This window comes from Halalkalibacter okhensis (assembly GCF_000787375.1).
Classification (GTDB): domain Bacteria; phylum Bacillota; class Bacilli; order Bacillales; family Bacillaceae_D; genus Halalkalibacter; species Halalkalibacter okhensis.
The window spans coordinates 1-57,671 of sequence record NZ_JRJU01000022.1; the positions used below are offsets into that span (position 1 = coordinate 1).

The window sequence follows — 57,671 nt, forward strand, 5'->3', positions numbered from 1 at the left end:
TTCGGTAGGCAATACATCTCGTTGTCTACCCTTATTGCGGCTCTTGCTCTTTTTCGGTAGGCAATACATCTTGTTGTCTACTCTAATTGCGACTCTTGCTCTTTTTCGGTAGGCAATACATCTCGTTGCCTACCCTTTTTACGGCTCCCTCTTTTTCAGGCGTCAGTCCAACGCAAACAAGCGCATTGGACGTCCAATGCGCTTGTTTTTTTAATATATAAACCACATAAGCAAATAAAAATTATTGTTGCTCAGGGCTTCCGTAGATTTCCTCTAATGGTTCTGTGATAATTTTGTTTACATCTCCAATAATTACACTTAAACGTTGCTCTGCTTCCATTAACTTTGAAATTAATTCATGTTGTTGAACAAGTTCAAACTGTTGTTGTGCTTGTTGAGCCTCTTCTTCTGTAATTTGAACTCCTTGCATTTGCTTTTGTTGAAGTTCAAGTTGAAGCTTACGGAAGTTATCTAACATTCTTTTTGCAATATCATCAGCTGCAATTTGCTCGTGTAATGATTTTAGCGATGTAAACTCTTCGCTTTCTGCAAGCGTACTCTTTAATTCGTGGGCCTTATCATAAACATTTGACATTATGTATGTCCTCCTAAAAATATAGTCCTACCGACTATAACATGTCCGCTATAGCATTTCATCCCATCGAGCTAATTTTGTACAAAAAATGTCGATCAATGTAGGTATTTACTTAATCTCTCACTTTACTACCCTAAAAGCATAATAATAAAACCTTGTATGAAGCCGATCAAACCTCCTAGAACGGCTCCAAGATACGTAATCATCTTAAATTCACGCTTGGAAATCGATAATACAAGCTCTTCCAAACGCTCAACCGAAAAAGTTTGTACCTGCTCTCGTACAATATCATCAAGATGGAAGCGTTCCAGTAATGTTTCTAGATGTGTACTGAGCAAATCCAAAATCACTTCTACCCCTTTTGGTATCACGGTCGTTTCGACGAACTCCTCATATGGACCTGTCCACTCATTCATTGGTTTTTCAATTGTAGAGAAAAGCGGTACTTGTGTTTCTATCGTACGAGTAATGAACGCGACGATTTCTTTTTCATTTAAGAAGCTTTCCACATCTGCTAGCTTTTTCTGCTTCACTTTCACCCACTCCTGCATTAATAACTGCTGCAAGAGGTCCTGTGTACCATCATCTTTTAGAAATTTCAATAACTCTGGTTGAACCTTATCCACTAACCGATCATTGCCAAGGAACATCGAAATCATATTTCCAAGAGTTCCTTTTTGAACTAAAAAGCGGTCAATCATTACACTTAACCTTTCTTTGCCCTCTGGACTTTGCAGGAATGATTGTCCCCTTTCAAGAATATAGTTAGTTACAGTTGGAATTTGTTCATCCAATTTATGTTGTACTGAAACTGGAATTAATTCATCCAGCGTATCATGGCGATTTTGCTCTATGAACTGAGAATACCCCCGCTTGACAATATCTTCTGTTTTGTTTACTAGAAGATCTTTTAAATCTGTCACACCAAAGCGTTGTTCGACGACCGTCGTAATGCTTTCATTACTACTCATTACTTTTTGTGCTTCTTGTTGTAACCAACTTATCATTCCGGTCGAAAAAGCCTTACTTTTTAACTTTTTCCCAAGACCTTCTGCCGTTAGTAAATAATCAACGACCATTTTTCCAAGCTGCCTAGCTAATTCATCGTGTCTTTTTGGAATCAATCCAGGAGTAAACGGGACACGCCAAGATCCGATTCTCACTTCTTTATATGGGCGAAATAACATTTTTATAGCAAGTGAATTAGTTAAGCCTCCAATAATGGCACCAATGATAACCATAAAAGCAATTAAAAATATTGTTTGCAAATTGATAACACTCCTTTTTCCATTCACCATTTAGGCACCTATCACATAGTATACGATACGACAATACTCCCCCGCTAGTTATTCACTGTGAACCCCTAAATATAATCAAGCTCTCTTTTACTTAACAGAGGGCATAAAAAGGGACAAATCCACCTTTTTAGTGCCCGAATGCAACTGCTACTAAATCAAGGCAGACAAAAAGGTTCGCTTTCCCTTTTCTTATGTAGCAACACTATTCAAAGGAGGTCCTTCAAATGAAGATTATTTCACTAAAGAGTCGCCAATGGGAGCAATATCGCAGACCGATCTTGAACTTTGTTAAACGTCATGATAAAGACGCAGCAAAGTCTTGTTATTCTTGGCTTTTCAAGCTAAAGAAACACCATTTACACCAGCCTGGCACTAGTATTAAGTTAGCTCTTTGGGACGGAAAAATAATTGCCGTTGCTGCCGTTTCAGATTATGGGACAACACATTCTGCCTTCATCATTGCTCCAAATTACTCGCAAACTGAAATTCAAATTAACCTTTTCACTGCTTTAATTAGCGATCTTGGAGTCTGTTATACAAAAATTCGTTATGATAACAAGCAGAAAATTAAATATGCTCTTCAAGCTGGACTTGTTTGTTTCGCTTATTTACGAGGAGAAAATGATCAAATTTACCTTTGGTTCGGAGGAGGACATTGGCACACAGATGACATCACCGAAAAAGAAGCATAATAGAGTGCCCTGAAAAAGGTGCTTTTCCTTTTTCAGGACACTCTATGCAATGTGTGAAGCCACTGCTTTTTTCCAAATCCAGCTCTGAGTGGGTTTCTCTGAGCTGGATTGCAGTGAGCGCAGCCATTGCCTTTTAATTAAGCCCTGAAAAGGTGCTTTTCCTTTTTCAGGACACTCTATGCAATGTGCGAAGCCACTGCTTTTTCCCAAATAGAGCTCTGAGTGGGTTTCTCTGAGCTGGATTGCAGTGGGCGCAGCCATTACCTTTTATAAAGCCCTGAAAAAGACACTTTTCCTTTTTCAGGGCATTCGAACGTCCCACCATTTAACCTTCTAATGGTATAATAAAAGTAAGCGTTTACTTAATTAGAGGGAGGTTCACTATGTTAGCTCATTTTCAGTGGAAGGAATTACGCAATAACTTGTTACGTCGCGAATGGGCATTTTCATTTTTTCATGAAGGACAATATATGACAGGCGTGTATCATAAGGATGGGTCAATTAAATGGGGGGATTCTAGTCTTTCTTCTGAGCAAAAAGCAAAACTTGAACCTTTTGTCCATGACTTAATGCTTTATCATGTATATGAGCAACATTAATGAATAAAAATATGGCCACTTATACATGCTACTAAGAAAGGAGTGGTCAATATGGAAAAAAACAAAGGATCCAATTATGAAGGCCGTGATAGAAAGTTTGTCGATGTTGACCGAATGATAAATGAAGGTCTTGGCGGAGGGACGACACACGGTCGCCAATCTGGAATCATTGAAGAGTCTCGTGGGGACTTAGAACAAGAAGATCCTCCAGCAAAATCCTAACCTAATATAGCGGAAGTGTCTTTATACTTACTAGACACTTCCGCCTTTTTGATTTCACCTTGCGCATTTCGTTAATTCGAAAGTTATAATTCATTAACAAGTTGGACAGTTGTCCTTCCACATTGAGTGCATTCTAAATAATGCGGGCATTGTTCGTCTTTTAAATCATTAGAAATGCCATTATTTCTTTTGGTTAAATCAATTGGCAAATAGGCGTCGTATTTTTCGTAATAATCCATAATACGACCGTAATCAACTTGCAACTCGTTGCATTGCGTACATTGAACCTCTAACGTTGTCATTCCATTACAAACTGGACACATACCCATTGATAATCTCCCTGTACTTAAAGAAGAGGTGAGCGAACTCACCCCTTCTAATCCATATCTTATTATTGTTGTGTTCCGCCCATTTGTTGTTCAGCCATTTGAACTAGGCGTTTTGTAATCTCTCCACCTACAGACCCGTTTGCACGAGATGTAGAGTCTGCTCCAAGGTTAACACCGAATTCAGAAGCAATTTCATACTTCATTTGGTCAAGTGCTTGTTGTACACCAGGTACAAGCAATTGGTTTGAATTGCTGTTGTTGTTACTTGCCATTGTGTCTCACCTCCTTGTGTACTTATAGTGTGGTTATTTTTGAGTTTGATATGTAAAAAAAACATTGATAATTTATGGAAATTCAACATGACATCACAATAAAAAGACTAAAATATCAAGGGCTCTTAACAAAGGTATAACCCTTGTAGTCCCTTGATATTTCAATCCCCTTCCCTTCTCTAAATGCATGTATTTCTCAAACTGGATAGACAGGATGTTTGCGCTCACTGAATTGGACCTGTTTTGAGGAGTACGCATTAAACCGTTTCACTAATTCCTCACGCAGGTCATTCCCTTGTACAATTCCATCAATAATTAGCTCTGAAGCTAACCTATAAACGTCAATATCTGCTTTATATTCTTCTCGTTTCTCTTTAATAAATAATTCTCGCTCTTTCTCTGACAGCTCTTTTATTTTATTTGCATACACAGCATTCACCGCTGCCTCTGGTCCCATAACAGCAATTTGCGCTTGTGGAAGGGCTAAGCAACAGTCAGGCTCAAAAGCCGGCCCCGCCATGGCATACAATCCAGCTCCATACGCCTTTCGAACAATGATTGAGATTTTAGGAACTGTCACTTCTGACATTGCTGCAATCATTTTAGCTCCATGACGAATAATACCAGCTCTTTCTACTTTCGTCCCAATCATAAATCCAGGGATATCAGCTAAAAATAATAACGGAATATGATAGGCATCACATAAGGAAATAAATTTTGCCGCTTTATCCGCTGAGTCATGGAATAATACACCGCCCTTAACCTTTGGCTGGTTGGCGATGATTCCAATCGCTCGACCATCTAATCTTGCAAATCCTGTAATGAGCTCAGGAGCAAATAATTTTTTTATTTCAAAAAACGTATCCTCATCAATGATGCGGTCAATTAAGTCATACATATTAAAAGGAGCATTTTGATTCGTTGGAATGAGATCATCAATGCTTTTCTCAAACGTTTTCGCCTCTTTTGATTCTTTGAGATGAGAAGCTTCTTTATAGCTTGGTGGAAAATAACTCAAATAGTTTCTTGCTTGCGCAATGGCTTCTTGCTCTGAATCAGCTAGGATATCTCCGCATCCTGAAACAGAACAGTGCATTTTCGCTCCGCCCATTTCCTCAAGTGAAACTCGTTCCCCAATGACCATTTCAGCCATACGTGGCGAGCCCAAATACATAGAAGCATTGCCATCGACCATGATCACCGTATCACAAAACGCTGGAATATATGCTCCTCCAGCTGCCGAGGGGCCAAATAACAAACATAACTGTGGTACTCTTCCAGACAATTTCACCTGGTTGTAAAAAATCCGACCTGCTCCCCTTCTACCAGGAAACATTTCGACTTGATCCGTAATTCGAGCTCCTGCTGAATCAACTAAGTACAACATCGGTACATGAAGCTTTTGGGCTGTTTCTTGAATTCGAATAATCTTTTCTACTGTCCTTTTCCCCCACGAACCAGCTTTAACCGTTGAATCGTTCGCCATCACACAAACCGTCTGACCATGAATTTGCCCCATTCCTGTAATGACTCCATCTGCCGGTAAGCCCTCTGTCTCGCAATTAGCAAACAAACCATCCTCAAGCTCTGTTCCTTCATCAAGAAGGAGTTTCAATCTGTCTCTGGCAAATAACTTGCCCTTTGCCTCATTCAGCTTGTGATATTTTGGTGAACCACCTTCTTTAATTTTATCAACCTCATCTTGCCACTTTTTCCGAGAAGACAATTCAACCCCTCCTTACTCCCCCTGATAATTTGGTTTTCTTTTCTCTTGGAATGCAAGCAAGCCTTCACGACGATCCTTTGTCGATATTAATTTTTCATAAGCATTTCTCTCGATTGTTAATGCCGTCTGCAAATCAACCTCTGCGCCTAAATCAATAGCTTGCTTTGCTTGCCTAATGGCAACTGGTCCATTACTTGCAATTTTTTGGGCAATTTCACATGCTTTTGGTAACACATCTTCTTGTTTTTCAACGTGTTCGACTAAACCTATTTCCTTCGCTTCTATCCCAGAAACTCTTGTAGCTGTAAAAATCAATTCTTTCGCCTTCCCTATTCCTACTAATCGAGAGAGCCTTTGTGTTCCACCCGCACCAGGGATAATAGCCAGGGAGGTCTCTGTTAAGCCATACGAAGACGCTTCGCAACCAATGCGTAGATCACATGCTAATGCAAGCTCTAATCCCCCACCGAAGGCACTCCCGTTCATAGCAGCAATGGTCGGTTGCTTTAACGACGCAATTCGATTTATCGTCATTCCTATCTTTTGCACAGCAAACCTAACTTCTTTTTCATCCATTTCACTACGTTCTTTCAGATCAGCTCCTGCACAAAATACGTTTGTCTTCTCACTTGTAAAGATAATTACTCTTGCCTTCTTTGACGTTTCTATACTTGTTAAAAAGTCATTTAGCTCACGTAACAATTGAATAGAAAGCGAATTTGCTTTCATTGGTCGATTCAGAGTTGCCAAAATAACGCCTTGATCACGTTCTTCAATTAAAAGCGACTTCATTTGACAACCTCCTCACTTCTTTTCGGCGAGTGCTACTTGAAGACGGTGACTAGGGAGCGGTCGTTTTAATTTTTTTTGAATCCAAACAGCACACTCTGTCATCTTCTCTAAGTCAACTTGTGTGTCGATATTCATCCCGTTAAACATATAAATCATATCCTCTGTCGCCACATTTCCTGATGCTCCTTTTGCATATGGACATCCACCCAGGCCTCCAACAGAGCCGTCAAACGCACGTACTCCAAGCTTGTAAGCTGCATAAACATTGGCTAACGCCGTTCCACTCGTATCATGTGGATGGAGGGCAATGCGAGATAGCGGAATGTAAGTGGCAACCTTTCTAATTGTATTTTCAATTTGGTTTGGTGTGGCGATCCCAATCGTGTCTCCTAACGAAATTTCATCCACTCCCATTTCCATCAGCGCAGTAGAAATAGATAGCACTTTATCGACATTTACTGTTCCTTCATATGGACATCCAAACACGGTTGAGACATAACCCCGTACTGTTTTTTTAGCTGCCTTTGCTTGCGTAACGACATTTTTTATAACAGGGAGTGTTTTATCAATTGTTTTATTAATATTCTTTTGGTTATGTGTCTCGCTTGTTGACAGAAATACCGCTACCTCATCAATTCCTGCCTCTAGTGCTCGTTCTAGCCCATATTCATTAGGAACAAGCGCTCCGAAAGTAACATGGGGACTTCGTTTGACCCCTTTTACAACCTCACTTGCATCTGCTAGTGCTGGGATCCACTTTGCGTGGACAAAAGAGGTTAATTCAATGTAGGGCAGCCCTGTATTGACTAATTGATTAATCCACTCAATTTTTGCTTCCGTGCTGACAATTTCCTTTTCATTTTGTAATCCATCTCTTGGCCCTACTTCGCGAATCTTCACTTCCATTTGGTTCACCGACTCACTTCCTCCAAAATGATTCGTCCTTAGTCATCAAGCTCGATTAATACATCCCCTTCATCAACAAACATTCCTTCCTCTTTTAACACTGCGCTAACTGTTCCTTTGTCTGTGGATTCAATCGGAATTTCCATTTTCATGGACTCTAATATCGCAATTTCTTGCCCAACATTTACGGTATCTCCAACTGTCACAAGCATTTTCCAAACATTCCCCGCCATAGCGGTTGTTACTTTTTTCAATGTGATCACTCACCCTTTTTTGTAATAATCAGAAACAAATCCTGTTGTTGCATCTCCTGCTTGAAAAACAGAATGAGACAACACTTGCCTCAGCATAGGGATATTTGTTTTTATTCCTTCAATGCTGCATTGTTCTAGCACATTGGACATCTTAGCAATCGTCTCTTTTCGGTTATCCCCTTTTGCTATAAGTTTGGCAATTAATGGATCATAGTAAGGAGTTACAACTGTCCCTTTTTCTACAGCACACTCATAACGAATTCCCTCTAATGTTGGCAAAGACCATTTTGAAATGGTACCTGGAGAGGGGTAAAACGTTTTAGGATCCTCTGCATAAATTCTTACCTCAATGGCATGCCCATTTCTTTGAATGTCCTTTTGTGCAAAAGGCAAACGTTCACCAGCAGCAATTCGAAGTTGCCACTCTACTAAATCAATCCCCGTTATTTCCTCGGTTACTGGATGTTCCACTTGTAACCTCGTGTTCATTTCTAGAAAATAGACTTGTTTGTTTTCATCCACTAAACACTCAATTGTCCCTGCATTTGTGTAGCCTAACTTTTTAACAGCATCTGTTGCCAATTTTCCCATCTTACTGCGAAGCCCATCATCTAGAAACGGGGAAGGAGATTCTTCAACGACTTTTTGATTCCTTCGCTGTATGGAACAGTCTCTTTCCCATAAGTGAATCGCATTTCCAAATTGATCTGCTAAAATTTGAATCTCTATATGCCGTGCTTGTTCAATTGCTTTTTCAGCAAACATTTCACCGTTACCAAAAAACATCTTCGCTCTTTTTTGATTTGAAGCAAAAGCCCTTCTTACTTGTTCTTCATTTTCGACTTTTTGCATCCCAATTCCGCCACCTCCAGCAGAGGCTTTCATCATAAGCGGATAACCGAGATGACTGATCGCTTGCACGAACTCGTCTTCCTCTTCTGTTGCCAGTTCCGTTCCTGGAATCACTGGAAACCCAACCTGTTTCATGGCATTTCGTGCTTTTACTTTTTCTCCCATCAATTCAATCATTTCAGGTTTCGGTCCGATAAACGCCAAGTTCTCATTTTGACACCTTCTTGCAAAGTCAGCATTTTCAGATAACAATCCATAGCCAGGATGAATAGCATCTGCCTGACTTTCCTTGGCTACCTCGATAATCTTATTCATGTTTAAATAGCTTTCTTGTACTTTAGAAGGACCTACTAGATACGCTTGATCTGCCCTCTGTACAAATAGCGCATTTTCGTCTGCTTCTGAATAGATAGCAACCGTCTCTATCCCCAGTCTTTTGCATGTTCGGATAATACGGAGAGCTATTTCTCCTCTATTAGCAATTAGTACTCGAGTAAACATCGAACTCCTCCAATCTCAAAAACACCCTAATTGCCTTGCGATGACAAGACGTTGGATCTCAGAGGTGCCTTCACCAATTTCCATAAGTTTGGCATCTCGCAGCATCCGCTCAATGCCATATTCACGCATATAGCCATAGCCTCCATGAATTTGTAACGCTTCATTACACACTCTTGTCGCGGTTTCAGATGCGAACAACTTAGCAAATGCGGCCTCTTTTGAAAACGGCTTATTTTTATCTTTAAGCCAGGCTGCTTTTTGAACCATATTTCTAGCTAGCTCAATCTCCATGGCCATATCAGCAAGCTTAAATTGAATCGCTTGAAAATGAGACAGTGTCCTCCCAAACTGCTTCCGTTCTTTTGCATAAGTCAGAGCCTTATCAAAAGCTGCTTGAGCAATTCCAACCGCTAAGGCAGCAATCGAAATTCTTCCCCCATCCAAAGTATAGAGAAATTGTTTAAATCCTTTAGAGGGATCACCTAATAAGTGGTCTTTTGGTACTCTCACATTTTCTAAAACTAGTTCACACGTATTTGAAGCTCGAACGCCCATTTTGTCGTAGTCGCATCGAATATGAAAGCCTTCCATTCCTGTTGGAACAATGAAGGCAGAGATGATTTTTTTCCCATTCGAATCTACTCCGGTCACCGCTGTAACGATCACGCATTTCGCATAACCTGCGTTGGTAATCCAACATTTTTCTCCATTAATAACGAATTCATCCCCATCCAGCACAGCCGTTGTTCTTGTACCGCCTGCATCGGAACCCGCATTCGGTTCTGTTAACCCAAATGAACCAAGGGCTTCCCCTTTTGCTAGTGGGATAAGATATGTTTGTTTCTGCTCCTCTGTCCCAAAATAATAAATTGGACTCGCTCCAAGAGAGACTGCAGCAGCATAACTTAAGCCCGTTCCGCCACAAGCACGGCCAATTTCTTCAACAGCAAGTGCATACGTAATGGTATCGGCTCCTGCTCCGCCGTACTCTTCCGGAAAAGGCAAACCTAATAGGCCTAGTTCGCCCATCTTTTTAAATACTTCTTTCGGAAATGTCGCATTCTTATCCCAATTTTCAGCATTGGGGACTATTTCAGATCGAGCAAAATGACGTACCATATCTTGAACGATGCGTTGTTCTTTTGTTAACTCGAAATCCATTCGTCATCCTCCTTAAATAAGTTGAGCGCCCGCTCATTTCAAAGTACCTAATTTAACTATACGTCGGTTATACTCATCGCATGACAAATATGTAAGCGTTAACATAATAACTACTCATTTACAAGAAAAGATAGGGTTATCGAATGAATAACCCTACCTTCACAAAATACTCTATCTAGTTATTCTATGTATGGCATCTATGCTATTCAAATGTTCCTTTCACTTGAACAACACCATCTCTAACCATAACTTGTCCTTGAGCAATTACAGTTTGAATATGAAAATCTTTCGTTAATAAAACAAGATCTGCATCATTTCCTACTACAAGTTCGCCCTTGCCTTTTAACTTCAATGCCTGAGCAGGGTTTTTCGTAATTACTTGCAATGCTTTCTCTAATGGTACATCTTCATCCAATACTGCATCTCTCACCTCTGCAAAAAGGGATTTGATTTCACCAATTTGTAAGCCTACCAACTTGCCTTGACCATCAAAAGCAGGTAAACTTCCTTGTGCATCAGAAGTAAAAGTAATTTGCTCTAGCGGAACTTCCTCATCCAAAAGTAATTTCAATGCCCGGCTACATTTCACTTCACCTTCCTCCAAGAATGTCGGCACTGTACTTGTCGTAAAGTCAACATACCCGCCTTTTTTGGCATATTCTACTCCTGCTTTAAATAAGTTCGCATTTCGATTTATATGAGTGGGGAGAAATTGTGTAATAGGAAGGTCAGATTGAGCAATGACTTCCTCCAATATGGAAAGAGTTTGCTCGCTATCGCCAACATGCACATTTACCTTCCCGCCTTTTCCAGCTAACATTCCTCCCACTCTGGCTTCTGCCGCAATTCTTTTGAGCTCATCCACCGTTGGCTGTGAAGAACGATGATCAGATATTGCAACCTCTCCTACTCCAATAATTTGGTCAATAAGCATTAAATCACTTTGAATCGATCCTGTTAAAGGCTTAATAGGAACTTGATATGAGCCAGTATGAACGTAACAAGAAATGCCTTCTTCTACTAGACCTTTTGCTTTGGCAATTAAGTCAGGCATGGTTCGACTCGTTCCATCTGTTCCAATCACGCCAACAATCGTTGTAACTCCTGCTGTCGTCGCTTGGCTTAGCATCAATTCCGGTGTGCGCGTTTTAAATCCTCCTTCGCCTCCTCCACCAATAATGTGAACATGACTGTCAATGAACCCCGGAGCAATATAATGACCTTCTCCATTTATTACTTGAACGTCTATAGGTAAGCTTGTTCCATCAATCGAATCTTCCATTGCGATGATTTTTCCTCCGGCCACTAACAAATCTTTTTTTCCTTTATAGACAGGTGAATACACCTCACCTTGTTTGATCAACATTAACATCTATGTCACTCCATCCTCGTTTGGAAAATCTGTATGATTTTTAGTATAACAAAGTTTCGTTTGCTTGAAATTCGGAGATAAAAAACAATATTTGATAACCACTTCGCAAATACTAATAAGAAATGAAACCAACATTTAATATTCTACGTATATCATATATATGTGTTTGAAAGGAGATAAAAAAAATGGGATTTCTTATTGCCGTTGGCTTAATAATTGTTTTAGTTTTATTTTGGATTTCTAGTTACAACCGTTTAGTGAAATACCGGAATTGGGTGGAGGAGTCTTGGGCTCAAATTGATGTTCAGTTAAAAAGAAGGTTTGACTTAATTCCTAACCTTGTTGAAACAGTAAAAGGCTATGCAAAACACGAACAGGAAACGTTAGCAAAAGTAGTGGAGCTTCGAAACCAAATAACTGCCCCTGGAAGTAGTCGTCAAGAACAGATTGAAGCAAACAATGAATTATCTGGTGCACTAAGGCAGCTTTTTGCGTTACGAGAGGCCTATCCAGATTTAAAGGCAAGCAACAATTTTAATATGCTTCAGGAGGAGCTATCAGGAACAGAAAACAAAATTGCTTATGCAAGACAGCTCTACAACAAAACAGTCATGGAGTACAACACCAAGATTCAATCAATCCCAACAAACTTAGTTGCTTCAATGCATAATTTTTCAAGACGAGATATGCTCGAAATTCCGGCTGAAGAACGTGAAAATGTAAAAGTACAGTTTTAGATTGGAGAAAAAGCAATGATTCTCTATAAACAAATTGAACGAAATAAGCGGAATACAGTGTTCATCGTAGCAGGGTTTATTGTTTTTGTTTTAGCGATTGGAGCCTCGTTCACCTATATTACCTCTGGTAATTATTATTCTGGAATGTTGCTTGCCACTTTGATTGGTGGAGGTTATACGATTGTGATGCTAGTATCTAGCACAAATGTCGTTATGAGAATGAATCATGCAAAACAAGTCACCTCTAAAGATGACGATCCATTTTTATGGCATACTGTGGAGAACTTAGCTATGGCAGCAAGAATTCCAATGCCTAAAATTTATATCATCCAAGATCAAAGTCCAAATGCTTTTGCAACAGGCACTTCACCTAAAAAGGGTGCTGTTGCTGTAACGACTGGACTGATGAATCGGTTGAACCGTGAAGAAATCGAAGGGGTTTTAGCACATGAAGTCGCTCACATTCGTAATTTTGATATTCGCTTAGCTACAATAGCCGTTGCTCTTGTGTCAGCTGTCGCTATCTTAAGCGACCTTGGTTCACGAATGATGTTTTTTTCCAGAAGAAATCGAAACCAAAAGCAGCACCCGGCCATCTTAATTGTCGCCCTTTTATTATTAATTCTTGCGCCATTTATCGCAACGTTAATCCGCTTGGCTATTTCACGCAATCGTGAATATCTAGCTGATGCAAGTGCAGCAGAACTGACCAGAAATCCATACGCGCTCGCATCAGCCTTGGAAAAAATAACAGGAGTTGATACGCCTGTACAAGAGGCATCGAGTACGTCTGCTCCTTTATATTTTGCTGATCCTCTAAAGAAAAGAGCAGCCCAAATGTTCTCCACGCACCCAGACCCAAGAGAACGAATTCGCCGGCTCTCAAACATGTAATCCTCATTAGACGGACTATTTTAAAGGGTTCTTAACATCCCTTTTTAGAATAGTCCCTTTTTCATATAGACACTCCTCATTCATCTAGTCATTTTCTCCTTATTAACATTGTCAGAAAATTTACTATTCATTTTTTCTTTAGTGTGATATAGTATATTCACAAAACATTTTAACAATTTAAAGGAGGAATACGTCGTGTCAAGAAAGCAAGAACCAGGACGTGAGCAATGGGCCACAAGGCTAGGATTTATTTTAGCTGCGATGGGCTCAGCTGTTGGATTAGGTAATATTTGGAGATTTTCTTATGTAGCAGGAGAAAATGGTGGTGCAGCATTTATCTTGGTATATCTAGTTATGATTGTTTTAATTGGTGTTCCCATTGTGATGTCTGAATTTACAATCGGACGTAAAGCACAAAGTGACGCCGTGGGTGCATTTGAAAAATTGTCACCAGGAGGAGAGCGATTAGCTCCAGGTGAACCATGGAAAGCAGCAGGTATCATGGGTGTTGCCGCTGCATTTATGATTCTTTCATTTTATGGTGTTATCGCTGGATGGATTGTTTATTATTTCGTTAATTACTTAACAGGTAACCTTTGGAGTGCTCCTGCAGGTGGATATGGTGATTTCTTCGGAGGCTTTATTACTAGCCCTACGCAACCACTTATGTGGCAGTTTTTATTTATGGCTTTAACAATTGGAATTGTCTTTGTTGGTGTAAAAAAAGGGATCGAACGTTCAAACAAAATCTTAATGCCATTACTTGGAATTTTACTTATTGTTCTTTCTATTTATGGATTAACTCTTGGTGGAGCACAAGAAGGTCTAGCCTTTTTATTCTCTCCTGATTGGTCTGCCTTAACCAATCCTAGCATTTATTTAGCTGCATTAGGGCAAGCATTCTTCTCTCTTAGTTTAGGGATGGGCGCCTTAATAACGTACGGAAGTTATTTATCAAACAAGGAGAAGCTTCCTGGTGCTGCTGCAAGTGTTGCTGGTTTAGATACAGCATTTGCTATTATTGCTGGTATTATGATCTTCCCTGCTGTGTTTGCTTTTGGAATTGAGCCTGGCTCAGGTCCTGGACTTGTGTTTGTTGTTATGCCTGATGTCTTTGATAGCTTTGCTCTTGGTGGCATTTTTGGACTTTTATTTTTCTTCTTACTTGCTGCAGCTGCTCTTACATCAGCTGTCTCATTATTAGAAGTAGCCGTAGCCTACTTTATGAGAAAATTTGCTTGGTCTCGTAAGCAAGCTGCGATTATTGTTGGTTCTTTAATCTTTTTACTAGGTATCCCGTCCTCTCTAGGTCAAGGAGTATTATCACATATTAGTATTATTGGAGGACGTGACATTTTAGATTCAATTGATTTTATCGCTTCAAATATCTTCCTTCCACTTGGTGGATTAATCATTGCCCTCTTTATGGGCTGGGGCTGGAAGAAAGCTGATGCCTTGCGTGATTCTGATTTTGGCAATACAACTCTAGGGCATATTTGGTTATTTTTATTACGCTATATCGTACCAGTAGCCATTATTGCTGTCTTTATTAGCTCAATTAGAGAATTTTAAATGATAAAAATGAGACTTAGTCGGTTATTGAACCAACTAAGTCTCGTTTTTTTATTTGACATTCACTAACCTTTTTTCCATTTCTTCTTGAATCATAGGAACAAATAATTTCATCCCTTGTTGAATTTTCTCTGGAGTCGCATGGGTAAAGTTTAATCGCAATGTATTTGTCTTTGGTGTTCCTGCGTAGAACGGTTCACCAGGTACGTAGGCGACACCGCGATCAACCGCATCATTTAAAAGCGAGGTCATATTCAACGACTTTTCTACTTCTAGCCAAAGAAACATTCCACCTTTTGGCTTAACAAAATGAACCTCTGGCAAGTTTGCTTCCTCCAAACACTGTACCATGACTTCCATCCGACTTTTATATACTTTAATTAAATGGTTAATATGTGCATCTAGATCATAATGCGTACATAATTGATATAGGGCTTGCTGGGACAAAGAGTTCGAATGTAAGTCATTTGCTTGCTTTGCCTGAGCCATCATTCGAATGACTTGATACGGTCCAACAATCCAGCCCGTACGCAGTGCAGGTACAGCTGTCTTAGAAAACGTACTCGTATACATGACATGTGTGCCATCATCTAAAGAGGCTAATGGTTGATAGACTTCATCCTCTGTAAACTGGAGCTCCCCATACGGATCATCCTCAAACACGACCACTTTGTACTTATGTACAAGATTAATTAGTTGCTTTCGTCTCTCAAGTGACCAAACCCGACCAGCAGGATTTGAAAATGTCGGAACTACATAGATACATTTTGGATTATGTTGTTTTAATTTCCTCTCTAAGTCGTCTGGAAGCATTCCATCATCATCAGAGTCGACTGCAACAACTGATGCTTCATACGATTTAAACACTTGAAGTGCAGCTAAATACGTTGGGTCTTCTGTTAAGACGACATCACCAGGACTTAGCATGATGCGCGAGAACAAATCAATCGCTTGTTGTGAACCTGTTGTGACCAAGACTTCATCTGATGTAAATCCAGTGATCCCTTTTTTGCTCATCCGTTCTAAGATAACTTCTCTTAATGGGCGATACCCTTCTGTCTCCATATACTGCAACGATTTTTTTCCTGTTTGAAAAACCCTTGAGAATGCATCTTCAAGTCCATCAAGAGGAAACAAATCATCATCTGGAAGTCCACCCGCGAATGAGATTACATTTCCTTTCCCTACAATTTTCAAAATATCTCTAACCGCAGAAGATTGCAAATAACGAACTCGATCTGCAAAGGCATACTTCATTTCTAGCACCTCTATTTTTATAAAATTTTGAATATTACATCTATATTACTCTGAATTCGCGAAATGTCAATCAATCTAACTCACTTTACAAAAAGAACCTAATGATTACTTTCTCCACCACCTGAGGAAATATTCTGACCTTCCTTTATTTGCCCTTATTAGGATACTATCTAGAGACTTTAGAAACAAGAAAAATGTGTCGATTTATTAGAAATAATGTAGAAGATAAATGGTCTAACGGAGATTATGTCAAAAAAAAGGACTCATAATGAGGCTTAGCAAGAACACATGAGCGAAATAGTGCACACAATGTGTTTCAATGGCAGCTCTTATAAGTCCACGTCACTTTATTAATTTTTATCCATCATGGCAGCATACTGCGATTTTACAAGATTATAGTAAGCCCTTCTACTTTCCATGAGCTCATCATGGGTTCCTTCTTCTAATACTTTCCCCTGCTCTAATACAATAATTTTATTGGCATCTCGTATCGTAGACAAACGGTGTGCAATCATCACTGCTGTACGATTAGCTAATAAGCGTTTTAATCCTTCTTGAATCTTCAGCTCCGTCTCTGTATCAATGCTTGCTGTTGCTTCATCCAAAATAAGAATGCGCGGGTTCGCAAGCAATGCACGTGCAAAGGATAGCAATTGACGTTCACCTACCGACAGAACATTTCCTTTCTCTTCGACTTCGGTATCATACCCATCCTCTAATTTCACAATAAATTCATGGGCTCCAATTGCTTTGGCCGCATCTTTTACTTCTTGATCTGTTGCATCCGGTCTCCCAAAACGAATATTATCCATTATCGTTCCAGCAAAGATAAACGTATCTTGCAGCACATAGCTTACATTAGAACGAAGCTCATCTAAACGCAAATCACGTAAATCCGTTCCATCAAGAAGAACTTGCCCTTTTGTCGGATCATAAAAACGACTCATTAAGTTCACAATCGTTGATTTTCCTGAGCCCGTATGACCAACAAGCGCAATGGTTTGCCCCGCTTGAAAGGTTAAGTTAATGTCTTGAAGAGCTTTCCTTGATTCATCATAAGCAAATTCAACATCCCGAAAAACAATCTCACCTTTCACCTCTGAAAGAGAAATAGCGTCCTTCTTTTCAGGTACAGATGGTTTTTCATCGAGAAATTCGAAGATTCGCTCAGATGAGGCCATTCCAACGAGCAATTGATTATACACTTGCCCTAATCTAGAAATCGGTTCCCAAAACATACCTAAATAAAAAGCAAACGATACAAATACCCCAATGGAAATCGTATTTGATTCAATTAAAGAAGCACCGTACCAAATTAATACAACTGCTCCAATAGCACTTGACATTTCAACAAACGGTCGAAATATAGCATTCATTCTCGTTGCGTGTTTCCAACTTTCATAATTATCGGTGTTTACTCCATCGAAAAAATCCATGTTTTCTTTTTCCTGTGCATATGCTTGGGTCACACGAATCCCTTGAATACTTTCATTTAGATGTGAATTCATTTTAGATTGTCTCACACGCACCGTCTGCCAAGATCGGCGAATTTTTCTTCTAAGCTTTGTAGATATAAAAAACATAATAGGCAGAACGATTAATATTAACATCGCAAGCTCAGGACTTAACGTAAATAAGATAATGATAATCCCAACTAGCATAACAATATCCATTAATAAATTGACTACACCATTCGTAAAAAGGTCCTGCATGGAATTAACGTCATTAATTACCCGAACAAGAATTGATCCCCCCGAGCGTTGATCAAAGAAACGGTGTGATAGGCGCTGTATATGATTAAACAACGCCGTTCGAATATCAAAAATCATATGCTGACCGATTTCATTCATCCATCTAATCCGAAATACATTAGCAATCCATGAAAATAAATAAAGCCCTAGTACGCTTACCGCAAATAAATAAAGGAGGTTGACATCTCCTGGAATAATGGCATAATCAATCGCTAATACGCCGATAAATATCGGAACCGCTATCCTAACGGCTGTAACAATTAACATGGCAATGATTGTTTTGGGCAAAAGTGTCCAAGCATAAGGCTTCATATAACTTAATAGGCGGACCATTTGTGACCAATTAAATGGCTTTTCAATGATCTGTTCTGTCGTATAATGAAATCTCGATCGCTTTGTTGTTTGTTCCATGGTCTCCCCCTTACGCCTGTTGAAGAACGTATTCTTGGTCTTGGTTTTGAATGTCATAAATTCTGCGATAAACCCCTTGTGAATGAAGCAACTCATCATGGGTTCCACGCTCACAAATTTCCCCGTCGTTAAGAACCATGATTTCATCGGCATGTTTTACAGATGAAATACGATGAGCAATAATAAATGTCGTACGTCCTTTCATCACTTCACGAAAGGCCTTCTGAATCTTCACTTCTGTTTGCATATCGACTGCACTAGTTGCATCATCTAAGATCAAAATCTTTGGATCCATAATGATCGCTCTTGCGATGGCAATCCGCTGTTTTTGACCACCTGATAATCCAAGCCCTCGCTCTCCAAGTACAGTCTCATATCCATCCGGTAATGCATTGATAAATTCATGAGCATCCGCCCGTTTTGCTGCTTCAATAATTTGATCCATAGATATATCAGGCCTTCCATATGACAGATTATCACGGATCGTCGAAGAGAATAAAAATGTTTCTTGCAACACAACACCTATTTGTTCTCTCAAATCACTTAAAGAGAACTCATCTATCGATTTTCCATCAATGAGTATATCTCCAGAAGAACGTTCGTAAAACCTTGTTATCAATTGGATAATACTTGATTTACCAGAACCCGTTGCTCCAATTAAACCAATTGTTTTTCCTCTTGTCGCTTCAAAAGAAATTCCTTTTAAGGCAGGAGTATACTTATCTCCATAAGTAAGTGAGACTTCATTAAATACGACCTCCCCCACAAAATCCTTCCTTGTTTGCACATTAGGCAATGCCTCGTCTTTTCTTTCTACTTCATCTAAAATCTCTAATAAACGTTCTCCTGATGCTTTAGATTGCGAGAACATGTTAATAATGAACCCTAAATTCATAATCGGACCGATGATATACCAAACCAAACTAAAAAAGGCAACAAGTTCACCAGGCTGTATGCTTCCTTGAATCGTTAAATATCCACCAAATGCCAAAAGAAAAACAGCTGACAAATTCCCTAAAAACTCCATAAACGGGAAATAGTTGCCCCATATTTTTGAAATATCTAGATGCTTCTGCCGATAATCTTCATTCGACTTTTCAAAACGATTGATCTCTTGATCTTCTTGAGATAATGCCTTTACTGTATGCATCCCACTTACATTCTCTTGTACTTTCGTATTTAACCTTGCTAAAGACTTTCGAATCCCGCGAAATCCTGGGTGGACTCGCTTGTCAAATTTCTTTACCGTGATGGCCAAAAACGGAAGTACAGCTAACGTGACAAGAGTAAGAGGGATTGAATAGTAGAACATGACCACCATACTAAAGCCAACAAGTAAGACAAAGTTCACTACTTGAGCACAGCCAAATGATAGAAAAAATCGAAACGTTTCCACATCACCTGTTAGTCGAGACATTAAGTCCCCTGTTTTCGCATTGTCATAATAGCGAAAAGGAAGAAATTGAAGTTTTCTATACAACGTATTCCGTAATTTGTAGACCGTTGTAATTCCAAATAAATCACCATAATATTGATGAATGTATACGGCTCCTCCTTTTAGCGCCATCACCACAACAATGGCTAAGGCTAAATAAGGGATTAATCCATAGTTCTCTGCTCTAACAGCATGGTCAATCGTAAACTGTAAGATCATCGGATAAAGAACCGTCATACCAGTAACAATAAATAATGCCAATAGCGACCAAATAAAATACCCTTTGTAAGGCCAATAAAATTGCTTCAACCGTTTAAATGTCTCCATAGTCACTCTCCCGCCTTAAAATCTTTCCGAAATCTAATATTTAGCTACTCGAATAATAAATTGACTATCATTAATAGTACTCCGGTAGCCAAGAATCCGTCAACATTCAATTAGCAATTTTCTGTAATTTCAATAACTTTAATTATTTGCATGAAAACAGGTAAGCTCGGAGATAGAGCTTACCATAATATCGATTTAATGAAAAAAGGAAAGGGCGCCTTTACTTTAACAGAGCGAACCCGCTTGCGATGGCTTCTCTCGCCGTGCGCCTAAAGGAGAAACCCGCTCCTTTAGGCTTAAGACATTACGGCGGCTCCGCTCATCGCTTCGATTTAATGAAAAAAGGAAAGGGCGCCTTTTTTCATTAAATCTACAGGTATTTTCGGTGGACTTTTTTTCCGTCGTAGACGAAGGCGATTTCTTTTTCGTTAATGAGTGTTTCGATATGAACGGGGCGGCCCCACAGTTGATGTAAATAGGGGAGTACTTTTTCTAAATAGCCAACATCTAATTCAGTTCCTTCGTAATTGTGCTTAATATAGAGCTCACCATTTTTTAAATAATCTCCGTCTGTAATGACTAAATATGGAAACCCTCCATTGACTCGAGATTGAGCTAGTTGATCTCTGACTTGTTCCCATTGTTTATCAATGATTTTGTAATCTGCGCCTTGTTTTTGGAACAAATACATATCTTCCCTTGTAACGAGATCTTTCGTTAAATAATTCCGAATAAAAGAAATATCTGATTCAATCTCTCGTACTTCAAACATTTTCTCTCGTCCGCTCCCTGGAGTTACCCCTTGGCGTTCTTGCATGTCTTTTGTCGGGTTGTTGTATCGTTCTTCAATATCTTCAAATATTTTAAGTCCTAAATAGTATGGATTAATCGATGTCTTTGATGGCTGTACGACACCTGCATTAAGTTTGGCAAATTCAATCGTTTCTTCACTAGTCAAATCCATTTCTCTAAGGATCCGTTGATGCCAATAGGACGCCCAGCCTTCATTCATGATTTTCGTTTCTAGTTGCGGCCAGAAATATAACATTTCTTCACGCATCATTGTTAAAACATCACGCTGCCATGGTTCGAGTTCTCTACTATACTCCTCAATGAATAGCAAGATATCTTTTTCAGGATTGGGAGGGAAATGTTTCTTTCTCGGCTTAGGTTTTTCCGTTTTCTTTTTTTCGTCAAGAGACCATAAGTCATCATATTCTGTTTGTTTTTTCCTTGGTTCTAGCTCATCATCCTCCATACTCCAATTAAGCTTTGGACGAAGAATACTTGGATCAATATGTTCCTGTATAGCTAACACAGCATCTAGAAAGTTCTCGACCTCTTCTTTTCCATGTACATGCTCATAATGAGCAATTCGTTCAGCAGTGGCACTCATACTTTCCACCATGTCTCGGCGAGTATTGGAGAACCTGACGTTATTTTTAAAGAAATCGCAATGGGCAAGGACATGAGCAACAATCAATTTATTTTGGATAAGAGAGTTGCTATCTAATAAAAAGGCATAACAAGGATCAGAGTTAATGACAAGCTCATAGATCTTACTCAGTCCTAAATCATATTGCAGTTTCATTTTATGAAATTGCTTTCCAAAGGACCAATGACTATACCTAGTTGGCATCCCGTAAGCACCGAATGTATAAATAATTTCAGCAGGACAAATCTCATATCTCATCTCGTAAAAATCGAGCCCAAATCCATCGGCAATCTCCGTAATCTCAGCAATAGAATGTTCAAGCTGCTTCCAATTTTCCGACGTCATTCGAATCCCTCCTTGAACGTGCTTTCTTTCAAGTTATGATGAGTTCAATCAATTCATGAGTACAACTGCTTTGATTTCTTTTAAAAATAGCAAAAAGCTACCGAAACTGGTAGCTTTTTCACTGGTTAGATTAACTTTTGAACTAAGCCCATAACTGCTTGTTTAAGCTGTTCGAGCGATGTTTGACTCTCTGCTAATGTTTCTTTATTGACTCCAAAGTAAAATTTAATCTTCGGTTCAGTTCCAGATGGGCGAATGCAGAACCAAGAGCCGTCCTCTAAAATATATTTTAATACATTGGATGATGGCAACTCGATTTTGCTTTCTTCCCCTGTTAACGCATTCTTTGACTCACCGAACTTGTAGTCTTCGATGGTTACAATCTTACTTCCATTTAATTCTTTTGGGGGAGCTTCTCTAAACGATGCAAGGATTTGATTAATTTGCTCAATGCCGGCTTTCCCTTTTAAAGTCAAAGACTCTAATCCTTCTTGATAGTAACCGTATTTATCAAAAACTTCCATTAGCCCATCAAACAAATTCATGTTACGTGATTTATAATAGGCTGCTAATTCAGCAGCGAGCAAGCAAGCTTGTACAGCGTCCTTGTCTCGAACAAAGTCACCAATTAAGTAGCCATAACTTTCTTCATATCCAAACAAGAAAGAATGTTCACCTGTTTGTTCATACTGTTTAATTTTCTCACCAATAAACTTAAATCCTGTTAATGTGTCAACGGTTGTTAACTGATATTCATCCGCGACAGCTCTCCCAATTTCAGATGTCACAATCGTTTTTAAGACAACGCCATTTGCAGGCAACGTTTGTTGAGCTTGTTTTTGTGACAAGATGTAGTCTAACATTAAAGCACCTGTTTGGTTTCCTGTTAGAACGACATAATCTCCTTCTTGGTTTTTAACCGCTACACCAACACGGTCACCGTCTGGATCCGTTGCGATTAACACATCAGCATCAAGCTTCTTCCCGTGCTCAATAGCTAATTCAAAAGCAGCATGCTCCTCTGGGTTGGGGGATTTCACCGTTGAGAAATTCGGATCAGGCAGTTCTTGCTCAGGAACAACGGTTACTTGAGAAAAGCCACTGCTTTCAAGAACGCGACGAACAGGTAGGTTAGCCGCTCCATGTAGAGGTGTGAACACAATTTTCACCTCATCACCAAATTGTTCAATGATTTCTTTTTGAACAATAATCGACTGGAGCTTCTCGTTATAAGCGCTATCAATATCATCTGAAATAATTTGAAGAAGACGGCTTCCTTTTAGTTCTAACTCATCAGCCACTTCAATTTGAAGCTCGTCCTCAATTTCATTTACATAGCGAACAAGTTCATCTGCCGGCCCAGGTGGCAATTGCCCTCCATCCTCTCCATATACTTTAAAACCATTATATTCTGGAGGATTATGGCTTGCCGTAATCACAATTCCTGCGTATGCATTTAAATGACGAACAGCAAAAGAAAGCTCAGGTGTCGGACGCAGCTCATGAAATAAATACGACTGAATTCCGTGCTTCCCTAATGTCAAAGCAGATTCTAAAGCAAACTGTCTAGATTTATGTCTAGAGTCAAATGCAATAGCTACTCCACGTTCTTTTGCTTTTGTACCTGCCTTTTCAATGAAGCGTGCTAGACCTTCAGCCGCTCTACGAATCGTATATGTATTCATTCGATTTGGACCTGGGCCAATTTCGCCTCTCATGCCCCCAGTTCCAAACTCTAAATCTTTATAAAAGCAATCTTCAAGCTCGACTTCATTTTCTTTCTTCTCATCTAATGCTTCTTTCCATTCTGATTCTAAAGCTGAAAAATTCATCCATTTTTGATACTGATCTTTCCAAGTCATTTTCTTCCTCCTAATTCATGCAGTATGTCGTCTATTATAGCATTTCAATTCGATCCTAGGACCAAATTATCCTTTAAAATTCCAAAAATAAAAGTAAAAGGCCACTGAAAAAGGGACGATTTTCACCTTTTTCAGTGGCCTTTAAGCAATGAGGGGAACGGTTGCTTTGTTTTGAACCAACTATGAGTGGGTTTCATAGGTACAAACTTGCTTTGCACCGGCAGCCGACTTTAGGAGGCTCATGTTTCTCCTAGCAGACGCGCAACCTGTGGAGCCATTGCGGTTTCCTCGAATCTTCAATCTTTGTTGAAACATATTTACTCTTCTCTTTTACTTATTAAAAGCTGGAATATTGCTCAAACTTCTCTCGATTTCTGATGGAAGGGGCTGTTCTAGGTGAAAGTGATCGTTCGGGTCTCTGTTTCCTTCTGAGACGACGGAGCCATCCACAGTAAATAAGATTTGATTCTTGTAAACTTGGTCGCCTTGTTTCGCTTCAACCATCGCTATCCAAGTTCCGGGTACGGAGAATACGATTTCTGTTTCATAAAGTCCACCTTCCACCCGACTAAACACTTTTTCAATTTGATGAACGGTATCTGGTCGATCAAATACAGCTGTCACGGTAGCATTTTCAATAGAACTTCCAAATTTATCCTCCAGAAAAATTTGAAAGTCAATGGCTTGTCCTGTTTGATAAAACTCATCTGCACCTGCAAATGATAAGGTCCAATTCGTTGCCATATTCTCCTTGTTAAGGAATGTAATAATTAAATAAGAAGAAAGAACTAAAATACATAGTAGACTCAGCAGTAGTATTGGGCTTTTTTCTAATGGTTCCCTCTCTAGTCTCATCAGGCTGACCTCCCTTATAAGTCACACATCAGCCTTTCCAAACTAGAGAGGAGGTAAACATAGAAATTAAGTTTGTTTATAATTGATCGAATAAATATCATGCCTACGATCACGCAATTGATTCACACTACCAGCGCGCCGGTTCCGTCTAAGGATTTCCAAATCCACATCACCCACCACGACGGTTTCTATATTTGCTTGACACTCCCCGACAACGCCATCTCGTGCAAAGGTAAAATCGGAAGGACTAAAGATACCTGATTGTGCATATTGAATATCCATGTTTTCAACATCAGTTAAATTACCTACCGTTCCAGAAAGGACCGTGTATACCTGATTTTCAATTGCACGTGCTTGAGAGCAATATCTTACACGTAAGTAGCCTTGACGATCATCCGTACAAAACGGTGTGAAAATAATATTTGCGCCTTTATCAACTGCGATACGTGCTAACTCTGGAAACTCAATATCGTAACAAATTTGAATCGCAATCTTTCCGCAATCGGTATCAAAAACATTGACTTGATTTCCACCAGAGATCCCCCAGAACTTTCGCTCATTAGGAGTGATATGAAGTTTGTACTGCTTCTCAATTGTCCCGTCTCTTCTAAACAAATAAGCAATATTAAAAATCTTTCCTTCTTCTTCAACAAAGTGTGAGCCACCGATAATATTTACATTGTATTTCACAGCAAGGTTCGTAAATAATTCAATATAATCCTCTGTAAATTCCGTTAACCTTCTTATCGCAAGACTTGGGCTTTTTTCAGGTAAGAACGATAACAGTTGAAGTGTAAAAATTTCCGGAAACACAGCAAAATCAGAATGATAACTTGCTGCTACATCTGTATAGTACTCACACTGAATAGCAAAATCTTCAAACGAGGAAATTTTCTTCATCGCATACTGAATCGTTGTAATTCGTACAGGAAACGATGTTTTAAATTGTCGTTTTGGTACGGTAGGCCGATAATCAATATTATTCCATTCCATTAATGTGGCATATCGAAGGGACGCCCGGTCATCTTCCAAATAATTCGGGTTAATACGCTTCATTGTAAATCCATTCATTACTTGGAACGTAAGGACAGGGTCATAAATGTTATGCATGGTCACTTCTTCAACATATTGCCTAGGCGTCATTTCTTTTGCATGTTTAAAGTAATTAGGGATACGACCACCAATAATAATACTTTTTAAGTTTAATTCCCTCGCTAGGTCCTTCCTTGCCTCATATAACCTATGACCAATTTTCATCCTTCTGTATTCAGGGTGAACCATAACCTCAATTCCATATAAATTATATCCTTCATAATCATGGTTCGTTATATATCCATTATCCGTTATTTCATCCCAAGTGTGTTGGTCATCGTATTCATCAAAGTTAATAATGAGACTAGAACAAGACCCGATTATTTCTCCGTCATACTCTACACAAAATTGACCTTCCGGGAAAATATCAACATGACTTTGCAAATGTTTGCGCTCCCAAGGCTCCATATTTGGGAAACATACCTTAGACATTTCAATAATGTCATCAAAGTCATCTGGTACAATATTTCGGATGATCATCTTTTTTTCAAATTTAGAAACATCTATTTTTTTAGACATAACACCCACTCCTTCCATTCATTCATGAAGTTTACCCTTTTTTCTTTAGAATGAACACTCTTTTGAATTTCACTCTAACATAGTTTTTAATTAAAGGCAGTTTTCGCATATTTTGTTGTATTTATGGGTTACGTGTCATTCACATGTTCGTTCCATTGCGCTTCAGTCACTCGCACCCGCAAGGAGGTGCCGAGCCTCCTCGGCTGCGCCTGTGGGGTCTCGCCCTTACCTCTGCATCCCGCAGGAGTCGAGTGACTTCCGCTCCATTTCACTACGAGAATACAAATTTCTTCACAGCAACAATCTTTACGAAAATTGCCTAATTAAAGAGCTATACATAAAAAAAGACATAGATGAGGGCACTAAAAAGGCGACGTTCCCCTTTCCTAGTATCCACTTCAATGTCTTTACTAGAGTGAGCTGTATAGCGATTCCTTCAGCTCAAACATTCACAGCTTCTTTTTTTAGCTCTTCTTCCTTAACAGAAATATGTACATAAATTCGTCCAATTCGGCTATCCATTGGCACGGTTATAAAAGGGTAACTTGAGTGTAACTTCGATTCTCCTTCATTAATAATGGGGGTCGTTACATCAATGATACACGATTCTTTCGATAGTTCTGTTGCCGTTCTTCCAGCGATCCAATTCCCAAACTCTTGAACGGCGCTCCAGCACATTTCATCTAAATGATCAATTTGTATCCCGCCCATCATGGCTCCAACTATTTCTTTTGCCGTATTAGCAGAGAACGAACAAACAATTTGTCCTAACAACTCCCCTTTAACACCTAAAATAACAGCTATTTCATTTGAAGGAATCGAACCAATCCCAGAACTTGGAGCTTGATGAGAAACTTCTAACCCAAGATGATTCGTTAATATTTCTTGCGTAGCTCTGCAAATAGCATTTACATGGTTAACATTCACTGTGATTCCCCCCAATGCTACTTGGTTAATGTAGCTTTTTGTCGACTTTTACATTTTCTTTAGTTTATCACACCTACGACCATTTTACTATTCAACATTAGCTCACTTGGTCACTGTTTCGAATGATATACCATTGTTCCCTAGCCATCTCGACCGTTTTCGGTTCCAATTGTCTATATTTATGTTGTATGACCCTGGAAAAGGACGACGTCGCTTCTTCCTTATCTCCCGCTCTTCTGGCAACCTCTCCGATCATGTAAAGAAGCTTCACCTCAGACATTTGTGTCCCTTCATAATCCCCTTTTTCAAAAGACAACTTATACTGTTGCAACGCCCTCTCTAAAAAACGTAGTTCTTGTTCACCATTTTTTACGAGACGATAAATCCATGCCAAACGTACACAGATACCCGCTATCACAATATGTTTTTCCTGCTTTAACATAGCTGAATAGAGAGCAAGCTTTTTCGTTTGAATGGCCTCACTCTCCGTACGTTCCCCACCAAAGTCCTGGTTTCGCCATCCCTTAAAGCCTTCTTTCACTGCCTGTTTCGCTGCGTCTGAAAAGTGATTCGTAAACGATTCGTTCGAGGCGAAACCACATTTTGGACAAACATCTACATCATATAAATGTGGATTGATTAGGTTATCCGCATATTCTGTGTAAAAATCACTATGTACATTTTTTACTCTAACGTACCGCGTTCGAATTCGTTTCGTTTGGAATGAATCCAAACAAAACAGACAAGTGACTTTTTTATCATAAAATGCGTTCATATCATTCATTTTCTAACTCACCCTAGTTTAAAAGTTATACATATATGATAGTTCAAAAGTAATGCGTTTGACTAGTTCTTTTGTTAAGTTTCTCTACTGCACTTTCGTACATTAGAATTTATTTTTTTTATTTGTTTGGAATGTTAAGCGCTTCTACCCGCATACACTTTAAAACAACATTGTGGTCATGCACTCTCAATAAATGGATACCTCTCTAATGAAACAAGTTCGTATCCCCACAAATCTTATGTTTAAAATCACTTTAGACTGGGGCGGTAAAGATGAATAGAAGTCAAGAATGCGTTGCAATGCTACTAGCAGGCGGCGAAGGCAAACGTCTAGGAAATTTAACAAAAAAATTAGCCAAGCCCGCTGTATACTTCGGAGGAAAATACCGAATTATTGATTTTCCATTAAGTAATTGTATTAACTCAGGAATCGAAACAGTTGGAGTCTTAACCCAATATGAACCCCTTGCTCTTAATCACCACCTTGGCATTGGGACACCTTGGGATTTAGATCGACGAAACGGCGGCTTAACGACCCTTCCTCCTTTTGTAGAAAAGCGAGGAGGTTCATGGTATTTAGGTACCGCAGATGCCATCTTTCAAAACCGTTGTTTCATTGAACAATATGATCCTGAATATGTATTGATCTTATCCGGTGACCACATATACAAAATGGATTACAGCCTCATGCTTGAATACCATAAGGAGCAGGGTGCCGAGGCATCGATCTCTGTTATAGAAGTTCCTTGGGAAGAGGCTAGTCGGTTCGGAATTATGAATGCAACGGAAAATGGAGATATTCTTGAGTTTGAAGAAAAGCCAGCAAATCCTAAGAGTAACTTGGCTTCTATGGGGATATACATCTTCAATTGGTCTGTTTTAAGATCGTATTTAAATCAGGATGCAAAGTCCATTGAATCTAGTCACGACTTTGGAAAAGATATTATTCCAGCTATGCTAAAAGATAATCGAAAGCTCTATGCTTACCCGTTTTCGGGATATTGGAAAGATGTAGGTACGGTCCAAAGTTATTGGGAAGCGAATATGGATTTATTAAACAATCAGCCTTCATTAAAACTAAACGAATACAACTGGCGCATCTATTCTGTTAACGAATGTCAATCACCGCAATATATATCACCTCAAGCTCAAGTCACAGACTCTTTAGTAAATGAAGGCTGTGTCATATATGGACATATTTCCAATTCTATATTATTTCATCAAGTGGGAGTTGGCTACCATAGTCAACTAGACCAATGTGTCGTCATGCCTCATGTAAAGATTGGGCAAAATGTTAAGTTAAAAAAGGTCATCTTAGCTGAAGGGGTGACGATTCCTGATGACACAGAGATTCAATCACCCGATCATGAAATTATCGTAATAGACAAAGAAACCCCTATAGAAAACTACGCAACTATACCTAGATAAAATTCACTTGAGAGGACGACATGAATGGAAAAACTTATCGGTGTCATTCAAATAGATGGGGAAATAGATTTATTAAAAGAACTCACGTATTTTCGGTGCGGAGCTGCTGTTCCATTTGGTAGTCGGTACCGCATGATTGATTTTGTCCTTTCAAATATGGTTAATTCTCACCTTCAAGACATAGCTGTTTTCACTAGACAAAAATACCGCTCACTCATGGACCATTTAGGAACGGGGAAACCATGGGATTTAGACCGAAAACGAGGTGGATTATTTATTCTTCCACCTGACTGGAACGATCCTACCGATTTATCTCGAGGAGACTTGCAGCATTTTCATAACAATAGAGACTTTTTTACTCGTGGATTAGGAGAATATGTTCTTATTACTGGAAGTCACCATATTTGCAATATTGATTATCGAAAAGTATTTCAACATCACCTTAATACTGGTGCAGATGTAACGGTTATTTATCAACCTGTTTCCCATTTACAATCCGAGCATTTCACTGAAAAGAAACTAGAGTTAGATCCTTCTGGAAAGGTCTTAAATATAACAACTGATACGAATAATAAAAACGTATTTATGGATATGTATATTATCAAGAAGTCTCTCTTACTAGAGCTAGTAGATTACTGCATTGCTAGAAAAAAAGAAAACTTATTACTTGATGGAATAATAGCTAATCTACATCGTCTTTCTGTGCTTTCATATGAATACAATGGTTATCTAGCCGTTATTAATTCGATTGAAAGCTATTATAAACACAGTATGTCCCTTTTAGATATCGATGTGTATGCTCAATTGTTTTTAAATAGAAAACCTATTTATACAAAACCAAAAGATGAACCTCCTACGAAGTATACGAAAAGTGCTGTTGCAAAGGGCTCATTAATAGCAAATGGTTGTGTCATTGAAGGGACAGTTGAAAATAGCATCCTTTTCCGCGGCGTTCATATACATAAAGACGCCATTGTACGAAATTCAATTGTTATGCAACGGTGCGAAATTCTTCAAGGCTCTTTATTGCAGAATGTCATCCTAGATAAAGATATTTTTATTTCACCTGATAGAACCTTTATTGGCGCACCCGAGAACCCATATATTGTTGCAAAGCGAAAAGTCTTATAAACATTTGAAAGGAGTCAAGCTGATGAATATTGTAATGGCTGCATCTGAATGCGCACCTTTTTTTAAGACAGGAGGTTTAGCTGATGTTATTGCATCCCTTCCAAAAGCACTTGCCAGTAAAAAACATAATCTAACGGTCATCTTACCTAAATATCGTTCCATGCCTTCAGAAATCCAAAAACAATTACAATTTGAAGGCTCATTTGATGTTTGGGTCAAATGGAGAAAACAATATTGTGGCTTGTTTTCTTATAAGCAAGATAAGGTGAAGTACTATTTTATTGATAACGAATATTATTTTAACAGAGCTCACCTATACGACGAGCCAGATGATGCCGAGCGGTTCGTCTTTTTTTCTCATGCATTTTTTGAAACTCTACAAACGTTACAATTAATCCCAGACATCATCCATTGTCATGATTGGCAAACAGGCTTGATCCCTCTTTATACTAAGGCTCGAGTCTATCAACACCCTGTAAAAACAGTCTTTACGATTCATAATTTAAAATATCAAGGGGTCTTCCCCCTATCCATTTTCCATGAATTATTGCATTTAGATCCTGTTCATATGGGTGGGCTTGAGCTAGATGGAATGATTAATTTTATGAAAGGTGCACTTATCCACGCAGACTGGATCACAACCGTTAGTCCATCTTACGCACAAGAAATACTAGATCCTTATTATGGCGAGGGGTTAGAAAATTATTTGACTAATCGCATCTCAAGTATCACAGGAATTGTAAATGGAATCGACGAAGACATTTATAACCCTCAATCCGACCTTAATGTATCGGTCCCATACTCTAGAAATTATGCGGGCAAAAAAGAGAATAAGAGGGTTATGCAACAAGAATTAGATTTAAATATTTCAAAAGACGTTCCTATGTTTGTGCTAATTAGTCGTTTAGTAGAAGAAAAAGGTCTCCCCCTTCTTACTCACATTCTCGATGAACTACTTAGCACTGAAACGATTCAAATCATCATTATGGGGACGGGAGAAGCATGCTTTGAAGAAGCCTTTCATTCAATTTCAAATAGGTATCCTGACTCATGCAGGTTCATAAATGTATTCCATGAAGGCCTCGCTCATAGATTATATGCCGCTTCTGATTTCTTTCTTATGCCGTCGAGGTTTGAGCCTTGTGGTTTAGGCCAATTAATTGCCCTTCGCTATGAAAGTATTCCAATTGTGAGAGAAACAGGAGGGTTAAAAGATACAATAAAACCGTATAATGAATTTAATGGAGAAGGAAATGGCTTTTCTTTCACGAATTATAATGCCTATGACTTTTTAAACACCATTCGTTATGCTATCCATTTATACTATCAGCCAACCCATTGGAACCGACTCCTAAAGAACGTTTACAAATCCAAATTAAACTGGGAACATTCTGCATCATGCTATGAAGACTTATATAACATGCTACTGCAGGTGAATGAGGAGGAAAACTATGACCATGACCGTCGACAATCTAAGTCAGTTACTGAAAGAGAAGCTCACCTCATCATTCGGTAAAAGCCTCGAGGAAGCTACGACTAAAGAAGTGTTTCAATCCATTTGTTTGATCATGAAAGATTCCATACATCCGAATTGGCAAATGACGCAGCAAACTTATGATGAAAATGAAAGCAAACAAGTGTATTACTTTTCGATGGAGTTTCTGCTCGGAAGAATGATTGAGACAAATCTACTAAATATGGGTTTATTAGATGTCTACAAAGAGACGTTGACCTCCCTAGAATTCAACCCGGAGGAAGTATTTAAGGAAGAACATGATGCGGGGCTTGGAAACGGAGGTCTTGGCCGGTTAGCAGCTTGCTTTTTAGATTCTCTTGCCTCCCTTCAACTCCCCGGATACGGGATGGGCATTCGTTACAAATACGGATTATTTCAACAAAAGGTTGTAAATGGCTATCAGGTTGAGCTGCCAGATTATTGGCTAGAAGATGAATACATGTGGGAAACAAAGAGAAATGACAAAGCCATTGAAGTACGCTTTGGTGGGACCGTTGAAACAACGACGATTAATGGGGAACTCCATTTTCAACATCACGATTATGAACGTGTTCTCGCAATCCCATATGATGTACCTATAGTAGGTTATGACAATAGTACAGTAAATACCCTTCGCTTATGGAGCGCTGAATCAACGACGAATCACTTCCACTTTCATTCAAGCCGCGGCCATGATTACTATCACTATCTTGACTATAAACGCTCCATTGAAAAAATATCAGAATTTCTTTATCCAGATGATTCCTATTATGAAGGAAAAATATTGCGCCTAAAACAACAATATTTTCTCGTATCCGCTGGCTTACAAAGCATCATGCAAAAATACAAAAAACGAAACAAACCACTTCAAGAGCTTTCTAAACATGTTGTTATCCAAATAAACGATACTCACCCAAGTTTAGTAGTACCAGAACTAATGCGTATCTTGCTTGATGATGAAAGGCTTGGTTGGGATGAGGCTTGGGCCATCACTCAAGAAACCGTTGCATACACAAATCACACAACCTTAAGTGAAGCTTTAGAGAAATGGCCAGAAGATATGATTGAGACACTATTTCCAAGATTGTACCAGATTATTTATGAAATCAATGAACGTTTTTGCAAAATGCTTTGGTTTGACTATCCTGAATTACGTGAGAAAATTCCGGAGATGGCCATTTTAGCTTATGGACAAATTCATATGGCACATCTAGCAATGGTAGGCAGCTTCAGTATTAATGGCGTTGCCAAGTTACATACGAGCATCTTAAAAGATCGTGTAATGAAGCCATTTCATATTGTATACCCTGACCGCTTTAATAATAAGACCAATGGAATTACTCATAGACGTTGGCTACTAAATGCCAATCCTGGGCTTGCTCATATTATTACCGAAGCGATTGGTACCGATTGGATCAAGAAACCAGAACAACTTGTTTCAATACTACCATATGCGACAGATCCAGCTTTTCAAGATTTAGTCGCTCGGGTAAAACATGAAAACAAACAAAACCTAGCTACGTATATCAAACAGCATTACAATCTCACCATTGATGATGAGGCTATTGTGGATGTTCATATTAAACGCCTACATGGATATAAACGTCAGCTATTAAATCTATTTCATATTATTCACCTTTATAATACTTGTTTGGAAAACCCTAGTATCAAAATGACTCCACGTATCTTCATTTTTGGAGCAAAGGCTGCACCTGGTTATACATTTGCCAAACAAGTCATCAAGCTAACTAATGCCGTTGCAGAAAAGATTAACCACCACCCGACTGTTAGCAAGCATTTGAAAGTCCTATTTTTAGAAAATTACCAAGTGACGTTAGCAGAAAAAATTATACCTGCTGCAGATGTCAGTGAGCAAATCTCTACAGCTAGTAAAGAAGCATCTGGCACGGGGAACATGAAGCTGATGATGAACGGTGCATTAACAATCGGAACGCAAGACGGGGCTAATGTTGAGATTGGTGAGTATGTTGGCAATGACAATATTTTCACTTTCGGTATTACTTCTGAAGAGGTATTTCAATATCAGATGCGCGGTGACTATCGTGCAAGGGATTATTACAACGATGATCGAAGGTTACGTAATGTAATGGACCTCCTTGTTAATCAACACTTCTCTGGCGATGACGTTGATTTTAAGGATATCTTCTACTCGCTCCTTTATAACAATGATGAATATTTTGTCTTACGAGACTTTGATAGTTACCTCTCTTCTCAACAGCGAGTGGATCAATGCTATCAAAATCAAAGAGATTGGCTCCAAAAAAGCATCGTTAACATTGGACATTCTGGTGCATTTTCAAGTGATCGCACGATTCGAGAATATGCCGAAGAGATTTGGAAAATCCAACCTACTACTGTCCCGACCCATCCTATTTTATAAAAGGCCCAACTTCAATAAAAATTCGAGGCTGTCTCAAAGGTCCAAATTCAGATCTTTTGGGACAGCCTCCTAAACTATTTGATTGACTTATTAAAGGAACAACTTCTGATGTCGACGGCCTTTTTTGGTTGATCTGTAATAATTGCTTCACACCCCAGCGTAATAAACCGTTTGATTTGATCGACATCATTCACTGTATATGGTCTTAGACGAATCCCACTTTTTATAAGTGCTGCAATTTCTTCATCTAACAAACTTTTATAATAAAAGTGATAACCTAACGTTTGCACATTCCTTAAATACGTTACAGGTTCATGCAGTACGGCAAAAGCTATAATGGCCGTTTCGAGCATAGGCGCTTGCTCTTTACATAATGCAATCACTTTATGATCAAAAGACGAGATAATCACTTGATCTTCTAGACGATGTTTTTCAATTAACGGAAAAATAATCGACGAAACCTTTTGTCTATCGCACGTCCGCCCTTTTAGTTCAATATTTAAAACGATCTGTTGATTCTTTGACCAAACGAAGACTTCTTCAAGTGTGGGAACTTGTTCGTCTTGAAATCTTTCACTAAACCATGCACCTGAGCTTAATGTTTTAATTTCTTTTAATGTATGGCTTTGTACGAGCCCAGTACCTGAAGTGGTCCGATCTAATGTTTCATCATGAATGACAATGGGGACTTCATCTTTTGTTAACTGAACATCAAGCTCAATTCCATCAGCATTTGCTGCTACAGCAGCCTTAAAGGCTGCCATTGTGTTTTCAGGGTATTGACTCGAGAACCCACGATGTGCGAAAATCTTAGTTTGATTCACGATTTCCACTCCCCTTTCCATTAAAGAATACTAATCTACTAGAAAATGACCTTTTTCTTCTTTTCCCCAAAACATTTTCCCGACATCCTTCGAGTTAATCGGACCAACTCCCTCAGGTGTTCCAGTAAAAATAAGATCCCCTTCATCCAGTCCAAACCATTCTGCACATTCATCTATGATGTCTTGAAATGGAAAGATCATATCACGGCTATTGCCAATTTGAACACGTTCCCCATTTAACTCAAAAGCAAAGCTTGTCGTTGCACACTCCTCTTGATCAAACGTCCAAAAGTTCGTAATGATCGCTGAATGTTTAAATCCTTTTGCTCGAAGCCAAGGCTGTCCCTTTTTCTTCAATTCAGACTGAACATCTCTTAAGGTTAGATCAAGGCCAAGTGCCATCTCGCTAACCACATCCGTGACCTTGTCTCCCTTTTGAACAGGCTTATTGATTTTTAATACGATTTCTAATTCATAGTGGATCTCCCCTAGCCCTTTTGGCAAGACAATAGACTGACCATTTGCTCGTGTTAACGAATGACTAGGTTTTGAAAAGAGCAAAGGCTGTTCTGGAATGGCATTTCCTAATTCTTCAGCATGTTTTGCGTAGTTACGACCTATACAATAAATATTCAAACGATATCACCCTTTCGTTAATCATTGCATTCATACATTACTAATTGTACTGAAACACTAGAAAGAATGATAGCGTTTAACAAACGTTTCGTACCAATTTGTACCAACAAAAAAGTGTTCCAACAGGCTCTCCCTATTGGAACACTTCGATTCATTAAATTAAATTCCAGCAGACCGTTGAAGGCGTTTAGCAATTTCCAAGAAATCTTCATGAGAAATACCTGGAGCAAATTCTTCAGGTATTTCAGGATAATCTGGAATCGGCGCGCCCTGTGGAGCGCCTCGAATCACTTCCACTGGCTTTCCATCCTCTGGATGAGTCCCTTTCCAAATCTTATCAATATCTTGGTAGTCTGTATCGCTAAACGTATACAGCTTGCGATGAATTCCTTGGTCTTCATATTTTCTAGCATAGTCAAAAGCTTTGTTCGATAAATTCGGGATCGGGACCATTTTTGTCATATCCACACCTGTTGCAATTTCAAGTGCTTTTGCATAAGCAACAACATGGACGCCACCACGAACAAGGAGATAACCAATCATTTCACGAGCGACTGGGTTTTCTGTCATTTCATATACTCGCATCTTATGTGTTCTTGCCCCGCACTCCAAAAAGAAGTTATGCAATAAATCTAAAATCAGATTGCCACTGTTAAAGACATACTCTCCTTTCCAGGGAGCCCCCATAGAATCCATGGGACGAGACGTTTGAGCCGTGTCAATAAAGTGATACGTATTACGCTTATCTTTTGCATTTTGCATTGGTTGCATATCAGGATCTGCCGTAAAGGTGGTGCCTTCAATCATGTTATTAATCGTGTTCGCGACGAGTTCAACATGACCAAATTCCTCAGCCGTAATACTTGCGACTAAATCATAAAATGGTTTAAGTTTCTTCTTACTCCGAAAATTAAAGGATTGATACATATAATTATTTAACGTCGACATTTCTCCAAATTTCCCACCGAGCAATTCTTGTACGGCTGCAGCAGCATTAGCATCCGGATGCTCCGGCTTTGGTAGATCAATTAACAATTTGTCTAGACGTTTTATCACAAGCCGTCCCTCCATTTGAACAAATTAACATTCACTATGTTCATATGAAAGAAAACGGATGTCCTATGCCCTATTTATTTCACTAATTGCGAAAACAACTGAAGCTTGCCGATTCTCTCCATCGCTTCTTGAAGTACCTCTTCATCACTTAACAACCCAATTCGAACATATCCCTCTCCATGCTTCCCAAAACCAACACCCGGTGCAACAACGACTCTAGCTTTTTCTAAAACGACCTCAGCAAAACTCTCAGATGTATATCCTTTCGGAACAGGAAACCAAGCAAAAAAGGAACCTTTAGGTGCTTGTACATTCCATCCAATTTTATGAGCGGCGTCAACCAGTGCCTTTCTACGACTTTCGTACATCTTAACTAATTGTGTAACACTTGATTGATCGGACTTCAAAGCAAATGCAGCCGCTTCTTGTATCCCTCCAAATATGCTGCAATAGTAATGGTCTTGTATAAGTTCTATTGCTTTAATGATGCTTCGATTCCCGACAACAAAGCCGACACGCCAACCAGCCATATTATATGTTTTAGATAAGGTTAGCATTTCTACCCCGACATTTTTTGCCCCAGGTAGTTGGAGGAAACTGATTGGCTTCTTACCATCAAAGCCAATAGCCCCATAGGCAAAATCATGTACAATACATATATCATGCTTATCGCCTAAGCTAATCGCCTCTTCAAATAATGTAGGGGTAGCAACTGCCCCTGTTGGGTTATTTGGATAATTTAAAAACATAAGCTTGGCATTATGTAATGTGTTATCATTCAATTCAGAAAAGTCAGGATGAAAATCATTCTCTTGTTTTAAAGGCATTTCATGCATGTTAGCTCCTGCTAGGGCAATTCCAGACCAGTAATCGGGGTATCCCGGGTCAGGGACTAAAACAGTGTCTCCAGCATTAAGTAAGCACTGACTGATCTCTACTAAACCTGTTTTCGCACCAGCAAGTACCGCAACTTCCGTTTTAGGATCAATCTCCACGTTATATTCCCTTTTGTAATAGTCTGCAACAGCCTCTTTTAAATAAGGGTATCCAGCAAATGGAGGATACTTGTGATTAACGGGGTTATCTGCTGCTTTTTTTAATTGTTCAACAATGGGCTGTGGTGTTGGTTGATCTGGATTCCCCTGTCCTAAATTAATGACATCATCATGTTGTTCTTTCACTTTCATTACCTTATTGACAAGCTTTGCAAAAAACTGTTCAGGCAATCGTTGCAACGCTTCTGATTGTGGGAATTCTTTCAATATTTTCACACCTCTCTAAATTCAAGAAGAGTCCTAACTTTACAAAGATGACTCTATCATTAAGATCGTTCATTATCTTTCCCAATAATTATCGAGCATGTCGGTTATCCTTTAGTAAACCCTTGCTTCGTTAAAAATTCACCAACTTGTGGCCGCTTTGGAGTAGAGAAAAACGTGGCCATTTGTTTGGACCATGTGTCTAAACGTTTCCCATTGGTTCGTTCATAATAATACTTCTTCATAACATCGTCATACTCATTGATCTGTTCAACTAAATCTTCCTTGTTATACTCCTCAGCGAAAACGACGGCTTGTTGGGGCAAACGTGGCTTCTGCTCAGGATTCTGATCTGGGTAGCCAACACAAAGACCCATGACAGGAAACGTATGCGATGGTAAGTTGAGCAATTGTGCAACTGCCTCCTGATCATTTCTGATCCCACCAATCATGACACCGCCAAGTTCAAATGATCTTGCTGCTAAGAGCATGTTTTGAGCAACTAAAGCGGCATCCACAGCTCCAACAAGTACTTGTTCCTGTTCTCCTGCTTCAAAGGCTTGCTGATGAATTTCACTTGCCTGTTTTAATCGATAGAAGTCCGCACAGATCACAAAAAACACAGGACACGTTTCAACATAAGCTTGGTTTCCACATAGCGTCGCTAGTTTTCTTTTCTTTTTTTCATCTTGAACAACGATGATGCTATATGCTTGAACATGATGAGAAGTTGGAGCCCAACGTCCTGACTCAATGATTTGTTCAATTTGTTCTTTGGATAATTGATCGTCAGTGAATTGACGAATGGAACGATGGCTTTGAATTAATGAAACAACAGAATTGCTTTGCAATGTGATTCACTCCTTTATTTAGATTCTATTATTATTTTATATCAATGTGATGCGTTCTTAAAAGAAATCTTACTTAAAGATCATACATTCGTCTTGTTCTTTTGACCAATGTTAATTTACAATTAAAGGAAAACAACTAATGAAAGGAGCTATTCATGAATAGTCATTCCCGTCCTTTACAAGAAGGTGAGCGGATTGTCACGTTAGATATGATGAGAGGCCTGGCCCTCTTAGGTATTCTAATTGCCAACAGCCTACACTTTCAATATGGCCTATTCGTCTCTGATATACATCAACTATATCCCCTTGGAATCGTTGACCACATAGCAGAAGGATTTATTCTTGTTTTTGCACAAGCTAGCTTTTATACCCTTTTCTCGTTTTTATTTGGTTATGGGATGGCCTTTTTAAAAGAACGGCTTGAGCAGAGAGATTTACGATTTGGAGTGGTCTATTTTAGGCGTACGTTCATTTTACTCATTGTCGGTTTTATACATGGGGTATTCATTTGGGATGGAGATATCCTCTTTGTATATGCTCTTACTGCATTTATCTTATTTTTCTTTTTAAAACTAAAAGAAAGAGGTCTATTAATTTGGTCTTTCTTGCTATTGTTTCTTATGGCCTTATCCATTGCTAGCCCTGAAGATGATTCATTTAGTTTAGATGATCAACTCCTACAATATTCAATAGAAGAAAAGGAAGTATTGATGTCAGGTAGCTACTCAGAAGTCGTCCATTTCCGCTTCACTAGTGATCCACTAGGGCTAGGCTGGGCCGGAGATATGATTATCAATGCAACAGCGATGGTGAGTGTATTAGGAATGTTTTTACTAGGAGCTTTTGTCGCTAGAAAGAAATGGCTGTTAGATGTTGCTTCCAACCGCCCTCTTTTCAAACGCGTCTGGTGGATAACATTGCTTATTGGGTTTCCATGTAAAATAGCTTATTTATTCATTGATAACTATGCCTATGAAATGCTGCATACGACCGTTGGAGGGCCTCTTGTTGCGATGTTTTATGCTTCAAGCATTGCACTGCTTGCTACAAATGAACGTGGCCGAAAACTTCTCGAGCCTTTATCGAATGTAGGAAGATTATCATTAACGAACTATTTATTACAATCCATTATTTTTACTACATTATTTTACGGTTATGGACTTGGTTTATATTCTAGTATCGGTACCTTTATGGGATTGTTGCTTGTCTTTTTATTCTTCACATTGCAACTCTTAGCTAGTAAATGGTGGCTGAACCGTTTTTATATCGGTCCATTTGAATGGTTCTGGAGATGGGGAACCTACCTTTCTATTCCAAAAATCAGACGTGACAAGTAATAAAGAAGTCACTTAGAAGGCCTTTGACCTTTTAAGTGACTTCTTTTGTTTTGGGTGTTTTCGCATACTTGTTTCATTTAAAAGATTTATTATTCTCTTGAGATTTACCGCAAATATCGTGGTAGCTACTTGAATTTGCATACCAAACAGACCCGAGGATGATGCAATTTTTAACCCGTGTCGATGTTTTAACTCGCTATTTTTTGCTTCTATTTTATAACGTGACTTCTCCATTTCTTTAAACTCTTCTGTTTGTTGAAAGGCTTCTTGATCAGAATGTTCCTCTGATTTAATGGTCACATAAAACGACTTAGGTTTTGCTCCTTTTTATAACACCCTTCTTGAAATGGACAGATTTTGCATTTTTTAACATCAAATAGGTATCGGATTCGAGGATTGGTATCTTTCCCTTTTCGTTCATCATATTTTTTGTGAGTAGCCATATGTCCAGCTTTACAAACATACATCCTGGCATCTTTATTGAATTCGAATTCATCATTTTTTCGTGTACCGTGTGTAACGATAGGATGTAGTTTGGACACAAGATTCATGTTATTTGTTTTCGCAAATTGAATGTTATCTTTTTCAGAATAGGCTGTATCTCCAATGAGTGTTATTGTTTCTTCAGTTGATATCCTTAGATTCATCTACATCTGTGTAATACCTAAATTATAAAATAAAATGACCGTTAAATGTTTGATGAAAATTAAACTTCAGACTGTAGACAAAAAGCCTTGGAGTTTAATTTTTCAAAAGCCTTTTTAAGCTATTTCTCCTATTTCCTCTCAACAAAGCGGACGGGATGGGAGGGCCGACTCCTGCAGGAGGGAAGGGCAGGTTGAAATCCACCGGCGCAGCCGGTTTAGTTCAACGCCCGCCTGCAGGTGCGTGTCCCCCCATCCCGGGAGCGGATTCGAAGCGACTTTTCAAGGCCCCTCTCTTTAAATGGCAATAGCCTGTCGACCGTTTCGCTTTGCGAGATTTGGTCGACAGGTTGAAGGTTTGATGATATCAAACATTCCATTTATTGCCCGAAAAAAATGAGCACTGTTTCAGTGGCCTCCCTCTGCATCCCGCAGGAGTCGAGTGACTTCCACTCCATTTCACTACGAGAAAAACCGTTTCTTCACAGCAACAATCTTTACGAATAACTCCCATGGCGGCGCTTCACGCCACCACCGTCTATCAAGAAAAAGTAAAGTTAATCGCTAGTAATAAATAGCTTCAACTCATTTTGTTCATACTTGTAAGTTTTGCAATACTTAAATTTTGCTTTTTTCATACAAATAGCCTTTGTTTTACAGCTGTTTTTCAATGATTTAAAAGCTTTACAGGTGTTCCTGGAAACGTTAAGGTAACTCTTGCTCCTTTTTCGGGAAGGTTCTGATAGTTCACGCTACCGCCATGATCGTTCATTATTTTTTTTACGATCATCGTCCCTAAACCTGTTCCATCTTTTTTCGTTGTAAAAAAAGGCTCACCTAACTTAGATAATGCGACTAGGTCAAGTCCCGTACCATTATCATCAATCATAATGGTGACTTCTTCATTTTGTTCTTGCTCCAACACAACTTGAATTTTTCCATTATATCCAATCGCTTCTACTGCATTTTTTAATACATTCACAAAGACCTGTTTCACTTGATTCGGCTCAGCATAAATAGAAGGAACCTTTCCTTTTCTAACTTTAGATACGACTATTTCATGCTGACTAAAAAAGCCTTGATACAAAAATAAAACATCATCTAGCACCTGTTCGATATCGATGACCGCTTTCTCCACTGCTTGAGGCTTTGCTAGCATGAGCAATTCGTCAATAATCAAATTCATTCGCTGTAATTCAGTAATCATCAATATTTTCTTCCGCTCAGATCGTTCATCAAGTAGTTCAACAAATCCAATTAAAACAGTTAAAGGGTTTCGCAATTCATGAGCTACTCCCGCTGCTAAACGACCGACCGAAGATAATTTCTCAGCTTGAATCACTTGTTCCTCTGTTTTTCTCATCTCTGTTACATCTTGAACAAAGGCTGAATACACTTTTGAATTGGAAGTTGTAGCAATTTCTGACACAGATACATTCACAAAAATTACGCGGTTATCTTTTGTATTATGTTTCTGCTCTAAAAAAGGGTGACAGTCTTGCAGAATCGTTCTCCATTCTTCACCAAAAATTCTAGTAATACTTGCCTGGGCAAGATCTTGTTTCGAATAGCCATATAACTGTTCGAAAGCTTCATTAAAGGAAAGAATTTCCCCACCTTCATTAAACATAATAATGCCTTCTTTTACATTTGAGAATAATGATTCCAAATGAGCTTGCGTCGTTTGTAGCTCTTGTTTGGCAATCTGTTCATTCTCTTGAGCTCTCATCCACAACTCCCTCGTAAATCGAATATGAAAGACAAAGTAAATAATAGTTAAAAAAGAAAACACGACAAACGTTAATACCTCGTCTTGCTCAACATGGACGAAAATGTCTTCAAAAGAATAATGAAAGAAAAAAACAATCATAGAAGTAGCTAATATCCCAGCATAAATTAAGGCATCCAGACGTTGATAAACCGAAGCTAGCATGACACCAAAAAAGATAAACATAAAATATCCGACTTCTGGATAAATCCAATTTACAACAAACGTATATACATAAATCCCTGAAATCATGACATACATCATCACAACCGGATTTTTAATAAACAAATAGAAGAGATGCAAACTTAGGCAAGTAATGATTCCTACTGGCGGCCAAACATAATCAGGGAAGAACACTCCGTCTAAAAGAAGAAAGAAAAAACAACATACCCAAATGATAATGAGTAAAAGCTGATTGCGTTTATGTAAAAAATCTAAAAAAGTCACTGTCAACCATCCTTACAAACGGGTTATCTTCTCCTTACTAGAAGATAACTCATCTTCAAACTTACTTGATACCTCGAAAAAGGAATCCTTTATCCATATTACACTAAATTTTGCTCATGAATCATAGTTTACGTAGTTTTTCTCAATCAATATTTCGCTAAACAAAGAAAAGAATGGCAACCATATCTTCATCGTTGCCATTCTTTCTCATCTAATTATTCATTAATTGCGGCACTCACTTCATCAATCATTCCTGATGTTGCTGTAATACCACCACCAGTGATATACCAGTACACAGGATCCAAATAAACAATGTTGCCATTTTGGTATGCTTGTGTCCCCTTAACTAAATCATTTTCAACTGTTTGTTGTCCAGAAGATTCTCCACCAACAATTGCACCACGGTCAACAACAAATAAGAATTCTGGATCTTTTTCAGCAATGTACTCAAAAGAGATGTTTTGTCCATGATTTGAAACTTCAATGGTTTCATCAACAGGAGTAATTCCAAATTCATTATGAAGGATTCCAAAACGAGATCCCGGACCATAAGCACTAATCGCTCCATCATTTGCCATAATCAATAAACCAGCAGATTCATTAGCTGATGATGTTTCTTGTAGTGAAACTAGTGATTCTTCTATCGCAGCAAGCTCTTGTTCAGCTACATCTTCTTTTCCAAAGATTTCAGCATAAAGATGAATGTTATTTTCAAATGACTCCATATAATTAGCTGCATCAATTTGTACAAACAAAGTAGGGGCTATCTCACTTAGCTCGTCATATGCCTCTTGCGCTCTTCCAGAAATAATAATTAAATCTGGTTGAAGATCATAGATCTTTTCGAAATCTGGCTCAAATAATGTACCTGCATTCTCATACTCTGAACCTTGGTATTTCGATAAATATTCTGGAACACTATCCGTAGGAACGGCTGTAATCGCATCCACCCCTAATGTATCTAAAGCATCCAGCACACCTAAGTCAAAAACAACAACACTTTCAGGATTTTTAGGTACAACCGTTTCACCTAATTGGTGCGTAACTGTAATTTCTGCTTCATCAGCAGCTTCTTCGCTTTCTTCAGCCTCTTCTTCTTCTACTTCCTCTTCAGCTGGTTCTACTGTTTCACCTTCTGTTTCAGTACTTGACCCGCAAGCTGCAACAAATAATGTTAATAATAATGTCACAAGGAACAACATTAATGACTTTCTCATCCTACTCACTCCTAGTTTCTATATAATATCTATAATTAAAGAGATTGGTAGTCATTAGTGCAAGAGCAATTGCTTACCTTGGCCGAGGACTTGCGACAACCACCAATATCATTAATTAACAATGATTTCATCACAGATAATAATAATCATTATCATCCGTGTTTTAATTAGTACCTCAAGGAAATATCTCCTTGAGGTTCATTCGATTACGTAGCAAAAGGGAAGTTCGCCCTTTTGCTACGTAATCTATCTAAAATAAACACAAATCTTTTTATCTCCTACGCAGTTAATCGGGATGTCCATGTCGTATATTTCTTTTAGGACTGCATTATTAATGATTTCTTGTGCAGGGCCTTCTCTGACAATTTTTCCATCTTTTAATGCGACGATGAAATCCGAATAACAGGATGCGAAGTTAATGTCATGTAAAACGATAACAATGGTTTTTCCTAATTCATCAACCATTCTTCTTAACACTTTCATAATTTGAACAGAATGTTTCATGTCTAAATTGTTCAGTGGTTCATCGAGTAAAATATATTCTGTATCTTGGGCAATAACCATTGCAATATGTGCACGTTGTCTCTGCCCTCCACTTAACTGATCTAAGTACTTATCTTCAATATCCTCTAATTCCATGTAGCGAATCGCTTCATCTACATGTCTTTTGTCTTCTTTTGTTAATCTTCCTTGAGAATATGGAAACCTTCCAAAAGAGACTAAATCACGAATCGTTAATCGTATAGAAATATTATTTGATTGCTTTAAGATAGAGACTTTTTTCGCTAATTCATTGCTCTTTGTTTGGCTAATATCAACATCATCAATCTTTACTTCCCCTTCATCTTTTGCGATTAAACGGCTCACAATGGAAAGCAATGTACTTTTTCCCGCACCGTTAGGGCCGATAAATGAAGTAATTGTCCCTTTTCTTATCTTAACTGAGACACTATCTACCACTTTTTTAGATTGATACTGTTTTGAAACATTCATCACTTCTACCATTTTTTTGTCTCCTTTAATAAAAGATATAGGAAATACACTCCACCAACAAAGTTAATAATGACACTTAGTGGCGTTGAAAAAGTAAAAATCCTTTCAACAATTAATTGACCACCAACTAAAGCAACTACACTAATCAGTACGGCTCCAGCAATTAAATGCTTATGTTGATATGTTTTCATAAACTCATGAGCAACATTTGCTACTAATAATCCTAAAAACGTAATAGGTCCGACTAAAGCCGTAGCAATTGCCACTAGGACAGCTACAATAATAAGCAATCTTTTTACGACATGATCATAATCGACGCCCAAATTCACAGCATGCTCTTTCCCTAAAGACAAAATATCCAAGTATTTGATATAACGGTACGAGTATAAAAAGATGATTACGATCAGAACAATAGATATCCATAAAATATCTGTGTTTACATTATTAAAGCTAGCAAACATCCGATTTTGTACCATCAGAAATTCATTTGGGTCAATTAGTACTTGCATAAACGTCGTTAAACTACCAAATAACGTACCAAACACAAGTCCAACTAATAAAAGAAAGTAAATATTTTGTCCTTCTCTTTTAAACAACAATTTAAAGAGAAGACTAGCAAATACAACCATAAGACCAATCGAAACGGCAAAATTTAAATGTTTGTTAATCATAACCACACTTAAAGAACCAAAGGTAAAAATGATAAAGGTTTGAACCAATAAGTAAAGTGAGTCTAATCCAATAATACTCGGAGTCAAAATTCGGTTATTTGTAATTGTCTGAAACACCATTGTTGAAAATGCGATTGTGGCACCCGTTAAGATAATAGCAGCTATTTTGTAGCCTCTTCTTGGCAGGACATATTCCCAGTTGCCATTAGCTCCAATTGTTAAGTAAAGAATAATAAGACCGACTGCGATGACAAATAATGTTGTTAACTTCCCTTTATAGCCCATATGTCTTTCTCCTTAACAATAAATAAAGAAAAATACCGCTACCAATTACCCCAACAGTAAGACCAATCGCTATCTCATATGGGTAGATTAAAATGCGCCCTAAAATGTCACAGAAAAGTACAAATATAGCTCCAAGTAGTGCCGTATACGGTAAGTTTTCGCGTAGATTATCACCTTTATAAATCGTAACAATATTCGGAATAATAAGGCCTAAAAAAGGAATCATCCCAACGGTTAAGACCACGACCGAAGTGATTAATGCAACAATAATTAAACCAATGTTCATGACATGTTTATAATTCAATCCTAGATTAACGGCGAACTCTTCCCCCATGCCTGCTACCGTAAATTTATTTGCAAAGATATAGGCAAGGATTAGAACTGGAATACTTATGTAAAGAAGTTCGTATTGCCCTTTTATTACGACGGCAAAATTCCCTTGTAGCCAAGCGGACATGTTTTGGATTAGATCGTAACGATAGGCAAAAAAAGTTGTTACAGAGCTAACAATGTTCCCAAACATCAGCCCAACAAGCGGAATAAAAATCGTATCCTTAAACTTGATACGCTCTAATATTTTCATAAAGATGAATGTACCTGCTAACGCAAACGCAAACGCAACAAGCATTTTTTGGATGGGACTAGCAGAAGTAAATAGAATTAAAGATACCAAGATTCCAAGTCTCGCAGAATCCAAAGTCCCTGCCGTAGTAGGAGAAACAAATTTATTTCTTGTTAACTGCTGCATGATCAATCCACAGATACTCATCCCGACACCCGCAATGATAATACTGACTAACCTTGGGAACCTGACAAGCAACATGGTTTGAAGTTGATCTTCTGATAGACGAAACACATCAAGCGGAGAAATGTCTCTAACTCCTATAAACAATGATGCTATCGATAAGATGATTAGGATTAGTACTAAGTAACGTTTATGCATAATGAAGACAGCTCTTTCTATTTAAGAAAATTTGTTCTACTAGTAAAGAAAACCGTACAAGCCCCCTATCGTTCAACAAATGAGAATCATAATCAACTAGAAACAAAAAAAAGAAGTACCTTTTCATTGATAATGATTATCGTTATACCGATTTTAATCCTAATCGATAACGATTGTCAACAGTGTTTTTAACATTACTTGTTTAAACAAGTAATTTTTTTCCTTACAAACGCTACAATATATGTACTCAATATGATTTCATTCACGTTATAAAGAAATTAGGCTTTTTTAGCATATTTTGTTGTTTTTATCGCTTATGTGTCCTTCACCTGTTCGTTTCATTGCGCTCCAGTCACTCGCACCCGCAAGGAGGTGGCGAGCCTCCTCGGCTGCGCCTGTGGGGTCTCGCCCCAACCTCAACACCCGCAGGAGTCGAGTGACTTCCGCTCCATTTCACTGAGAGAAAAACTATTTAATAGCAATAATCTTTTCGAAAACATCCAAAAATTAAACTATGAATTAATTGTCTAAACAACTATATAGAATTCTAAAGGGGATGATTGGAAACTAATAAAAAACACCCCTATTCTCATTTAGAGAATAGGGGTGTACACTTAATCAGTTAAATTCTGATCAATTTTATTTAAAACTTTTAAGAAGACATCCATCTCTTCTTTATCTATACCGTTTGAGATTTGATCCACTGTATTTTGAGCCTGTTCAATCATACTCATTTGCATTTTCTTTCCTGTTGCGGTTAAGAATATTAGGTTCGTCCGTTTATCTACAGGATGTGGGACTCTTGTAACAAGATCTCTTTTTACCATATTGTTAATTAGCCTTGAAATACTTGGTGAATCTTTCTTTGTTAATTCTGCTAAGTTGTTCTGAGTTAATCCATCTTCTTCCCATAGCCTAATCATAATGGCCCATTGTTCATTTGTTACAGGCAAATTATTTTGCTTAAAGTTTTTATTTAAACGATTCGTAATAAGACGTGCCGTGTTCGTAATTTTATACCCGATTGACTCTGCTAAAATATAATTGCTTTTCCCCATACCATTTACCCCTAATATCATGTCATACGAAAATCGTACAGGATTCAGCAGAATTAAGCAAGTCACCCTAGAAAGCGCTTCCTTTTATCATTTTGAGAATCTAATGGGCCAATAGCAAACTAATAACGGCTATTCATTCATTGAAAAACTTTATAAATTTTTGAAATGGCCCACTCTAAATCCTTTTTCTCAATCACTAAAGGAGGAGCAAACCGAATGACATTTTCATGTGTCTCTTTACATAATAACCCTTCCTTTTTCAACCTTTCACAATAGTCTCTAGCAGGAACATGTAGTTCAACTCCAATAAATAACCCCTTCCCTCTTACTTCTTTTATCACAGGGTTTTTAATATTACGTAACTGCTTCAACATATAATTGCCAAGTTCTAATGACCGCTCTACCAATCGCTCTTCTTCTATCACCTCTAAGGCTGCTATCGAGACTGCACATGCAAGCGGATTTCCTCCAAAGGTCGATCCATGGGAACCAGGTTCAAAAACACCAAGAATCTCTTGATTCGCTGCCACAACTGAAATAGGGAATACTCCACCACCTAATGCTTTTCCTAAAATGTACACATCTGGTTGTACCCCTTCCCAATCACAAGCAAATCGCTTTCCTGTTCGGCCTAATCCAGATTGAATTTCGTCTGCTATAAATAGGACGTTGTTCTCTTTGCACATGTCAGATGCTTGCTTTAAATACCCTTTGGGAGGAATGATAATCCCAGCTTCTCCTTGGATTGGTTCAAGCAAAAAGGCGGCAGTATTTGGAGTGATTGCTACTTTCAATGCCTCTATATCCCCATAAGGAATGACCTTAATACCAGAAAGCATTGGCCCAAATCCTCTCTTGTACTCTTCATTTGAAGACAAGGATACAGCCGTCATCGTCCGTCCATGAAAGTTATTTTCACAAACAATAATTTCAGCTTTATTGTCACTTACTTTTTTTACATTATAAGCCCAACGTCTCGCAGCTTTTACTGCTGTTTCCACTGCCTCTGCCCCTGTATTCATCGGTAGCACCATATTTTTTTTAGTTAATTCAGCTATTTTTTCATAAAATGGAGCGAGTTTGTCATGATGAAACGCTCTAGAAGTTAACGTCACTTTATTTGCTTGATCAAGTAATGCAGCTACTATTCTAGGGTGACAGTGCCCCTGATTAACAGCTGAATATGCACTTAACATGTCCAAATACGTGTTTCCTTCAGGGTCCTTTACCCAAACTCCGTTCGCTTCTGAAATAACGACTGGTAACGGGTGATAATTTTTTGCCCCATATTGCTCTGTTTTTTTAATAATATCCTTTGAGTTCTTCACGCTTTCCCCCCTCACATTCTTCTTGTAACACTTCTTTATTTTTAAAGAAGTTGCTTACCTAATAAAGAGGCCACTAACTCAATTGCAACATCTGCCGTTGTATTTTTATCGTCTAAGATCGGATTCACTTCAACAAATTCTGCTGATGTGATCAGCTCTGATTCTGCTAACAATTCCATTGCCAAGTGACTTTCACGATAAGTCACGCCTCCAAATACAGGCGTCCCCACCCCGGGAGCATAGATAGGGTCGATCGCATCTAAATCAAAGCTTAAGTGGACTCCATCTGTACGCTTAGCCAAATAATCAATTGCCTCTTCCATTACCGCCGTCATCCCTCGACGGTCAATTTCATGCATGGTAAAAACAGTGATTCCTTTTTCTTTAATTAATCTACGTTCCCCATCATCAATCGAACGAGCACCAATAATAATAATATTCTCTGGCTTTACTTTAGGTGAATATCCGCCAATATTTGTTAATAATTTGTGACCCAATCCTAGATTAATAGCAAGTGGCATGCCATGAATATTTCCAGATGGAGAGGTTTCAGCCGTGTTTAAATCTGCATGAGCATCGTACCAAATAACGCCTAGGTTTTTGTAATGCTTGGCAATTCCTGCGATTGACCCAATGCTAATGCTATGATCCCCACCTAATACGAGTGGGAATCCGCGTTTTTGTATCGCTTCATCTAACTCACTACACAATTGCTCACTTACTTTAATCACTTCTTGTAAGTTTCTTAATTTTTGTTCTTGATTGGTTCCATTTGTCGACCTATGAATGGTGATATCTCCATAATCAACCACCTGAAAACCTTGATTCTTTAACCCTTCTATTAAACCAGCATATCTCATCGCACTCGGTCCCATATCGACACCACGACGAATCTGCCCTAAGTCCATTGGAACACCAACGATTGATATTTTCTTCTGCTCCCCCATAATGAAACCCCTTTCAAAAGACGTTACATTAATATATACTTCTTCTTTGGTTGCATATTGGTTGTGCTAAAAAAGACTATCTGTAGAACTAAAAAAGTCTTTTTATTAGAATCGAGAACACTGAAAAAGGAAAAAGCGCCCTTTTTCAGTTCCCTCTGACACAACCTCTACTTCGTCTAGGCTTATTTTTTAGAAAAAAAGCCCTTGAGTGCAAAAGAAACATTTTGAGGTCTTTCGGCTAACCTTCTCATAAAATAGCCGTACCAGTCATGACCAAAGGGGACATATACACGCATTTTGTACCCTTCCTTAGCAATTTGTTCTTGCAGCTCTGTACGGAAACCATATAGCATTTGAAATTCAAACTGAGACTTAGGGATGTTCCACTTCTTACAAAACCGCTTAACCTGTTCAATGATTCGATGATCGTGAGTAGCTATAGCCGTGTAACTACCTGTTAACAAGTGTTGTTTGATCATCTCTAAATAATTTTCATCGATTCTTTCTTTATCTTGAAAAGCGACTTTAGGAGACTCCTTATAGGCTCCCTTCACAAGACGCAAAGGGACACCTCTTAAACTCTCTAAGTCTTTTTTTCCACTGTGCAAGTATGCTTGTAAAACGGTACCTACATTGTCATATGTCTTACGTAATTCCGCTAAGATCTCTAAAGTTTGATGATAATGGGAGTAGTCTTCCATATCAATTCGAACGAAATTATTCGTTCTTTTAGCAACATCCAAAATCGCACGCATATGATCGATACATAATTGCCGGTCTATATCAAGCCCGAGCTGGGTTAATTTTAATGAAAGATTGCAATTAACACCTGTAGCTGAAATGGCTTCTAGTGTGTCAATACATACTTTCATAGAGTGATTGGCCTCCTCTCTATGAAGGACAAATTCACCAAGATGATCGACCGTACAAACTAATCCTTTACTGTTTAACACTTTAACCACTTTCATTACACTATCAACCGTTACGCCAGCTACTACCTGTGCTGCTCCTAATTTAAGACCCCATCTTTTCGCACCTTTATTTAGTACTTTATTTTTTGAAAGATAGAGAAAGAAATTTTTTGAGAGCTTCTCAACCAATGAAATAACCCCCTTTTTCGCTTGACTTTCTATTACATGAGATAAAAGATGTTAAAGTTGCTCTGACAATAATTTCGCTTGAGTGAACAGAAGCAAATAATCTGGACCTCCTGCCTTAGAATCTGTCCCCGACATGTTAAATCCTCCAAAAGGATGGTAGCCAACAATGGCCCCTGTGCACCCACGGTTAAAATATAAATTGCCAACATGAAAGTCTTCTTTTGCTTTCTCAATATGTGCCCGATTATTCGTAATCACAGCGCCTGTTAACCCATAATCGGTATTGTTGGCAACTGCTAAAGCATGATCGAAATCTTTTGCCTTGCAAAAAGCAACGACTGGCCCAAAAATTTCTTCTTTCATTAAACGAGCGTTTTCATCCACCCCTGCAAAAATCGTTGGCTCAATGAAATAGCCTTTTGAGTTATCACCATTTCCTCCAGCTACCAACGTGCCTTCTTCCTTCCCAATTTCAATATAGCTCATCACCTTATCGTATGCTGCCTGATCATTAACTGGCCCCATAAAAGTCCTTTCTGTCGGATCTCCCACAGTCAACTTTTTCGTTAATAAAATCGCCCTGTGCAAGACATCATCGTATACATCTTGATGAATAACTGCTCTTGAACAAGCAGAGCATTTTTGACCGGAAAAACCGAATGCTGACTTCACAATGGCTTCAGCAGCTAAATCAAGGTCGGCTTGATCGTCAACGATGATCGTATCTTTCCCGCCCATTTCAGCCACAACACGTTTAAGCCAAATCTGTCCCTCATGCACTTTAGCTGCTCGCTCGTAAATCCGTACACCGACTTCTCTAGATCCTGTAAAACTAATAAATCTCGTTTTCGGATGGTCAACTAAATAGTCTCCCACTTCACTCCCACTCCCAGGGATATAATTAACCACTCCAGCAGGAAGGCCAGCCTCTTCTAATACTTCAATAAATTTCGCTGCGACCACAGGTGTTGTACTAGCTGGTTTCAAAAGTACAGTGTTTCCGGCTACAAGAGCTGCCGAAGTCATTCCGGCCATGATCGCAAAGGCAAAATTCCAAGGAGAAATAACCACTCCAACTCCTAAAGGAATATAGGCGAGTCGGTTATTCTCAATCTTTCTACTTTCAATTGGATACCCTTTTGCCAGTTCGATCATTTGACGACCATAGTATTCTAGAAAATCAATTGCCTCAGCGGTATCTGCGTCCGCTTCATTCCATGGCTTTCCTGCTTCATAAACAAGATAGGCAGAGAATTCATGCTTGCGACGTCTTACGATAGCGGCCGCTTTAAACAAAATATCTGCCCGCACTTTCGGGTCCCATTTTTTCCACGTTTGAAACGTTTTGTCAGCTACTTGCATCGCTTTTTCTGCTAATTCTTTATTCGCTTTTGATACGGTTCCGACCACTTCTGATTTATTAGATGGGTTTACTGAAACGATTTTCTCATCGGTGGTTACCTTCTCTCCACCTATCACTAGATCATAATCTTTTCCAAGTTCGCTTTTTACTTGCTTTAATGCTATTTCAAATTGTTGAACATGCTCCTCAATTGAAAAATCCGTAAATGGTTCGTGTTTGTAAGGTACTGTCATGTCAATCGACTCCTTTTTCTTTCAATTTATATTTCACTTTCTAAATTGCAAGAAATATGCCATAATTTCATTAACTTATAACCCCCTACTTCTTAAGAATTCCACTTCTAATGCATGTAATTTTTTTGCACCTTGCTAAAAAATTTTGCACTAAATGCCAAAGATTTTTGCGCCATGGAAAGGAGTTTATATGAATAAAGAAGATAGACTTGCCCAATTAGAAAGGCTTAACCTGATCTATGAACAACTTCTAAACCAAATTGACGTAGGCATTCAAGTTGTAGATTCAAAAGGAAAAACGATTATTTATAACAACAAGAAAATGCAGTTAGAATGGATGAATTCAAAAGAAGTGTTACACAAAAACATTCTTGATGTTTTTACATTTGAAAACGAACAAGACAGTCGACTACTCCAAGCGTTAGAGGATGGAAAGACTGTAAAGAACGCCAAGCAGACGTATTACAATAAAGACGGCAAAAAGATTACAACAATCAATCATACCTTTCCCATTACATCCAATCATGAAATTATCGGTGCTGTAGAACTAGCCAATGATATTACAAAGTATGAACGGCTGAAAGAAAATGTTTTGAAAAGTGGTGGAACGAGGTACACGTTTGAAAGCATTATTGGCACTAGTCCTGCCATTAAAGAAGTCATAGAATTATCGAAAAGAGCAGCCCGAACCTCCTCCTCTATCTTAATTGTTGGCGAAACAGGGACAGGGAAAGAAGTGTTTGCCCAAAGTATACATCATGCAAGTGATCGCTCAAACGGACCATTTATTACACAGAACTGTGCTGCTATTCCTGATAGTTTACTCGAGAGCCTGCTATTTGGTACAAAAAAGGGGGCCTTCACTGGAGCTATAGAATCTCCCGGTTTGTTTGAACAAGCCGAAGGAGGAACATTACTCCTTGATGAAATTAACTCTCTAAATCCCGCCTTACAAGCTAAACTCCTTCGCGCCTTACAAGAAAAGACGATTCGCCGAGTTGGTGATACAAAAGATAAAAAAGTAGATGTGAGAATTATTGCGACAATGAATGAAGACCCTATTGAAGCAATTACAAACAAACATTTACGTAAAGACCTCTATTACAGGTTAAGTGTTGTTTCATTGTTTATCCCTCCTTTAAAAGATCGAAAAGAGGATATTGATTTACTTGTAACGACCTTTATCGAGAAGTATAATCGCTTGTTTCAAATGGATATACAAGGAATTGATGATGAAGTTCTCCGTGCATTCTACCAATATAATTGGCCAGGTAATGTTAGAGAGTTGGAGCACATCATTGAGGGGGCGATGAATTTAATCACTGATGGGGTTGCATCGATTCATTTTTCGTCTTTGCCCTTTCACTTCATCAACAAGCCCAATGTTCCTATTAAAGTTCCAGAGAACCAAACTAGTATTCATTATGGTGCCATTGCTGAGTCAAATAAAAAGTTAAAAGACTTGCTCGTCGAAGTTGAATCTACCTATATTCAGGAGACCTTGCTAAAACATAAACATAATGTTACAAAAACAGCAAACTCTTTAGGGATTAGTAGACAATGCTTACAATACCGTTTGCGTAAATTCAACCTTTCTGAATCGAATTAACAAACATATTTTTCTATTTAGAAGGAGGGCATTAAAACTCCATTTTCAATGCCCTCCTGTGTTACTACTATTTCTATGCATTTGTTATCGAATCATTCATCCTTCTTATCAGCTGGATAAATAACCCCCATTTGTCTTCTTGCCTTTTCTAAAATAGAAGCCGTTATTATTGAATGTCTGTGAGAATTCACGGTCGATTCAAAAGCGTTACGTTCAATTAACTCGATAAATTCCTTTGCTTCATAGTACATCGACTGTTGGTCCTGTGGTACGGTAATATTTTCTTCTGAACCATCATTGTATTTGATGGTGACATTTTCCGGTATATTAATTTTGTCAATAATGATACTTCCTTTTTCCCCTTGGATTTCAGAAGGGATATACGAATTAGTAATCTTGGAGTATGTAATAAGTGCATCCATCTCCTCATATTGAAGCATAAGACTTCCCTGCCCATCTACACCTGAATCGAGCATATAACACTGACCATGTATCGATTTTGGTTCTCCAAATAACACAACAAGCGGGTAAACGGCATACACACCAATATCCATGAGAGAACCGTTTGAAAACTCAGGTTTAAATGCATTTAATATTTCTCCCTGCTTATAACGATCATAGCGCGAGGAATACTGACAGTAACTAGCAACATATCTTCGAACGGTTCCAATTTTATGGAGGTGCTCCTTAATTGTTAAGAAGTTAGGCAACAACGTGGTTTTCAACGCCTCCATTAATACAACAGAATGCTTTTTGGCACATTGAATCATCGCCTCTACCTCTAACGTATTCGAAGCAAGTGGCTTTTCGCATAAAACATGCTTCCCATTCTCCATCATGAGCATAGCTTGGCTAGCATGAAGTGAATTAGGACTTGCTACATAGACCGCATCAAATTCTTTACTACTAGCCATTTCATGTAAATCCGTATACACATGTTCGACATTAAACTTTCTGGCAAACTGTTTTGCCCGATCTTCTGTTCTAGAATAAACGGCTGATAAGCTAAACCCCTCAATGCTCGTAGCAGCCTCAATAAAACGTTCTGTTATCCAATTGGTTCCTATTACCGCAAAGCGGACCATAATGCACCCTCCTACATCTTTATCCTTTTGAAACTAGATGTTTGATCGTTCGTTCTTTCGCTGAAATAATCGGTATGACAATGGTCATGGTTGTTCCAATATTAGGTCTACTTTTGATCTGTAATTCTCCTTGATGAGACTCTATGATTTTTTTACTGACCATCAAACCAAGTCCTGTTCCTTTTTCTTTTAATGAATAAAACGGCTCACCTAGTTTGGGAATCAACTCATCTGGTATACCAATTCCTTCGTCTGTTATCGCAATTAACATTTCATTTTCAGATCGGATGATTTCTGTTGTAATCGTTCCCCCACTTGGCATGGCTTCCATTGCATTTTTGTAAATGTTAATAAGCACTTGTCTTATTTGATGCTTATCACAGTGAATCTCTGCCAATGGACCATGTATGACCGTTTTCATTTCAATGTTATGTAAGATGGATTGTGGTTGTAAAAACGTGATGACACTTTCTGTCATCGATTGTAAATCTTCCATTTCGTAAGTAGCCACTTGAGGCTTCGCTACAACCATAAATTCATTTGTGATCATTTCGAGTCGATCGATTTCATTGAGCATAATTGTAATATACTCTTGGTTCTTTTCCTTAGCTTCTAGACCTATTAATTGTAGAAATCCTTTAATGGTAGTCAGCGGATTGCGAATTTCATGGGCAAAACCAGCAGCAAGCTCTCCAACAACAGAAAGCTTTTCTGTTCTTCGAAGCAACTCTTCTGTCTTAATTAATTGCGTAATGTCTACCACAGTACCAAGCACTTCAATGACTTTACCATTGGAGCAAATGGGCTTTAAAGATGCAAGGAAAATGGTGCCCCTTGTATTCTCAAACTGAAACTCAACTTCTTCTCCTTTCCATGCCCTTTCATTATTTAAATCTAACATACTCCCCTGTTTCGTTTCATATGATTCCTCCACAGGTTTCCCAATAACATCTTCAGGAGACATGCCTCTTTCATAAAGAATCTTTCCGTCCATCAATGTATAAACGAAATGGTCCTCTACTTTTTTGTATTTGAAGATTAACCCTGGATATTGCTCTAGAATCTCCTGTAATTCTTTTTTGGTTCGCTTCAGTTCCTCCTCAGCTCTTGTTTGGTCTGTCATATCACGAAAAATAGCTGCACATATGATGTCCTCTCCCTTACTAATCATCGGAGATACGGTCATACTAACATGTAATAAGCTTCTATCTTGTCGTTGGCGAACCGTTTTAAAATTAACAATAGATTGTCCCTGCTCTAATTGCCGTATAATTTGCGAAAATTCTTCATGGCGTTCAGAAGGGATCAAGCAATTAACAGATAATGGCTTAGTACTATCATATCCAAACATCTTTGTAAAAGCAGCATTCCTACGTAAAATACGTTTATCCGTTAAATTATAAATAAAGATGGCATCTTCTGTATTTTTAAAAAGAAGTTCGAGCTCATTTTCTATATCTACTAATTTATCTTCTGTTTCCTTTTTATCTAAAAGAGGAACCTGAATGGTAGAGTAATAGAAAGCTTTCATAATAAAGAAATACCCAGTCACTTTAAATAAATGAGCAACAATCACTGTTAAGTCATGAACTGTTGCAAATAAAGTTACGGTTAGTCCACATAAAATCAAAAAATAACAAGCGGTTACTAGATTTAAATAAAAAGCATTTTTGCTTTCACGATACTTTTTCCATAGAAAAATCATAGCGCTACCATGTAAGAAAGCGATGAAATACTCCGCCCCAACTTTTAACCCTGTTGGACCTTCATCGATCAGTACCGGCAAATC

The 57,671-nt window shown here is 38.5% G+C and carries 49 protein-coding genes and 1 pseudogene (1 of these 50 running past the window's edge); 12 read left to right on the forward strand and 38 right to left on the reverse strand.

The window, feature by feature from the left end:
- Nucleotides 1-241: 241 nt before the first annotated feature.
- Nucleotides 242-595: a YlbF/YmcA family competence regulator gene (locus LQ50_RS15510; RefSeq protein ID WP_034631046.1), complete on the reverse strand. Its 354-nt coding sequence runs from the start codon at nucleotides 593-595 to the stop codon at nucleotides 242-244.
- A 128-nt stretch (nucleotides 596-723) separates the two neighbouring features.
- Nucleotides 724-1,863, reverse strand: a complete 1,140-nt coding sequence (locus LQ50_RS15515; RefSeq protein ID WP_084138872.1) for a DUF445 domain-containing protein — start codon at nucleotides 1,861-1,863, stop codon at nucleotides 724-726.
- Between the two features lie 254 nt (nucleotides 1,864-2,117).
- Between LQ50_RS15515 and LQ50_RS15520 the strand changes: the two genes are divergently transcribed.
- From LQ50_RS15520 to LQ50_RS25800, 3 genes are all read left to right on the forward strand, one after another.
- A complete protein-coding gene (locus LQ50_RS15520) occupies nucleotides 2,118-2,585 on the forward strand; it encodes a hypothetical protein (protein ID WP_034631047.1) in 468 nt (155 codons plus the stop codon).
- Between the two features lie 383 nt (nucleotides 2,586-2,968).
- Nucleotides 2,969-3,184, forward strand: coding sequence for a YheE family protein (locus LQ50_RS15530; RefSeq protein WP_034631051.1), 216 nt, complete (start codon nucleotides 2,969-2,971; stop codon nucleotides 3,182-3,184).
- A 51-nt stretch (nucleotides 3,185-3,235) separates the two neighbouring features.
- Nucleotides 3,236-3,406: a hypothetical protein gene (locus LQ50_RS25800; RefSeq protein ID WP_202595384.1), complete on the forward strand. Its 171-nt coding sequence runs from the start codon at nucleotides 3,236-3,238 to the stop codon at nucleotides 3,404-3,406.
- 83 nt (nucleotides 3,407-3,489) lie between these two features.
- On the opposite strand, the gene LQ50_RS15535 is transcribed toward LQ50_RS25800, so the two are convergent.
- From LQ50_RS15535 to iadA, 9 genes are all read right to left on the reverse strand, one after another.
- On the reverse strand, nucleotides 3,490-3,735 hold the full coding sequence (locus LQ50_RS15535) for a hypothetical protein (RefSeq protein ID WP_034631052.1): 246 nt from the start codon (nucleotides 3,733-3,735) through the stop codon (nucleotides 3,490-3,492).
- Between the two features lie 62 nt (nucleotides 3,736-3,797).
- A complete protein-coding gene (locus LQ50_RS15540) occupies nucleotides 3,798-4,007 on the reverse strand; it encodes an alpha/beta-type small acid-soluble spore protein (RefSeq protein WP_034631054.1) in 210 nt (69 codons plus the stop codon).
- Between the two features lie 196 nt (nucleotides 4,008-4,203).
- Complete coding sequence (locus LQ50_RS15545) at nucleotides 4,204-5,733, reverse strand: acyl-CoA carboxylase subunit beta (RefSeq protein ID WP_034631055.1); 1,530 nt, start codon at nucleotides 5,731-5,733, stop codon at nucleotides 4,204-4,206.
- 12 nt (nucleotides 5,734-5,745) lie between these two features.
- Nucleotides 5,746-6,525: an enoyl-CoA hydratase gene (locus LQ50_RS15550; protein ID WP_034631056.1), complete on the reverse strand. Its 780-nt coding sequence runs from the start codon at nucleotides 6,523-6,525 to the stop codon at nucleotides 5,746-5,748.
- 12 nt (nucleotides 6,526-6,537) lie between these two features.
- Entirely contained in the window at nucleotides 6,538-7,431 is an 894-nt protein-coding gene (locus LQ50_RS15555) for a hydroxymethylglutaryl-CoA lyase (protein ID WP_034631154.1), read from the reverse strand.
- A gap of 38 nt (nucleotides 7,432-7,469) precedes the next feature.
- Nucleotides 7,470-7,685 carry an acetyl-CoA carboxylase biotin carboxyl carrier protein subunit gene (locus tag LQ50_RS15560; protein ID WP_034631059.1) on the reverse strand — a complete coding sequence of 72 codons (216 nt, stop codon included), beginning with the start codon at nucleotides 7,683-7,685 and terminating at the stop codon, nucleotides 7,470-7,472.
- A gap of 9 nt (nucleotides 7,686-7,694) precedes the next feature.
- Nucleotides 7,695-9,038, reverse strand: coding sequence for an acetyl-CoA carboxylase biotin carboxylase subunit (locus tag LQ50_RS15565; protein ID WP_034631061.1), 1,344 nt, complete (start codon nucleotides 9,036-9,038; stop codon nucleotides 7,695-7,697).
- 15 nt (nucleotides 9,039-9,053) lie between these two features.
- Nucleotides 9,054-10,199 carry an acyl-CoA dehydrogenase family protein gene (locus LQ50_RS15570; RefSeq protein ID WP_034631062.1) on the reverse strand — a complete coding sequence of 382 codons (1,146 nt, stop codon included), beginning with the start codon at nucleotides 10,197-10,199 and terminating at the stop codon, nucleotides 9,054-9,056.
- A gap of 202 nt (nucleotides 10,200-10,401) precedes the next feature.
- Complete coding sequence (gene iadA / locus LQ50_RS15575; RefSeq protein ID WP_034631065.1) at nucleotides 10,402-11,571, reverse strand: beta-aspartyl-peptidase; 1,170 nt, start codon at nucleotides 11,569-11,571, stop codon at nucleotides 10,402-10,404.
- Nucleotides 11,572-11,756: 185 nt separating this feature from the next.
- Here iadA and LQ50_RS15580 point away from each other — a divergent pair, with 185 nt between their 5' ends.
- The 3 genes from LQ50_RS15580 (at nucleotide 11,757) to LQ50_RS15590 (ending at nucleotide 14,774) form a co-directional block, all read left to right on the forward strand.
- Nucleotides 11,757-12,308: a LemA family protein gene (locus LQ50_RS15580; protein ID WP_034631066.1), complete on the forward strand. Its 552-nt coding sequence runs from the start codon at nucleotides 11,757-11,759 to the stop codon at nucleotides 12,306-12,308.
- Nucleotides 12,309-12,326: 18 nt separating this feature from the next.
- Nucleotides 12,327-13,202: a zinc metalloprotease HtpX gene (gene htpX / locus LQ50_RS15585; RefSeq protein ID WP_034631157.1), complete on the forward strand. Its 876-nt coding sequence runs from the start codon at nucleotides 12,327-12,329 to the stop codon at nucleotides 13,200-13,202.
- A gap of 195 nt (nucleotides 13,203-13,397) precedes the next feature.
- Nucleotides 13,398-14,774 carry a sodium-dependent transporter gene (locus LQ50_RS15590; protein ID WP_034631068.1) on the forward strand — a complete coding sequence of 459 codons (1,377 nt, stop codon included), beginning with the start codon at nucleotides 13,398-13,400 and terminating at the stop codon, nucleotides 14,772-14,774.
- Between the two features lie 51 nt (nucleotides 14,775-14,825).
- Here the strand turns inward: LQ50_RS15590 and LQ50_RS15595 are convergent, their stop codons facing one another.
- From LQ50_RS15595 to LQ50_RS15635, 9 genes are all read right to left on the reverse strand, one after another.
- On the reverse strand, nucleotides 14,826-16,031 hold the full coding sequence (locus LQ50_RS15595; RefSeq protein ID WP_034631069.1) for an aminotransferase-like domain-containing protein: 1,206 nt from the start codon (nucleotides 16,029-16,031) through the stop codon (nucleotides 14,826-14,828).
- Between the two features lie 350 nt (nucleotides 16,032-16,381).
- The gene (locus LQ50_RS15600; RefSeq protein WP_034631071.1) at nucleotides 16,382-18,193 is read right to left on the reverse strand and encodes an ABC transporter ATP-binding protein; all 1,812 of its coding nucleotides are present in this window, start codon (nucleotides 18,191-18,193) and stop codon (nucleotides 16,382-16,384) included.
- A gap of 10 nt (nucleotides 18,194-18,203) precedes the next feature.
- Nucleotides 18,204-19,955 carry an ABC transporter ATP-binding protein gene (locus LQ50_RS15605; RefSeq protein WP_034631073.1) on the reverse strand — a complete coding sequence of 584 codons (1,752 nt, stop codon included), beginning with the start codon at nucleotides 19,953-19,955 and terminating at the stop codon, nucleotides 18,204-18,206.
- A gap of 370 nt (nucleotides 19,956-20,325) precedes the next feature.
- Nucleotides 20,326-21,735 (reverse strand): SpoVR family protein, encoded by a 1,410-nt coding sequence (locus LQ50_RS15610; RefSeq protein WP_034631074.1) that lies wholly within the window; start codon nucleotides 21,733-21,735, stop codon nucleotides 20,326-20,328.
- Nucleotides 21,736-21,860: 125 nt separating this feature from the next.
- Nucleotides 21,861-23,597 (reverse strand): phospho-sugar mutase, encoded by a 1,737-nt coding sequence (locus LQ50_RS15615; protein ID WP_034631076.1) that lies wholly within the window; start codon nucleotides 23,595-23,597, stop codon nucleotides 21,861-21,863.
- Between the two features lie 330 nt (nucleotides 23,598-23,927).
- Nucleotides 23,928-24,452, reverse strand: coding sequence for a FixH family protein (locus tag LQ50_RS15620; RefSeq protein ID WP_034631081.1), 525 nt, complete (start codon nucleotides 24,450-24,452; stop codon nucleotides 23,928-23,930).
- A gap of 66 nt (nucleotides 24,453-24,518) precedes the next feature.
- Complete coding sequence (locus tag LQ50_RS15625; RefSeq protein WP_034631083.1) at nucleotides 24,519-26,063, reverse strand: bifunctional GNAT family N-acetyltransferase/carbon-nitrogen hydrolase family protein; 1,545 nt, start codon at nucleotides 26,061-26,063, stop codon at nucleotides 24,519-24,521.
- Between the two features lie 441 nt (nucleotides 26,064-26,504).
- On the reverse strand, nucleotides 26,505-26,990 hold the full coding sequence (locus tag LQ50_RS15630) for a chemotaxis protein CheX (RefSeq protein WP_034631085.1): 486 nt from the start codon (nucleotides 26,988-26,990) through the stop codon (nucleotides 26,505-26,507).
- A 97-nt stretch (nucleotides 26,991-27,087) separates the two neighbouring features.
- A complete protein-coding gene (locus LQ50_RS15635) occupies nucleotides 27,088-27,774 on the reverse strand; it encodes a DUF2225 domain-containing protein (RefSeq protein WP_052144801.1) in 687 nt (228 codons plus the stop codon).
- A 272-nt stretch (nucleotides 27,775-28,046) separates the two neighbouring features.
- Here LQ50_RS15635 and LQ50_RS15640 point away from each other — a divergent pair, with 272 nt between their 5' ends.
- From LQ50_RS15640 to LQ50_RS15655, 4 genes are read left to right on the forward strand one after another with little or no spacing between them, the layout of a single operon-like run.
- Entirely contained in the window at nucleotides 28,047-29,201 is a 1,155-nt protein-coding gene (locus LQ50_RS15640) for a glucose-1-phosphate adenylyltransferase (protein ID WP_034631088.1), read from the forward strand.
- Between the two features lie 24 nt (nucleotides 29,202-29,225).
- Nucleotides 29,226-30,332 (forward strand): glucose-1-phosphate adenylyltransferase subunit GlgD, encoded by a 1,107-nt coding sequence (gene glgD, locus LQ50_RS15645; protein ID WP_034631091.1) that lies wholly within the window; start codon nucleotides 29,226-29,228, stop codon nucleotides 30,330-30,332.
- Nucleotides 30,333-30,354: 22 nt separating this feature from the next.
- A complete protein-coding gene (gene glgA / locus LQ50_RS15650) occupies nucleotides 30,355-31,848 on the forward strand; it encodes a glycogen synthase GlgA (protein ID WP_070808151.1) in 1,494 nt (497 codons plus the stop codon).
- Nucleotides 31,784-34,228: a glycogen/starch/alpha-glucan phosphorylase gene (locus tag LQ50_RS15655; protein WP_052144802.1), complete on the forward strand. Its 2,445-nt coding sequence runs from the start codon at nucleotides 31,784-31,786 to the stop codon at nucleotides 34,226-34,228. Before glgA ends, LQ50_RS15655 begins: the two co-directional genes overlap by 65 nt.
- 74 nt (nucleotides 34,229-34,302) lie before the next feature.
- Here LQ50_RS15655 and LQ50_RS15660 read toward each other — a convergent pair whose 3' ends face one another.
- The 5 genes from LQ50_RS15660 to nfsA form a co-directional block, all read right to left on the reverse strand.
- A complete protein-coding gene (locus LQ50_RS15660; protein WP_152608236.1) occupies nucleotides 34,303-35,052 on the reverse strand; it encodes a glycerophosphodiester phosphodiesterase family protein in 750 nt (249 codons plus the stop codon).
- Between the two features lie 30 nt (nucleotides 35,053-35,082).
- A complete protein-coding gene (locus tag LQ50_RS15665) occupies nucleotides 35,083-35,688 on the reverse strand; it encodes a fumarylacetoacetate hydrolase family protein (RefSeq protein WP_034631095.1) in 606 nt (201 codons plus the stop codon).
- A 159-nt stretch (nucleotides 35,689-35,847) separates the two neighbouring features.
- Complete coding sequence (locus LQ50_RS15670) at nucleotides 35,848-36,744, reverse strand: manganese catalase family protein (protein WP_034631097.1); 897 nt, start codon at nucleotides 36,742-36,744, stop codon at nucleotides 35,848-35,850.
- A gap of 74 nt (nucleotides 36,745-36,818) precedes the next feature.
- Nucleotides 36,819-38,006 (reverse strand): pyridoxal phosphate-dependent aminotransferase, encoded by a 1,188-nt coding sequence (locus LQ50_RS15675; RefSeq protein ID WP_034631099.1) that lies wholly within the window; start codon nucleotides 38,004-38,006, stop codon nucleotides 36,819-36,821.
- Between the two features lie 104 nt (nucleotides 38,007-38,110).
- Nucleotides 38,111-38,854, reverse strand: a complete 744-nt coding sequence (nfsA, locus tag LQ50_RS15680; RefSeq protein WP_034631102.1) for an oxygen-insensitive NADPH nitroreductase — start codon at nucleotides 38,852-38,854, stop codon at nucleotides 38,111-38,113.
- Nucleotides 38,855-39,009: 155 nt separating this feature from the next.
- Between nfsA and LQ50_RS15685 the strand changes: the two genes are divergently transcribed.
- Entirely contained in the window at nucleotides 39,010-40,191 is a 1,182-nt protein-coding gene (locus tag LQ50_RS15685) for a DUF418 domain-containing protein (protein ID WP_034631104.1), read from the forward strand.
- Nucleotides 40,192-40,203: 12 nt separating this feature from the next.
- Here the strand turns inward: LQ50_RS15685 and LQ50_RS25015 are convergent.
- The 11 genes and pseudogenes from LQ50_RS25015 to pruA form a co-directional block, all read right to left on the reverse strand.
- Nucleotides 40,204-40,814, reverse strand: a pseudogene (locus LQ50_RS25015) (transposase); the annotation flags it as partial.
- Nucleotides 40,815-41,502: 688 nt separating this feature from the next.
- Nucleotides 41,503-43,050, reverse strand: a complete 1,548-nt coding sequence (locus LQ50_RS15695; RefSeq protein WP_034631106.1) for a two-component system sensor histidine kinase NtrB — start codon at nucleotides 43,048-43,050, stop codon at nucleotides 41,503-41,505.
- Between the two features lie 215 nt (nucleotides 43,051-43,265).
- Entirely contained in the window at nucleotides 43,266-44,267 is a 1,002-nt protein-coding gene (locus tag LQ50_RS15700) for a siderophore ABC transporter substrate-binding protein (RefSeq protein ID WP_034631107.1), read from the reverse strand.
- A gap of 246 nt (nucleotides 44,268-44,513) precedes the next feature.
- Nucleotides 44,514-45,272, reverse strand: coding sequence for an iron ABC transporter ATP-binding protein (locus LQ50_RS15705; protein ID WP_034631109.1), 759 nt, complete (start codon nucleotides 45,270-45,272; stop codon nucleotides 44,514-44,516).
- Nucleotides 45,266-46,216 (reverse strand): iron chelate uptake ABC transporter family permease subunit, encoded by a 951-nt coding sequence (locus LQ50_RS15710; protein WP_034631111.1) that lies wholly within the window; start codon nucleotides 46,214-46,216, stop codon nucleotides 45,266-45,268. Before LQ50_RS15710 ends, LQ50_RS15705 begins: the two co-directional genes overlap by 7 nt.
- Entirely contained in the window at nucleotides 46,206-47,159 is a 954-nt protein-coding gene (locus LQ50_RS15715; protein ID WP_034631113.1) for an ABC transporter permease, read from the reverse strand. The genes LQ50_RS15710 and LQ50_RS15715 overlap by 11 nt, the downstream gene beginning before the upstream one ends.
- A 614-nt stretch (nucleotides 47,160-47,773) precedes the next feature.
- On the reverse strand, nucleotides 47,774-48,217 hold the full coding sequence (locus tag LQ50_RS15720) for a MarR family winged helix-turn-helix transcriptional regulator (RefSeq protein ID WP_034631116.1): 444 nt from the start codon (nucleotides 48,215-48,217) through the stop codon (nucleotides 47,774-47,776).
- Nucleotides 48,218-48,354: 137 nt separating this feature from the next.
- A complete protein-coding gene (locus LQ50_RS15725) occupies nucleotides 48,355-49,545 on the reverse strand; it encodes an ornithine--oxo-acid transaminase (RefSeq protein WP_034631118.1) in 1,191 nt (396 codons plus the stop codon).
- Nucleotides 49,546-49,586: 41 nt separating this feature from the next.
- Complete coding sequence (gene rocF / locus LQ50_RS15730; protein ID WP_034631122.1) at nucleotides 49,587-50,492, reverse strand: arginase; 906 nt, start codon at nucleotides 50,490-50,492, stop codon at nucleotides 49,587-49,589.
- 182 nt (nucleotides 50,493-50,674) lie between these two features.
- On the reverse strand, nucleotides 50,675-51,592 hold the full coding sequence (locus tag LQ50_RS15735; protein WP_034631123.1) for a proline dehydrogenase family protein: 918 nt from the start codon (nucleotides 51,590-51,592) through the stop codon (nucleotides 50,675-50,677).
- Nucleotides 51,593-51,643: 51 nt separating this feature from the next.
- The gene (pruA, locus tag LQ50_RS15740) at nucleotides 51,644-53,188 is read right to left on the reverse strand and encodes an L-glutamate gamma-semialdehyde dehydrogenase (RefSeq protein ID WP_034631124.1); all 1,545 of its coding nucleotides are present in this window, start codon (nucleotides 53,186-53,188) and stop codon (nucleotides 51,644-51,646) included.
- A 190-nt stretch (nucleotides 53,189-53,378) separates the two neighbouring features.
- Here pruA and LQ50_RS15745 point away from each other — a divergent pair, with 190 nt between their 5' ends.
- Nucleotides 53,379-54,797, forward strand: coding sequence for a sigma-54 interaction domain-containing protein (locus LQ50_RS15745; RefSeq protein WP_034631127.1), 1,419 nt, complete (start codon nucleotides 53,379-53,381; stop codon nucleotides 54,795-54,797).
- Between the two features lie 92 nt (nucleotides 54,798-54,889).
- On the opposite strand, the gene LQ50_RS15750 is transcribed toward LQ50_RS15745, so the two are convergent.
- Together LQ50_RS15750 and LQ50_RS15755 are read right to left on the reverse strand one after the other, a co-directional pair.
- Nucleotides 54,890-55,882 carry a Gfo/Idh/MocA family protein gene (locus LQ50_RS15750; RefSeq protein ID WP_034631129.1) on the reverse strand — a complete coding sequence of 331 codons (993 nt, stop codon included), beginning with the start codon at nucleotides 55,880-55,882 and terminating at the stop codon, nucleotides 54,890-54,892.
- Between the two features lie 19 nt (nucleotides 55,883-55,901).
- On the reverse strand, nucleotides 55,902-57,671 hold the 3' portion of the coding sequence (locus LQ50_RS15755) for an MASE3 domain-containing protein (protein ID WP_034631130.1). 495 nt of this gene lie beyond the right edge of the window; the window shows 1,770 of its 2,265 coding nt (coding positions 496-2,265); its start codon lies beyond the right edge, outside the window — the gene reads right to left on this strand; it ends in the stop codon at nucleotides 55,902-55,904.

Bases quoted from the DNA above. Each gene is read 5' to 3' on its own strand.
- LQ50_RS15510 (WP_034631046.1), bottom strand. From the start codon at position 595: ATGTCAAATGTTTATGATAAGGCCCACGAATTAAAGAGTACGCTTGCA.
- LQ50_RS15520 (WP_034631047.1), top strand. From the start codon at position 2,118: ATGAAGATTATTTCACTAAAGAGTCGCCAATGGGAGCAATATCGCAGA.
- LQ50_RS15530 (WP_034631051.1), top strand. From the start codon at position 2,969: ATGTTAGCTCATTTTCAGTGGAAGGAATTACGCAATAACTTGTTACGT.
- LQ50_RS25800 (WP_202595384.1), top strand. From the start codon at position 3,236: ATGGAAAAAAACAAAGGATCCAATTATGAAGGCCGTGATAGAAAGTTT.
- LQ50_RS15535 (WP_034631052.1), bottom strand. From the start codon at position 3,735: ATGGGTATGTGTCCAGTTTGTAATGGAATGACAACGTTAGAGGTTCAA.
- LQ50_RS15540 (WP_034631054.1), bottom strand. From the start codon at position 4,007: ATGGCAAGTAACAACAACAGCAATTCAAACCAATTGCTTGTACCTGGT.
- LQ50_RS15550 (WP_034631056.1), bottom strand. From the start codon at position 6,525: ATGAAGTCGCTTTTAATTGAAGAACGTGATCAAGGCGTTATTTTGGCA.
- LQ50_RS15555 (WP_034631154.1), bottom strand. From the start codon at position 7,431: ATGGAAGTGAAGATTCGCGAAGTAGGGCCAAGAGATGGATTACAAAAT.
- LQ50_RS15565 (WP_034631061.1), bottom strand. From the start codon at position 9,038: ATGTTTACTCGAGTACTAATTGCTAATAGAGGAGAAATAGCTCTCCGT.
- LQ50_RS15570 (WP_034631062.1), bottom strand. From the start codon at position 10,199: ATGGATTTCGAGTTAACAAAAGAACAACGCATCGTTCAAGATATGGTA.
- iadA (WP_034631065.1), bottom strand. From the start codon at position 11,571: ATGTTAATGTTGATCAAACAAGGTGAGGTGTATTCACCTGTCTATAAA.
- LQ50_RS15580 (WP_034631066.1), top strand. From the start codon at position 11,757: ATGGGATTTCTTATTGCCGTTGGCTTAATAATTGTTTTAGTTTTATTT.
- LQ50_RS15595 (WP_034631069.1), bottom strand. From the start codon at position 16,031: ATGAAGTATGCCTTTGCAGATCGAGTTCGTTATTTGCAATCTTCTGCG.
- LQ50_RS15600 (WP_034631071.1), bottom strand. From the start codon at position 18,193: ATGGAACAAACAACAAAGCGATCGAGATTTCATTATACGACAGAACAG.
- LQ50_RS15605 (WP_034631073.1), bottom strand. From the start codon at position 19,955: ATGGAGACATTTAAACGGTTGAAGCAATTTTATTGGCCTTACAAAGGG.
- LQ50_RS15610 (WP_034631074.1), bottom strand. From the start codon at position 21,735: ATGACGTCGGAAAATTGGAAGCAGCTTGAACATTCTATTGCTGAGATT.
- LQ50_RS15615 (WP_034631076.1), bottom strand. From the start codon at position 23,597: ATGACTTGGAAAGATCAGTATCAAAAATGGATGAATTTTTCAGCTTTA.
- LQ50_RS15620 (WP_034631081.1), bottom strand. From the start codon at position 24,452: ATGAGACTAGAGAGGGAACCATTAGAAAAAAGCCCAATACTACTGCTG.
- LQ50_RS15625 (WP_034631083.1), bottom strand. From the start codon at position 26,063: ATGTCTAAAAAAATAGATGTTTCTAAATTTGAAAAAAAGATGATCATC.
- LQ50_RS15635 (WP_052144801.1), bottom strand. From the start codon at position 27,774: ATGAATGATATGAACGCATTTTATGATAAAAAAGTCACTTGTCTGTTT.
- LQ50_RS15640 (WP_034631088.1), top strand. From the start codon at position 28,047: ATGAATAGAAGTCAAGAATGCGTTGCAATGCTACTAGCAGGCGGCGAA.
- glgD (WP_034631091.1), top strand. From the start codon at position 29,226: ATGGAAAAACTTATCGGTGTCATTCAAATAGATGGGGAAATAGATTTA.
- glgA (WP_070808151.1), top strand. From the start codon at position 30,355: ATGAATATTGTAATGGCTGCATCTGAATGCGCACCTTTTTTTAAGACA.
- LQ50_RS15655 (WP_052144802.1), top strand. From the start codon at position 31,784: ATGACCATGACCGTCGACAATCTAAGTCAGTTACTGAAAGAGAAGCTC.
- LQ50_RS15685 (WP_034631104.1), top strand. From the start codon at position 39,010: ATGAATAGTCATTCCCGTCCTTTACAAGAAGGTGAGCGGATTGTCACG.
- LQ50_RS15700 (WP_034631107.1), bottom strand. From the start codon at position 44,267: ATGAGAAAGTCATTAATGTTGTTCCTTGTGACATTATTATTAACATTA.
- LQ50_RS15705 (WP_034631109.1), bottom strand. From the start codon at position 45,272: ATGGTAGAAGTGATGAATGTTTCAAAACAGTATCAATCTAAAAAAGTG.
- LQ50_RS15710 (WP_034631111.1), bottom strand. From the start codon at position 46,216: ATGGGCTATAAAGGGAAGTTAACAACATTATTTGTCATCGCAGTCGGT.
- LQ50_RS15715 (WP_034631113.1), bottom strand. From the start codon at position 47,159: ATGCATAAACGTTACTTAGTACTAATCCTAATCATCTTATCGATAGCA.
- LQ50_RS15720 (WP_034631116.1), bottom strand. From the start codon at position 48,217: ATGGGGAAAAGCAATTATATTTTAGCAGAGTCAATCGGGTATAAAATT.
- rocF (WP_034631122.1), bottom strand. From the start codon at position 50,492: ATGGGGGAGCAGAAGAAAATATCAATCGTTGGTGTTCCAATGGACTTA.
- pruA (WP_034631124.1), bottom strand. From the start codon at position 53,188: ATGACAGTACCTTACAAACACGAACCATTTACGGATTTTTCAATTGAG.
- LQ50_RS15745 (WP_034631127.1), top strand. From the start codon at position 53,379: ATGAATAAAGAAGATAGACTTGCCCAATTAGAAAGGCTTAACCTGATC.
- LQ50_RS15750 (WP_034631129.1), bottom strand. From the start codon at position 55,882: ATGGTCCGCTTTGCGGTAATAGGAACCAATTGGATAACAGAACGTTTT.